Source organism: Cedecea sp. NFIX57 (assembly GCF_900177785.1).
GTDB lineage: Bacteria > Pseudomonadota > Gammaproteobacteria > Enterobacterales > Enterobacteriaceae > Cedecea > Cedecea neteri_C.
This window is the reverse complement of the sequence record NZ_FXAS01000014.1, coordinates 1-55527: the sequence shown is the minus strand read 5'-3', so window position 1 is coordinate 55527 and position 55527 is coordinate 1. Positions and strand designations below refer to the sequence as shown.

The window sequence follows — 55527 nt, the reverse complement described above, 5'->3', positions numbered from 1 at the left end:
TTCTCTTGCTCCATGGCCTGCCACAGTTCGGCATCGTAATCGGCAATGTTCATTTCACGCTTTAACATTCGCATCTCCTGACTCAGCTAACGGTAAAAATTTTACTGCAATGAGGGGGCCCATTTGGGCGACGGGCAACAGTGTAAACCGAAACCCTTTCGGGTGATAGGGCTTGACAGAGGTTTTTACGCAAACGATTACCCAGGCATGAAATAAGGCTTCCAGGCAATAAAGTCTGCCTCTTTTTGCCGGATATTTCTTCATCAACGCTATGCGTATTTTTCATGTTCTGTGAACTCAGTCGTTAACAACAATAACCCATTTACAACATAAGGCCATTTCTATAAGATGCATTTAAAATGCAATTTATACATTACGCTGTTTATGGAGACCGCCATGCTAGACGCACAAACCATCGCCGTTGTTAAGTCGACCATCCCTCTGCTGGCCGCAACCGGGCCTAAACTTACCGCCCATTTTTATGAGCGTATGTTCAGCCACAACCCGGAGCTGAAAGAGATCTTTAACATGAGCAACCAGCGCAACGGTGACCAGCGCGAAGCGCTGTTCAACGCCATTTGCGCGTATGCTTCCAACATCGAAAATCTGGCTGCCCTCTTGCCAGCGGTAGAGAAAATCGCCCAGAAGCACACCACCTTCCAGATCAAGCCAGAGCAATACAACATCGTGGGCGGCCATCTGCTGGCCACGTTAGACGAGTTATTCAGCCCGGGGCAGGAAGTGCTGGACGCCTGGGGAAAAGCCTACGGCGTTCTGGCGCAGGTCTTTATTAACCGCGAGTCAGAAATTTACCAGGATAACGCCGCTAAGCAGGGTGGCTGGGAAGGCACGCGTCCGTTCACTATCGTAGAGAAAAAAGAGCAAAGTTCGCTTATCACCAGCTTCGAACTTGTCCCGCTGGACGGAGGCCCGGTGGCGGATTATCAGCCGGGGCAATACCTCGGCGTCTGGCTGAAGCCTGTTGGTTTCCCGCATCAGGAAATTCGTCAGTACTCTTTGACCCGCCAGCCGAACGGGAAAAGCTACCGCATTGCCGTGAAGCGTGAAGAGAAAGGTATGGTCTCAAACTGGCTGCACAATCATGCTCAGGCTGGCGATCGGGTGCATCTGGCTTCACCGGCAGGCGACTTCTTTATGGATGTAAAATCCGACACGCCGGTGACGCTGATTTCCGCAGGCGTCGGCCAGACGCCAATGCTCTCGATGCTGGACACGCTGGCGAACAGCGGCCACCAGGCCCAGGTCAACTGGCTGCACGCCGCCGAACACGGGGATGTGCACGCCTTTAGTAAAGAAGTAGCAGGACTTGGCGCGAAGCTGCCGAAATTTGAAAGCCACGTCTGGTACCGTGAACCCTCCGCAGAGGATCGTGCCCTGCCGCGCTTTAATCGCGAAGGACTGATGAATTTGCTGGAAATCGAAGGGAAGTTAAGCGACCCGGCGATGCAGTTCTATCTTTGCGGCCCGATCAACTTTATGCGTTTTGCGGCGGAACAGTTGGTGAAGATTGGCGTGAATAAAGACAGCATTCACTACGAGTGCTTTGGCCCGCACAAGGTGATGTAGTTTAGTACGATTTCCCCTCACCCCAACCCTCTTCCCAAAGGGGCGAGGGAGTAAAGGCAATGTCCGCCTGGGTGAGGGTAAAAAACCTAAATCAAATCGCCGCGTCGTCTTCTTCGCCGGTACGAATACGCACCACGCGTGCTACATCAAACACGAAAATCTTACCGTCACCAATCTTGCCTGTCTGAGCCGTGCGGATAATGGTGTCCACGCAGGTATCAACGATATCGTCGGTCACCACAATTTCAATTTTTACTTTTGGCAGAAAGTCCACCATGTACTCGGCACCGCGGTACAGCTCGGTATGCCCTTTCTGACGGCCAAAGCCTTTCACTTCCGTCACCGTCATGCCGGTAATGCCTACTTCAGCCAGCGCTTCGCGCACATCATCCAGTTTGAAAGGTTTAATAATCGCATCAATTTTTTTCATGGTATTACCGGTATCCCCGCGCGGCGTTTTGTACTGTTAGTAATCGGTTGCTCACACTACCACAGCCTACTCTTTAAAGTCATTGGCCTCGAGTTCATGCCTGGCCAGTAATTTATAGAATTCGGTTCGGTTACGCCCCGCCATGCGCGCGGCATGGGTGACATTTCCTTTGGTAATTTGCAGCAGCTTACGCAAATAGTTTAGCTCGAACTGGTTACGCGCTTCGACAAATGTCGGCAAGGCGGTGTTTTCGCCTTCCAGCGCCTGCTCCACCAGCGCTTCGCCAATCACCGGGGCTGAGGTCAGCGCCACGCACTGCTCAATCACGTTCACCAGCTGGCGCACGTTGCCTGGCCAGCTTGCGGTCATCAGCCGCTTCATGGCGTCGGTGGAGAAACTCCGAACGAAAGGTTTGTGCCTGTCGGCGGACTGGCGTAACAAATGATTCGCCAGCAGCGGGATATCTTCGGCGCGTTCATGCAGCGCGGGAATTTTCAGGTTCACAACGTTGAGGCGGTAGAAGAGATCTTCACGAAACTCCCCGCGCTCCATGGCTTTCGGCAAGTCCCGGTGCGTGGCGGAGATAATCCGCACGTCAATGTCCAGATCGCGGTTGCTGCCCAGCGGGCGAACTTTCCGCTCCTGCAAAACGCGCAGCAGCTTAACCTGGAGCGGGATTGGCATATCGCCGATTTCATCGAGGAACAGCGTTCCACCTTCCGCCGCCTGGAACAGCCCTTCACGGCTGCTGACCGCGCCGGTAAAGGCCCCGCGAGCGTGACCAAACAGCTCGGATTCCAGCAGTTGCTCAGGCAGCGCGCCACAGTTAATCGCAATAAACGCTTTTTTGCTGCGAGGGCTGGCGTTATGTATTGCCTGAGCCAGAATCTCTTTCCCGGTGCCGCTTTGGCCGTTAATCAACACGCTGACGTCCGACTGCGCCACCATGCGCGCCTGCTCGAGCAAACGCTGCATAATCGGGCTGCGGGTCACAATGGTATCGCGCCACATATCATCGCCAGCGATGATCGTGTGCTCAAGCGCATTGTCGATGGCCTGATAAAGCGCATCTCTGTCCACCGGCTTGGTGAGGAAGCTAAATACACCCTGCTGGGTTGCCGCCACGGCATCAGGGATAGAGCCGTGCGCAGTCAGAATGATAACCGGCATCCCCGGCTGGCCTTTTTGGATCTCCGCGAACAGCGCCATGCCGTCCATTTCGTCCATTCTGAGATCGCTTATCACCAGATCGATTTTCTCTCGCGCCAGGACTTTCAGCCCCTCAGCCCCGCTTTCAGCCGTAGTGACCGTATAGCCCTCACTCGACAGGCGCATTCCCAGCAGTTTTAACAGGCCGGGATCATCATCCACTAAGAGTAAGCGCGCGGGTTTCCTTTGCGTCATGGTTTTGCCTCCGGCTGCGATTTGTTTGGCGTACCGCTATCGTCGTCGTCGTTGTCTTCCGAACTATGTGTGTCAGGCACCAAATTACTTCCCGGCTTGCGGCTGGAGAGCTGACGCTCAATGTCAGTCAGATTTTCCAGCTTGCGTGTTGTGAGATCGAGCTGGCCACGCAAGCGCTGCTGCTGTTCTCGCAGCGTATCCAGCTCGCCGTCCGTTGACTGCTGCAGCTTGCTATAGCGTGTGCGCTCATCCGAAAGCTTGAGCTGTGACAACTGTCCGTCACGCCAAATCTCAAACAGGGAACGTACCTGCACAGGCACTTCGCTGGTCATGGTGTCGAGCTGGGTCATGTAACGGCGGCGCTCGGTCGGGGTAATTTTAGCCGTGGACAGCAAAATGCCGCGCTTAAATGTGTCCTGCCAGGTTTCTGCTGGCCACTGGCGAGCTTCTGCACGGGCTTCTGCCGGCGGCAGGCGCTGCGCGCAATCCATACCGCGCAGCCAGTAAAGCGGGTTACTGCTAACGTCATGTCCCGTCAGCGCCCATATTTCGGTGCAGTCCGTGGACAGGTAATCAGGAATTTGTTGTTCCGGGATATGTGGTTTGTGGGCTTCATCCAGGCTGCTGGACACGCTTGATGGTGCGCATCCTGTCAACAACGTCGCGCCGGCCAGCGCCCCGGATACCCAGCCAATAAGGCGAGCCAAAGACCCGCGGCGTGGTTCACGCAATAAAAGTACTTTCATCGTTTTAATCATTCTCAGGGAAAACCGGTAATTCGATACGGAAGCATACTTCCGCGCTGTTAGCGTTAATCAGGCTAAGTTTTCCGTGCATACGGCGAATGCAATCCCTGGCGATACTTAACCCCAGGCCACTTCCCTTTACGGAACCCTTCCGCTGGTGGCTGCCCTGGAAGAAAGGCTCAAAAATCATCTCTTGTTCCGTGGCCGGAATCGGCTCGCCTGTGTTCGCGACCTCAATGTAAAGCATCGCACCCACCTGCGAACTCCGGAGGTAAATGGTACCGGATTCACTGCCGTAGTGCACCGCATTGGAGTAGAGATTATCCAGTACGCTCATCAGCAGCGTCGGCTCTGCGAGGCAAGCTTTCGGGCTTAATTGCATCTCGGTATGCATCATTTTAGCCCTTGCCGGGAGGCTGTGGGCAGAGATAACCATTTCCACGATCGGAGCCACCTCGACCCTTTCCAGGGTTACCACGCCGTCTGCCAGCTTGCGGTTATAGTCCAACAGCTGTTCAATCAGCTTTTGCAGGTGGCGACTGCTGTTATCCAGGATGGCGACAACCTCTTTCTGGTCGGCATTGAGCGGCCCGGCAACCTGGTCAGCAAGCAGTTCAGTCCCCTCTCGCATGCTGGCAAGCGGGGTTTTTAACTCATGAGAAAGATGGCGGAGAAACTCGTGGCGCTGGGATTCAAGCCAGGACAGGCGTTCGCTGAGCCAGACAATACGCTGCCCAACGGAGCGCAGTTCGCGCGGCCCTTTAAATACTTCGCTGTTGCCGAGCGAACGCCCTTCCCCCAGCCGATTGATCATCCGTTCGATGCCTTTAACCGGGCCGATAATCATGCGGGTAAAGATGATGACCAGCCCCAGGCTGAGCAGAAACAGCACCAGGGCCTGCCAACCGAAGAACTGGCCTCGTTCAGCAATTTCCTGCTGCAGTTGCTGTCCGCGAGAGAACACCACCGTTCGCGTGGCCTGCACCATTTCAGCATTGGTTGAGGCGAATTGTTCCAGTTGGTTTGCCGCAGAAGCTTCCGGCCCGCTGTTTTTACATTTGAGCTCAGCCAAATCACTCAAAGACTGGCTGAGCGATTGATAGAGTTTTGGGTCGGGTAATACGGAGGCGTGCGCCTCAAGCATTTGAGCGTAACGCTGGCGCTGCCCCTGATACAGCTGGGCAAGGCGCGAATCATCGAGCACGCAATACTGTCGATAGCTTCGCTCCATTTCCAGCGCGATGTTGGTCATTGCCTCGCTACGCCGGGCATCGGTCAGCGTGGTGCGGTTGGTCAACGCGGCCTGAGCGCTCAGGGCGTTAAGGCTTTGCCACGCCTGCCACGCAAGCACCAGCAGCGGTACGAGCACCAGTAAAAAGGCCATCATGACAAGCTGGCGTAAAGATCGGGGGAAAAAATGCCACTGGTTCAATAGCTTCATCTCACATTACCTGTATGACACGATGCTAGCCGCGATTGCGCGTGGTGGAAAGGTGCGATTCCCGGAAACAACAAAGGCAGGGTCAAAAACCCTGCCTTTGTTTAGGAATTAGGCGGCGCCTTACTCAACGTTTCGCCCGGAGCATGATAAGCCGCAAGGCATTTATCAAAAAATCGGACGGCAGGCACCTTTTTGTGCGTCATTCGGCGGTTTATGTAGTCTGTCTGAAAAGACGCTGACATAAGAGATTGAATGAGCCACTGAGCCTTATTAAGCAGATATCGTGCCAATATTGCGAAAAACTATTTAATTAATTGTTTTTATTATAGTTAATGACAATAAACAGAAGATATATTATGCGTATTTTTTGTTCTGAGTGTCGCCATTTCACAACACTCTTAAAAAATCTCAATCACCCCATTAAAAATCAATGAGTTAAATGTCTCTTTTTGGAGACACATTAAAAACAAGAGTGTCGGGGTTTAGTGACAAAAAAAGCCCCTCACCCTGGCCCTCTCACCAAAGGGGAGAGGGAACTGGATCGGAGCCTGTCTGGTATTTCCTACCCTATGAAAGCAAGGAACTGGATCGGAGCCTGTCTGGTATTTCCTACCCTATGAAAGCAAGGGGTTGGATCGGAGCCTTTCCCCTATTTTCCCCCTCTCCCTTTTAGGGAGAGGGTCGGGGTGAGGGTAATCAGCCCAGTTGCTTACGCGCGTTACGGAAAATACGCATCCACGGGCTGTCCTCGCCCCACTCTGCCGGGTGCCAGGAATTACTCACGGTCCGGAACACGCGCTCTGGGTGCGGCATCATAATGGTGACGCGCCCGCTTTCATTGCTCACCGCAGTGATCCCGTTCGGCGAACCGTTCGGGTTAGCAGGGTAGGTTTCGGTCACTTTCGCAAAGTTATCCACAAAGCGCAGCGCCACCAGGCCTTTGCTTTCAAGCGCGGCGAGATGAGCGGCATCACGCACTTCCACACGACCTTCACCGTGAGAAACCGCGATAGGCATATGGGAACCGGCCATGCCCTGCAGCAGCAGCGACGGGCTGGAGGTCACCTCAATCAGGCTGAAACGCGCTTCAAAGCGATCGGACTGGTTACGCACGAAGCGCGGCCACAAATCACTGCCTGGGATCAGCTCACGCAGGTTAGACATCATCTGGCAGCCGTTACAAACGCCAAGCGCCAGGGTTTCCGGGCGATGGAAGAAGGTTTCAAACTCATCGCGCACACGAGCGTTGAACAGGATGGACTTAGCCCAGCCTTCACCCGCGCCCAGCACGTCACCATAAGAGAAGCCGCCGCACGCCACCAGCGTGTGGAAGCTTTCCAGACCGGTACGGCCCGCCAGCAGGTCGCTCATATGCACGTCGATGGCGTCAAAGCCTGCACGGTGGAAGGCGGCCGCCATCTCAACGTGGGAGTTAACGCCCTGCTCACGCAGGATGGCCACTTTAGGACGCGCGCCCGTCGCGATAAACGGCGCAGCAATATCTTCTTTGATATCGAAGCTCAGCTTCACGTTCAGGCCAGGATCGTTATCGTTCGCCTTGGCGTTGTGCTCTTCATCCGCGCAGTCTGGATTGTCGCGCAGGCGCTGCATCTGCCAGGTGGTTTCTGCCCACCACATACGCAGCGTGGTGCGGCTTTCGCTGAACACCGCGTGTCCGTCAGCGCTAATGGTGAAGCGGTCACCTTCGACAGCTTTACCGAGGTAATGCACGCAGTCTGCCAGGCCGTGCTTAGCCAGCAGCGCCTCAACGGCCTCGCGATCTTCCGCACGAACCTGGAACACGCCGCCCAGCTCTTCGTTAAATAAAGCGGCCAGGCGATCGTTGCCGAGACCGGCGATATCAACCTCAACGCCGCAGTGGCCGGTAAAGGCCATTTCAGCCAGCGTTACCAGCAGCCCGCCGTCGGAGCGGTCGTGCCAGGCCAGCAGTTTGCGATCCGCCACCAGCGCCTGCATCGCGTCCCAGAAGCCTTTCAGCTGCTCAACGCTGCGAACATCCGCAGGCTTGTCGCCCAGCTGGCGGTATACCTGAGACAGAGCGGTCGCGCCCAGCGCGTTATGGCCTTTGCCTAAATCGATCAGCAGCAGGGCGTTGTCTTCGGTGCTCAGCTGCGGCGTCACGGTGCCACGCACGTCTTCCACGCGGGCAAACGCAGTGATCACCAGCGACAGCGGAGAAGTCATCTCGCGCTGCTCGTTACCTTCCTGCCAGCGGGTTTTCATCGACATGGAGTCTTTGCCCACCGGAATGGTGATCCCCAGCGCCGGGCAAAGCTCTTCGCCCACGGCTTTAACCGCTTCATACAGACCAGCATCTTCGCCAGGGTGACCGGCTGCGGCCATCCAGTTTGCGGAGAGCTTAATGCGCTTCAGCGAGCCAATTTGGGTCGCGGCGATGTTGGTTAAGGCTTCGCCCACGGCCAGACGGCCGGATGCCGCGAAGTCCAACAACGCTACTGGCGCACGTTCGCCGATAGACATCGCTTCACCGTAGTAGCTGTCCAGGCTGGCGGTAGTCACCGCGCAGTTGGCGACAGGGATTTGCCACGGGCCAACCATCTGATCGCGGGACACCATACCGGTTACCGTGCGGTCGCCGATGGTCACGAGGAAGGTTTTTTCAGCCACGGTTGGCAAGTGCAGAACGCGTTTCACCGCATCGGCAATAGAAATTTCGCTGCTGTTGAAGGCATCGCCTTTGGCTTTCAGCGTCTCGACGTTGCGCTCCATCTTCGGCGTTTTGCCCAGCAGCACGTCCAGCGGCATGTCGATAGGCTGGTTATCAAAGTGGCTGTCGTTGAGCGTCAGGTGCTGTTCGGTGGTAGCTTCACCGATCACCGCATACGGCGCGCGTTCGCGGCGGCAAAGTTCATCAAACAGCGGCAGCTGCTCTGGCGCAACGGCCAGTACATAGCGCTCCTGAGATTCGTTACACCAGACTTCGAGCGGGCTCATACCCGGTTCGTCGTTAAGAATATCGCGCAGCTCGAAGCGGCCACCACGTCCACCGTCGCTGACCAGCTCAGGCATGGCGTTGGACAGGCCACCCGCGCCAACGTCGTGGATAAACAGGATTGGGTTGTCGTCGCCCATCTGCCAGCAGCGGTCGATCACTTCCTGGCAGCGGCGTTCCATTTCCGGGTTGTCGCGCTGCACGGAAGCAAAATCTAAATCCGCATCGGACTGGCCGGAAGCCATCGACGAAGCCGCCCCGCCGCCCAGGCCAATGTTCATTGCCGGGCCGCCCAGCACAATCAGCTTGGCGCCAGGGGTGATTTCGCCCTTCTGGACGTGGTCGGCGCGGATGTTGCCGATCCCGCCCGCGAGCATGATAGGTTTGTGGTAGCCACGCAGCTCCACGCCGTTGTGGCTGTTCACCTGCTCTTCATAAGTACGGAAGTAGCCGGTCAGCGCCGGGCGGCCAAATTCGTTGTTAAACGCCGCCCCGCCCAGAGGGCCTTCGGTCATGATATCCAGCGCGGTAACGATGCGGTCTGGCTTACCGAAATCCTGCTCCCACGGCTGTTCGAAGCCCGGAATACGCAGGTTAGACACGGAGAAGCCCACCAGGCCCGCTTTTGGCTTCGCGCCGCGCCCGGTCGCGCCTTCATCGCGGATTTCACCGCCGGAGCCGGTTGCCGCGCCAGGCCACGGAGAGATGGCCGTCGGGTGGTTGTGGGTTTCAACCTTCATCAGGATATGCGCGTCTTCCTGGTGGAAGTCATAGCGCCCCGCTTCACGATCGGCGAAGAAGCGGCCGACGGCGGAACCTTCCATCACCGCAGCGTTGTCTTTATAGGCAGACAACACGTAATCCGGCGTTTTCTCAAAGGTATTTTTGATCATTTTGAACAGCGATTTTGGCTGTTTCTGCCCGTCGATAATCCAGTCGGCGTTAAAAATCTTATGGCGGCAGTGCTCGGAGTTCGCCTGAGCAAACATGTACAGTTCGATGTCGTTCGGGTTACGACCAAGTTTGTTGAACGCATCCTGCAGGTAGTCGATTTCGTCTTCCGCCAGCGCCAGGCCAAGGCGAATGTTCGCTTCTACCAGCGCATCGCGCCCTTTCCCGAGCAGATCAACGCTCTGCACCGGAGCCGGCTGCTGCTGGGTAAACAGCTGCTGCGCATCGTTCAGAGAGGTAAACACGTTCTCCATCATGCGGTCGTGCAGCAGGGCTGCCACGTCCTGCAACTGCTCAGCAGTCAGCGTACTGCCGGAAACGTACCAGGCCACGCCGCGCTCAAGGCGCTTAATCTGCGGCAGGTCACAGTTGTGGGCGATATCGGTAGCTTTAGAAGACCAGGGGGAGATGGTGCCAGGGCGCGGGGTCACTAACAGCAGGGTGCCTTCCGGCGCATGCTCTGCGAGGGTTGGACCATACTTCAACAGCCGCTGCAGGCGGGCAAGCTCGTCGGCGTTCAGCGGTGCCTCGAGGTCGGCAAAATGAACATACTCGGCATAAATATCGCTTACCGGGAGGTTAGCATCGTTGAAACGGGCCAGGAGTTTGTTAATACGAAATGCCGAAAGAGCAGGCGAACCACGCAGAATTTCCATCATTAAAGATCTCTCGTCTTCAGGGCGAAGGGGGGAAAACGGGCGTCATTATAGAGAATCCTCCGCCGCGACGAAACCGTTTGCGTAGAAATAACAGCAGAAGTTTTTATTGCACGAAAAGTAAACGATATATTCTTAAAAGTTGCTTACTGGCGTTTTCTTACGCAAAATGCGCCTCATTCACTCACGGGGTTCAGACAAATCATGGTTATTGTTGGCTAAGGCTCATCCTGCTGCAGAATGTTATCTATTTGAAAATAATAAAGATTAATTATCTGCTTATCGGTATCGTCACCTTGTTGCTGGCAGTGGCTTTATGGCCCTCCATTCCAGGTTTCAATCAAGCCGAAAACCGTATCGCCGCGATCAAAGCGCGGGGGGTTTTGCGCGTCAGTACCATTTCATCGCCGCTCACCTGGACGATGATTAACGGCAAGGCAACGGGGCTCGATTACGAACTCGCAAAACAGTTCGCTGACTACCTTGGCGTGAAGTTGTTAGTGGTCGTGCGGCCAAACATCAACGCGCTATTTGATGACCTGGACAATGACAACGCCGACCTGCTCGCCGCAGGCCTGGTGTACAACTCTCGCCGCAGCAGCGACTACCAGGCGGGGCCGACCTATTATTCCGTTTCGCAGCAGATGGTCTACCGCGTGGGTAGCCCGCGCCCTAAATCTCTAGGCGGCGTCAAACCTTCACAACTGGTGCTCTCTTCCGGCCAGGCCGTGGTTAGCGATCTGCAAAAGCTAAAAGACGCTCAGTACCCCGACCTGAGCTGGAGCATCGACGCCAAACAAACCAGCAACCAGCTCTTACAGCAGGTGGTGGATGGCAATATCGCATTTACCGTTTCGGACTCCATCGCCATCAGCCTTTTCCAGCGCGTACATCCTCAACTGGCCGTTGCTCTGGACGTCACCGATGAACAGCCGGTGACCTGGTTCTCCAAACGCGATGGCGACGACAGCATGAGCGCCGCGCTGCTCGATTTCTATAATCAGATCAGCAGTGACGGGACGCTGGCAAGGGTTGAGGAAAAATACCTGGGGCATATCGGCGATTTTGATTACGTCGATACCCGAACCTTCCTGAACGCGGTGGATGCCGTTTTGCCGGAACTCCAGCCGCTGTTTGAAAAGTACTCCGATGACATTGACTGGCCGCTGCTGGCCGCAATTTCCTATCAGGAATCCCACTGGGATACCCACGCGACTTCGCCGACGGGCGTGCGCGGGTTAATGATGCTGACAAAAAATACGGCCCAAAGCCTCGGCATCACCGACAGGCTGGACGCTGAACAGAGCATCAGCGGCGGCAGCCGGTATCTGAAAGATATGATGAGCAAAGTACCGGTCACGGTACCGGAATACGAGCGCATCTGGTTCGCGCTGGCGGCCTATAACATGGGCTATGCCCACATGCTGGATGCCCGCCAGCTGACGGCCAAACAGAAAGGCAACCCGGACAGCTGGGCCGATGTGAAAACACGTCTGCCGTTGCTTAGCCTGAAGCCTTATTACAGCAAAACAACCTATGGATATGCTCGTGGACACGAGGCTTACGCGTATGTAGAAAACATCCGCAAGTATCAGCTAAGTCTGGAAGGGTATTTGCAGGAGAAACAGAAGAAGGCGCTCCAGGCAGACAAGTTTGCCGAGGCTTACCCTGCGGTTGCCCCGGTTGAACTGGCTAGTCCGTCTTATGGGCCTTTTCCTTTAGGGCCTTTTTCTCCAGGCGACGAGCGCGAAAAAAATCGCTCAGCATGGCTGAACACTCTGTCGCGAGCACCCCTTCACTGACCTGCACCTGATGGTTCATGCCGGGGTGGCCGAGCACGTCCATCAGCGAGCCTATCGCCCCGGTTTTAGCGTCACGCGCCCCAAACACTAAATGGCCTATGCGGCTATGCACCATCGCGCCTGCGCACATGACGCAGGGTTCAAGCGTGACGTAGAGCGTGGTATCCAACAGACGGTAATTTTGCAGTACCAGCCCGCCCTGGCGCAGCGCCATGATCTCCGCGTGCGCCGTAGGATCGTGGCGACCTATCGGGCGATTCCAGCCTTCACCTATGACCTGATTATTGTGTACCAGCACCGCACCGACGGGCACTTCCCCTTCATCCCAGGCTCGCTGAGCGAGGGTAAGGGCGTGGCGCATCCAGTGTTCATGGGTAAATTCTGTGTCTGACACAATGCTCTCCGCGGCAAAAGTGGGCGGCGCATTATACACACCGCTTAACGGATTCAAAACGCCTCACTCGAGCTGCTGCAGCTCTCCCTGAGGCGTGACGCGCCAGCGGTGCTCGCAGAAATACAGCAAGGGATTATCCTGATGGCTGTCGCTATAGCCGCTGTAGAGCCGCAGCGGCGCGCCGAGATGCTGCTCCAGCTGAACCACTTTTTCATGACCGAGACAGCGCAGGGTCAGGATCCACCCGCCGTGAGCCCGTGCAATCTGGCTGGCAATCACCTTCACTTCCGGCAACCACGGCGTATCAAAGTAGACTTTCTCCACCAGCGGCTGCGGCGAGCCGGTAATCAGCCAGACGTCAGCATCCGGGCTGTGCAGGTAATCCGTGAGGCGCTGCTGGACGACGGGGAATGCCCTCACCTTCTGCCGAAACCAGGCGACAAATTCGCTTTGCAGCCGCTGAAGCCGGGTCTCGCTGCGCCCAAACGTGATACCCCATAGCAGCAGGCTCATCGGCTGACGGGCGGCGCTTCCTTTGAAAAGCATCATGCCGCCAATCAGCGGCAGCAAGATAATCACCAACGGCACGTTAAGCGGCAGGCGGCGCAGGAGATAAAACAGGAAGCTGCCGAACATGTCCTGCTGATGCAGGGTGCCGTCCAGGTCAAAAAAGACGACGCGGCGCGAGTAATTGGTAGTCAATACGGGCTCCTTTAAGGCTCGCGTGATGAAACGACGCAAACTAAAAGCCTAACAGATAGCCACACGGTTTTCCGCGCTTACGCCAGCCCGGGCGTTCGTGAACAACAGAATATTTAATTCGGTAACATTGCTCTATAATGGAATTTATAATTCGCTCAGATGGTTACCAGAGCAAGTCGTTATCAGAATTGCCGCCCCGGAGGTGAAATGAACTGTTTACTGCGCATTCGAAGCCGATACGCCATGCTGGCCCAGAGTGACCGCAAGCTGGCCGACTTTTTGCTCGCGGAGCCCGAACACGCACGCCATCTCAGTTCACAGCAGCTGGCGGAAGAAGCCGGCGTCAGCCAGTCCAGCGTTGTAAAATTCGCGCAGAAGCTGGGGTTCAAGGGCTTTCCGGCGATGAAACTGGCCATCAGCGAAGCGCTGGCGAGCGGCCAAAATCCTAACTCTGTCCCGGTTCACAACCAAATTTTAGGTGACGATCCGCTGAGGCTTGTTGGGGAGAAATTGATCAAAGAGAATATCGCGGCGATGCACGCCACGCTGGATATTAATGCAGAGGAAAAACTGCTGGCGAGCGTTTCGCTGCTGCGCAATGCGCGGCGCGTGCTGCTCGTAGGAATAGGCGCATCGGGCCTGGTGGCGAAGAATTTTTCGTGGAAGTTGATGAAGATTGGCATTCACGCCGTCGCCGAGCAGGATATGCATGCCCTGCTGGCAACCGTGCAGGCGATGACGCCGGAAGATGTGTTGCTCGCTATTTCTTACTCGGGCGAGCGGCGGGAGATCAATCTGGCGGCCGATGAAGCGCTGAATGCCGGGGCAAAAATCCTCGCGATCACGGGTTTCACGCCAAATGCTCTGCAGCAGCGCGCCAGTCTTTGCTTATATACCATTGCGGAAGAGCAAGCTACGCGTAGCGCCGCAATTTCCTCCACCAGCGCCCAGATGATGCTGACCGACCTGTTATTTATGGCCCTGGTGCAGCAGGACCTGGAGAACGCGCCGGAGCGGATCCGCCAGAGCGAAGCGCTGGTAAAGAAGCTGGTTTAGGGGCTCAGGGCTGTTTCGCATTTGCGGGAAATTTTTTATACAGCGTAGAAACGCCCACATCGTAAATAATCGCCACCTGCTGCCTTGTTTCTCCGGCAGCAATTAACCTCCCGGCCTGCGCCCATTGCGTGGCCGACAGTTTAGGCCGCCGCCCGCCAATTCGCCCTTCCGCTCTGGCCGCGGCCAGTCCAGCCCGGGTTCTTTCGACGATAAGCTCGCGCTCCATCTCGGCTAACGCGCCCATTACGTGAAAGAAAAACCGCCCCATCGGCGTGGAGGTGTCAATGCTGTCCGTCAGGCTGCGGAAGTTAATCCCGCGCGAACGTAGCTCTTCGATCAGCGAAACAAGGTGGCGCATGCTGCGCCCCAGTCTGTCCAGCTTCCAGACGACCAACGTGTCGCCTTCGCTCAGCGTCCTGAGCACCTTTTTTAACCCTGGCCTGTCCGCCGTTTTACCGCTGATTTTATCCTCAAAAATCAGCTCACATCCTGCGCACTCCAGCGCATTTTTCTGCAGCGCGGTATTTTGGTCATTTGTTGACACCCTGACATAGCCTACCAGCATGACGTTTTGCCTCATAAAAGGCTGAAAGCATGCCACGGAGCGGCAGGATGTGCATTTTCTTAAAGGTTGGTTTGGGAGATATTCGGTATGGCACGCCGATGATAGGACAGTTAATCGCATGGCCGCTAGTTTATATGCCAAATGAAATTTGGCCTGAAATGTCTATGGAATTCATTCCTTACCTGGGGCAAACATTTGATCCGATAAAATATCCTTTATTATCGCAACTGCATCCAAAAAACAAATTACCTACGGACATGCGTGGTAATGTTCCTCGTGGTTGGGATAATGGGCGTGGCGTTGATGTTGGTCGAGAGTTAATGTCTGAGCAAAGAGACGCAATAAGAAATATTACAGGCACAGTTGCAACAGTTAATGGTGGAATACATAAAGTAACAGGGGCATTTAAAGCTAATGGGGAAGTATTTCCTCAGATTGCTACAAACACAATGATAGCTGGCCTTCAGTCAATTGATTTAGATGTATCCTTGGTTGTTCCTGTTGCTGAAGAAAACAGAGTAAAAAACGTGGCATGGAACATGATCGTGAGGGCTAAATAATGACAATTTTATTTGATGAAAATGGAAACGCCTTAGAAACGTGTGTGGTGGCTGTTAGTGGGTTTGAACCTGAAACAGGGGAGTTCGTTGCAACGTATGATGTGCGTATTATTGCTGGCACCGGCATACCTGGCTTTTCAACGCTTATGGTTGCTCCAGCGGCAAATCTCAATCATGCAGCATATTGGAATGGGGTTGAATGGGAGCAAGTTATTGACTTACGTGGTACCGTAGCATACGACAAAGGTACCGGGACAGCAGTTGTAGTAAAAACAATAGGCTCACTTAGTGACAAACTGACTAGCATTGCGCCTGAAACATCCTATGATAAATGGGACGGCGAAAAATGGGTAACCGATGTTGTTGCGAAGAAAGCAGGTGATATTTCTGATGCAGAACTAAAACGGCAAACACTGCTAAGTGATGCAAACAATATCACTGCCGATTGGCGAACTGAACTCACCCTCGGTATTATAAGTAATTCTGATAAAGAAAAACTTGTTGCCTGGATGGAATATATCAAAGCGGTGAAAGCGGTAGACACCTCTACCGCGCCTGAGATTGATTGGCCTATCGCTCCGAATCAGTAGCATCAACTAATATAGGCTCGCCGTTTTCATTAACTGCGAGCATCTTCCCTTGTGGAATATATGAGGATGTAAAGAACCAATTATCATCCGGCAACACAATCGCGCCAGCAGTATTATGTATATCAGGCAAAGCCTCAGTCATTGTTGCAGAGTTAAAATAACGCATAGTGTTCTCTTTGTTAATTAGATGGGCAGTAAACATGCCAGGAGAATCCATACCCTGATGGGCTTCCATTTGCCAATTGACAGCGGGCTTTGAATCCGCTGGTTGTAATTGTGTTATCAACAACCATAGAAACATGCAATTGCTGAACTGAAGATCCAAGATCTACGCTTAAATGCTCAGCTATAGAGATATTTACGGCCACTTTTGGCAAAGTTATAGGAAAAGTAACGGTCGCAAGACCCTCTACAATAGTTGAGTTATAGCCACTCAACTCGATAGAGCCATCTGACCAGATCGTCCAATTTCCATTAGCATTTGTCCCCCGGCTAGTGACAAACTTCGCATTCCCCAAACCAAGGTTTGCGAGAGCCGAAGAAACCGCACCTGCGCCATCGGCCTTAATATCCGCAAACGGATTTTGGCGGCTGAGATATTGATTACTAAAGCCGGTGGTTAGCTTCGCGAGGAAAGTGGCAATATCACCGTCATCCAGCACATCCTGCCCGCTTTTATCGCTGACGAACTGCGCCAGCGCGGCGGCAATAAAGGACGTCTGGCGCAGCGCTTTGTTCACCTGAGCGCTGCTGGCTTTACCGCCGGCAAAGCCACTTAACAGCGCGGGCAAATTTTCCCATTCATTTTGCGGCGTGACGTTGGCGTCTGGCCGGGTTGCAAAAGGTTTAAACTGATTTGTAGCCATTAGAGTTTCCTCTCCCATGCGCCGTCGTCAAAACCGGCGATATAGTGATTGTTGATATCAAAGCCAAAGAATTTGCCGCCCTGTGACGGCGCTTCCACCGACGGTGTCTGAATGTCTCCCGCCCAGACACCCGCAGCTTTCACCGTCAGGTATCCCTGTTTAATGGCCGCGAGAAGCTCGAGGGATATGTCAGCAATGTCCGTTTCCGGCAGAACCCAGACAGAAATGGTCATGTCCTGGTTGTCGACGATTTGCATTCGCAGCCCCGCCCCTGCCGTGGCGGCGTCCAGAATCGCGGGCAGCGTGTCGTTCTGCCCGTCCCAGTTGTTCATCGCGATTTTTGCCTTGAGGATGATGCGGTAGGTTTCATCGCTCAGTGAGGTGTAGCCTGCATCGGGATCGTAGGGCCCCTGCCACACGCCCTGGTCGTAACCCAGGCCGTCTGTGTCCCAGCTAAAATAGACGCCGGAAATCGGCTGGCTAACGACGCGGCTTCGCCCAATCCACAACCCCAGTGCATCAAGCTGGACCCCAACTGCAGTGTCGATATCAAACGCGTTGATCAGGCTTTCGGTGGTGATTGCGGTTTCAGTGAAAGGACGGGTACTCAGATCAACGTGGGCAAAAAACAGGGGCTTGCTGGCGTGGTAGCTGGTGATGCGCCCGGTATATTTACTCATGAGCTCACCGTGATATTGATGTTGTCCACGCTGCAGGAGGCGGCTTCGCTGTAGCCGATATTGACGTTTGCCGCCGCGACCGTAGAGGTCGATTGACCGATCAGCAAGTCAGTGATGTCGTAATAACGCGCTTTCCCGCCGCTGACCACGCCGAGGTTGGCCGGTGAGTAAATGCGGCTCAGCAGCACGCTGTCGCCAATGCCCAGGCCGTTGATATAGTCGGCAATCGCCTGCTTCATCTGCTCGCCGATTTGCGACGTATAGCCGGTGAACACTTTCAGCACGATGTCGACGTAAATCGGCACATTGCCGGACCGAGAGAAAGCAATGCTGTGGGGATTGCCGTAGAGATCGGGCACCACAATGGACGTCGCGCCAAAGGTGGCGACGCCCTGGCCTTTTTTGCCCCTGATCGTCTGGGCAATTTCCGTCACATCCCCGCCGTCCACAATCGCAGCGATGGAATGCGGAGGCAGGCCATTGGCGTTGACGGCGCCGGTATCATTTTCGTACAGCTTATGCCGGGTAACGCCTGCGATATTAGCAATAGCCCCTTCGACCGCCTCGAACGGCGTGAGCGCAGGCAAGGCAACGCTCTGCGACTGCCGGATACGTAATTCAGCATCGGTTTCCGCCGCCACGCCCGGCGTGGCGGCCTGAGGGTTCGTGACCGCCGTCCAGCCACGCGTTGGTGTGCCCATGATGGTAATGGACCCTGCGGGCGCCGCCATTACGCCGCTGCTGGCACAGGTTGCGGTGGCGATTACCGATCCATCGACACCAATCGATACCCCCTCAGGCAAAAACCACGTCACCCCGCTGCCATCTCTGACAGAGCCACGGGTTATGGTCGTGCCGGGGATGCCCGTTAGCAGTAGATCGACCGTCGAGAAGGTCGCTGCCCGCCTGACAATACCGTTAATCTTAACGTTGCTCGATAACGCCCGCCCCATCGCCGTCGCAGGCGAAAAGCTGTTGTAAGCAGCAATCGCCGCATTGTTGGCGTCATGAATGGCCAGCGCCACCAGCGAGATGAGCTGCCCGTCTTTGCTGTCCGGCTCCAGGTACGCATCGGTGCCGTAGATTTGCCTGAACGCATCCATCAAAGTCCCTAACAAGCTTTGATAATCAGGCGCGGTTATCCCCTGGGCCGTTACCGTTGCCGATAACCCCAGCGTTTCAGAATTGAGGGCCATTTATGCCTCGCTATTTAAAGTGGTGGGACCGTAAACGGTGTCGATGGTGGCGTTGAAGGTTACGGTGCGTTTTTCAGTGCGCGCGGCGGTGACATCCAGCACGGACTTAACGCCCATGGTCTGGCTGACGCGGTCAATCAGCATTAATACCCAGGTGTCATCCTGCTGCTTGCCAAGAACGGACTGGCGGTAAGGTGTGCCGGTACGATTATCCAGAAACCACTCGCCCTGCCACAGCTTGAGCCGGGTACTCACCGCCTGAGCCACGCACTCCGGCGAGTTTTCCAGGAAGGTGTTTTCTCCCTGACCAAAGGTGTAATCTCCGTCGCTGCTCTCTCTGCGGTATTTCATACCGGACCTCCCGTGTTCGCACCGCCAGACTGCACGCCGCCGTGGCGGTGCTTTGTCAGGCTTATTCCGCTGGCAGTAACATCTCCGCTCACGGTCACGTTGCCTTTGATATTCACCTCACCGGTCAGGTCAATGTTAGCCGCCGTCGCGGTAAGTTTCCCCGGCGTAGCGAGCGTGATGCTGTGGCTGTTGGGATCCAGCTCAACAAAGGCTTTGCCGTCTTCGCTGCGTAGCTGAACCGCCGAAGTGCTGATGCCGCTGATTTTTTTCGCCTGTGACTGAGGGCCGGGCAGCACGAAGGCGTCAGACAACGAGTGCTGCCGGGCATCGACCGGCTCCTGAATACCTCCGCTTTGCCACCAAAAGTCGATGGCGCGATCGGCGAAAATAACCAGGCATTCGTCTCCTGCTTTAAGCGGAAACGTCAGCGAGCACCCTCCGCCATGCGGGAAAACAACCGGCACATCCACCAGCAGCGGATAATTGACTTGAGACACAGTTCCGTCTCTGGCGTACTGTGCGCCTCTGATCGCTGGGGCGACAGCGCAGGTAACGGTTTGTGGATCAAAAGACTGAATAATGCCGGGCAGCGCCACACGCAACGTATTACTCAACGCAGCATTGTTCGTGGCAAGAGCCTCGGCAAATTCTCCCATCAGGGAAGACGTTGTTAATGCCATCTAACCTCCAGTAGTAAAAAACCCGCCGAGACAGGCCTCTTATTTCATTTTTTCTGTGGACCATTTATTTACATTTTCATCACTCGGGTGTTGGCTATTTAATGGGCGACACATAATATCCATGTACCATTCCAGCCCTCGGGAATCGCCTTTGTAAACGATGCCATACACTTTATATATTCCACCGTTGGCCCTTTGAGCATTGGCCGATGCAGCTGTCGTACCTAGTTCAGGCACGACCGGATAAGGCCAGTTATTTTCCAGCTTAATTAACCCATAAACCTGAATATCTGGATTAATAAGACATTTCAGCGAAAACTCATTCCCAGATGTTTGTTGTGGCATGCCAATGACACCACTACGGCTACTAATATTAATTGGCTCATGAGATATTTGATCTGGCGTGTAGAGATCTAACCTGTCATTCAATATCTGCCACTCAGCGCCGCATAAACTTGCCAGCCTGTCCAGATAGGCACTAACTTTACCGTGAAATGTATATCCTCGAGGAAATTCTGTAATAGGGAATATGGGTCTATTACCACTAACGACACCGTAAGGTTTTAATGCATTGCCAATCAGGTCATACATATCTTCCGCGGTATACCCTTTCGCAAGCGTGGCACTTAATACTGCAGAAGAAATGACTTCATGCCCGTCAATGGCCTGAATCACCAGCCAATTATCTGGCGATGTTTCTCGCCCGGTGACGGTTAGACGAATATCGCCGCCAAATAATAATCCAACATTAGTTTCGTTGGACCTGGCACCAACTATTACAGGTTTTACCGTACCAACTTCAGACTCATCATAAACACTTCGACCATAACCAGCGAAGATACGAATCCGGGTAAATTCAGGCCCGGTGATTCTTTTTGACGTAGACTCACTGAGATTATAAATTTTAATCTCGGCAACTTTTGGGTTCGCGCCACTTTGCCAGGAAATTTTAAATGTAACTTTAAACCCGGAAAGAGATATTCCCTTGTCATTGTTATCCACCAGCTGAAGTTCCAGGTGGCGTGACCAGTTCCGGCTCATATCGCCCCCTTAATACCGACTGACAAAATAAAGATGACTGAGTGTGCCGAGGTTAGCTTTCGTTGGATATTCATGGGCCTCATCGTCTGATACAACCCATAAACCGCCAGAAAAACCTAACCCGCTGTGAGATTCCAGCAAATCAGCGCCCTGTACCAACGGAATACCAGTAACAAGGGGCGTATCATTCAGGTTAAGCAAGTCCAGAATCCAACCACCAGAATCCCGAAAAATAAGCCTCAAACGGAGTTTTTGCCCGCCAAGCTGAATAGTGAAGAGTTGGTTCTCCGCGGTGAGTGGAATTTCCTCTATAGACATGGTCCTATCCTTAACGTACAGACGTTCTTGCGCCAGGCAGCGGCAAGACGTTGATATGAGCCTCACCCGCTGGCATGGTAGTTTTAGTCCCACCACTGGCGACAGCAGATGTAGAAATTCCCTCTCTCATATTTGCTTTAGGCGCTGCAGGCAATGCCTCAGTGTAAGAAATAATGACTTCAGCAAACGTCAGGGAGCATTTAAGAATATTACTGGTTTCCTTATTCACAGTAACACCAATTTGCTTAAGCAGCATATTCTGATAGCTGCGTTTACTGGTAATCACCGAGATTGGCTCACCTTGATTTTGTAGTTGCAAAAGATTTTTATAAATATTTTGCTGCGTCCCATCCCAGTGAAACCCTGGCTCTTTGATATTGCTAAAGTCAAGCCATCCTCCGCCGGAGAAAACACAATTCATAGTGAGCTCGCTGGGTTTCCGCCAAAAGTGATCGCTGATATTGGCTCCCATTTCAACGGGATGAGAAGCAATTTCAATAGAATCGGAATGGCTTTCATCAAGAATAACTTGTTGTGCAAGAAAGGCTGAGCCAAGAGATTTAGCCCAAAGTAATGCTGAAGTAATATTCATATTATGTCACTCCAACCATATTCATCTGCGTGACTAATGAATAAGCACTCGTTTGGCGAAGTGCAATTTCACTTGCCACCGAAGCCGGGTCACCAGCACCATTTACCACAATATCAACTTTGTGATTTATAATAGGCGAACTCACATTACTGACATTATTACCCCCAAGTTCACTTGGTGTAGCATAGCGCCAACCCGGATCATTTCCATATCCGCTTAATAAAAGAGACTCAATACCTGGATGACTCAGATTATTTAACAAAGAAGAAGATTTATAAGAACCTAAATCCACAGATGATTTTTTCTCACCTCTTGCATCATCATTATTTAATCTGTTATCAACCCATTTACCATCCTGCCAATGAGCATCGCCTTTACCAAACAATGCCAAACCTAAATCTTTAAAGGTAGGTGCAGTGCGAATACGTTGAAAATAATCGTAACTGCCAAAGGCTGAATTTAATCCTTTATCAATAATAGGTTCCAGCATGACAGCAGCTGCTCCAACTCCACCTAATCTCCCTATTATGCTTCTGGGAACCGCTTTGGCTGATATTCCCATTAGTTGCCTCAAGGCTTGAATAACGGTTCCGATGGCGGTAATCATCTTTGTTGCCCAAGAAATAGCTGTATAGGTTGCCAGGGAACGAAATACGGTTTCCCAGCCGCCAACCGCCGAAACAGCGACTTTAATTACCTGACCGATTAAACGGAAACCTCCTACGACATTTTCAATAACCGGTCCCCACTCTCCCCAGTCAATAAAGCTCTCTTCCCCAGCTTTCCATTTCTGGTAGTCGTTATAAAGCAGGCCAATGGCCGCCGCCAGCGAGAGGATAATCCCGACAGGGGAAGCGAGAAATGCGCTGTTCAGAACCAGCCAGGCCGCGGTTAGCCCCGCTAAACCACCGATTAGCCCCTGAGAACCTTCGTCAAGGCGATCCCACCAGGCCATCACGTCGGTAACCCAGTCGATGGTGCCGCTCAGTGCATCAACGAAAATGTCAGCAAACTGTTCAACGACGGCGCCAACTTTGTCCAACACGCGTTCAATTTGTGGCGCTTTAACCAGCATTTTTTCGGCCAGTCTCTCGACGGGCTCAGCCAGTTTCTCGGCCAGATCGCCGCCTGATTTTGCTACTAACAAATCAAACACGGAGTCCGCTTTACGCCAGGACTGCATAAATTTTTCAGACTGGTCGGCGCTTTGTTCTGCGCTTCCGCCTATGCGGAGGGACACCTCCTGATACTCTTCGGCAAACTGACCTAATCCACGCTGCATTGCATGCAGCGTGTCGTCATCAATCCCCAGATTCAATGCATAGAAATCGGCGCTGTCTCTGTTCACTGCGCCCAAAGAACGGGCAACCTGCGTAAAAATATCGGCGTTATCCCGCTTTAAGCCAGCGTCATCATGCGTTTTTACGCCGAGACTTTTCAACAGGCTCTCGTGCAGAGAGTCACCGTTCACATACTCACTGACGCTTTTAATCGACTTTTGCAGCGCACCAATATCCGCCCCTGACTGACTGGCACCGTATTGCAGTGCCTTGTAAGCCTCTAAATCGGCGTTCAGAGATTGAGCTGCCTGTGCATCCTTCTCGATGCCAGACAGCCGCTTTTCAAACCAGGATCCCGCTTTAGTTAGCGGAGACAGCACCTGATTACTGAAGTTTTCGAAACTTTTAGCCAGTTTTTCAAAATCAACTTTTGCCGCCTCTTCTTTTCCCTTTTTCAGCGTTTTATCCAGTTCCCCAAAAGCCGCGTTGATTCGCGGGCTAAGGTCTTCTTGATAAAAAAAATCTGGGATCGGGACGTAAGGAACAAGCTGTGTGCTAGCGCTCATTTTCCTCTCTCCAGCGTGTGATACAGGCCTTATTATCGGCCTGCATCTCAAGGTAATCATTCATCAGCGCAATGTCGTAAAGATCCACCGCGCCGCTTTTCAGATCCGGCCAGCTGAGGCCGAAGACCTCCGCCGGGCGAAGAATGTAATCTTCCCCGCCCGGCAGCGTCTCCAGCCTCAGGCCGCCGACGGAGCCGGTTTTTCGTTCCCGGGGAGTTCTTGCAAAAAATTTCCCAGCGAGTCGGCCACCACCCGGGCCACCAGTTGCAACAGCGTCATCAGGTCGATATCGTCAAAAGACAATGCCCCCTGACTAAAGACCGGCACCCAGCCCTTCATGTGTTCGCGCGTCACGACCGAGAGGCAAGGGTACAAAATGGTGTTGCAGTCCTCATCGCTGAGGTCGGCAAGGGTGCGAGCAATTTTTGGCAGCACGGTTTCGAGGGCGTTTCCGCCCTCCTTACCCTGTAAGCTGCGAAAATCACCCACAACGCCCGCCAGAACCGGCAGCAACTTACGAGCAACGCTAAGCTGCTCGAAAACGCCGAGCTTGCCGATGCGGTAGTTCACCGCTTTCAGGGTAATTTCCATGGCTTAGAACTCCCCGAGCAGTTGATCGATTTTGCCGCAGTCAAACTTCCAGTCCATGGTGCCCGCCTCTTTGCCGTTAGCATTGGCCGGTAGCTGTGAAAATGCCACGTCACGAGCGGTGACCAGATCGCCAGAGGACGTATTGCGCACGACAATCGTGTTTTTACCCCACAATGCCGAGGAGAGCGTTTGGGCGTTGTAAGCCAGCATCAGCTTTTTGTTTACCGGGGAGGTCTTCATCAACGTCACGGTGATGGAACCGTTTTTCGCCGGAGAGAGGTTATGCATCACCTCACCGTCAATGCCGACGGTCATCGTGTTTTTTGTGCCAGCCATTTCCACTTTGATCCCGGCATCACCGTTCGCGCTGCCCGCGCCCAAATCAATCACGCCGGTTGGCCCCACGAGGGAGGCCGTCACATCCATAAAAGAATAAGTACCCATTTAAATCTCCTTAACGAACAACATTGATTTCGACGTCGGCGAAGTGCACGGCACCCGCCAGTTTGCAGGCCACCTGAATCACCGGCGCTTTCCGCGCTTCGCGGTCTGACTGCGCCTGAGTCGCTACAGCTGGGGCGTAAACGTAGTAGCCTTTGGTCAGCGTGTCGCCGGAGGCCAGTTGGCCAATATCGGCGCCATTCCAGACACCCGGTGCGACCAGACCATTGGTGACCGCCTGCGCCATGGAATGCTCAACGTTGCTCAGCAAACGGGTAACACCGGCATCGGTTTGCGGGATTTTGGTGGTGCTGGTGTAAAGCAGGTTATAGAGGTTGGTCTGCACATAGTTTTGCAGCCAGTCCAGGCCATGGCGCTCATCGATGAAGCTGCCGTTGCTCATCACGCCTTCCTGAATAATGGCGGTGTCGTTGTTGTAATTCACAAAGACGTTGGCGTTTTTCGCGGACAGGGCGTTGATTTGCGTTTGGGTCAGCGTTTCTGCGGCAATACCCGGCTCCTGCTTGAATTTCAGGGTAATGGTGGTGTTATTGCCGTTGAAGTTAACGGTAAACGCGCGGCCAAACAGGGAGGCGGCCGCAAACGGCGTGGCGCTGGAGTACTGACCAAAAGTGCGAGCGAACTTAGCCGCTTTCAGCTTGCTGAAGACATCGGTGCTGTCGTTGGCATCCAGCACTTTCGCGCTGGCAGACGTGTGGCCAAAGATACGAGAGACACCGTCGCCTTCAATGACTGCCGCCACGGCCAGCACGGCTTCATCGGTAAGGGTGTCGTCTGCAATCACCAGACCATACCAGTCGGTCGAGTGTGCACTCAGCGCGGAGACGCATTCGGCGATGGTTTCACCGGCTTTGCCCTCGCTGCCTTCTTTTACCCAGCGCCCGATATACAGGTCGGCGGGCTGCGGGGACTGCTGGTAGTAGAGGCTGGCGGCTTTGTACTCCGGCGCTTCCAGACCAAAGTCGGCGGCCACGCCGCTCAGGCTGGAATAAGCACGCATACGCTCTTTGGCGTCAATAACGTTGCTCGCGCCTACGACCAGCAGCGCACCATAGTTACGGGACTGCGCCGCACGCGGCGCCATATTCACTGTCACGCTGACAATGTTAGATACAGGTAAACCCTGTGACATAGCTTACTCTCCAATGATTTTTACTGCGGATGAAAGGATGGAACGAATACCGTAGCGCCGGGCAATACTGCGCTTTAGCGCCACGGTGAGGGTGTAGCGGCGTAGCCACTGGTTATTGATAAATTCAGGGTCCGGCGTAATGTCGCCGCACTGCAAAAACGTCAGACCCAGTCGGTTAAGCTCGGCGTTGTTTTGCGGTACGTTCAAACCATCACGAAAAAGCGCGGCAACAGCCTGAGCGCCGGGGCCATAAAAGCCACAGGTCACGTCAACGGACTCGGTGCTTTGAAGTACACTTTGATCGCTGTCCTGCGAGTGGAAGAAAGACGCTTCCGCCTGCTTCACGTTGGTAAAAAAGTCACACCAGGTAATACCGGCCTCAGGCGTGGCCGGCGGCGGATCGCTCCACTTCGCCATCACCATTTCCGGCGGCAGCCCCGATACGCCGACTATCCAGCCAGTAAGGTCCGCATCAAGCGCATCGTCATAATGTGGCGAAACGCCCAGCGGTGTCAGAAAGCCCGGACGCGTGGTGTCATTCATTGATTTCTCCAAAGAAAAACCGCCCGAAGGCGGTCAGATAAGGCTTACAGCCCTTTGGCCTGCAGCCGGGCAATGTGATCGACGTACAGCTTTACCGGGTCGCTATTACTGGCCACCACGCCAGCAAGCTGGTTAATGGCATCGACGTGATCCATCGAATAGTCGGAGCCAATCACCTTGCCCAGGTGGCTGCTGTAGCGACCCACCAGGCCATCGTTCTGGAAGCGCTCGTTGGTAAACAGGATGGAAAACGCCAGCATCGCCACGTGCAGCGGATCGAGGTTGTTCGCCCCCTGATTCAGTGGGTTGTAGTCGATAATCCCGCTCCACGAGTAGTAGTAGACGCCGTTATCCAGCTCTTTACCGTGGCCCCCCCATTGCGAAGGCAACCCCTGTGGATACTTCTTGTTAAAGGCGGCCACACCTTCGCTGGTCAACGCATCCAGAGCATCCACGCCGGATTGAGGCAGACGAGGCGCACCGGCCAAAGCGGAAAGCAGCTGCCCGAAGGCCGACAGGGCCGCATTGGCGATAGACTCTGGCAGGCGGCCGGGCTTCAGCGCCAGACGAACAAGGTCTGCCACTTCGGAGCCGTGGTTAACCCCGTTCACGGAAGTGACCGAGGCGATAAGTTCAGGATGGGTCGCGGCAGCGTAACGACAGGCCAAAGGCCCCTGGCTATGGCCAATCAGGTTAACTTTTGCCGCACCGGTTTCGGCCAGGACTTTACGCACAAACTCCAGCAGTTGCTCGCCGCGCATTTCATTGCTGTTCAGCGCAGAGATCGTGGCGATGTAGACCTTCGCCCCGGCTTTCTCCAGCGCCTCTTTGATGCCGTAGAAGTAGGGATAGATCCCGCCAATTTTGTCGAAACCGAACAGACCGTGGACCAGAACAATCGGGTACTTCAGGGATGCAGACATAGGAATGACCTCTTTGACGTGGGAATAAAAAAGCCTCGCTTAGCGAGGCTTCAGGGGGTAATAAGGCACTGGTTGCGGATGTATTCCTGCAGCCCCGCTAGCTGCTTGTTGCTCGTTTCAATGCGCTCCCGGAGACGGAAATAATCCCGTTGAGCGGCGTCAGTAAGTCCGGGGGTGGCAGCATCATCCAGCCTGGAGGAGGTGGTGGCGCCAGACACGGCTTTGCAGGTGGCATTGACGCGCAGCCGCTGAGTGCCAGCAGCCACATCACGCTGCAGATTTTCAATGGTGAGCCGGGCATGGGTTAACTCCTCGCTATAATGGGCATCCAGATCGGCTATTGCCTGCTGGCGCCGGACAAGGTTTTGCAACTCGTTTTTTTGCTGAGTCAGCTGCTGTAGGGCTGACTCAGCCCTTTGTTTTTGCACGGTATACTGTTGGTGAAACCACCAGCTGGTGACAATAAGCAGCGCAAAGGCTGCCAGCGTAAGTGAGGTCAGCGGCTTCATTTTTCCTGCCCCGGCCAGGTACAAAGCTGGTATTCCACCTCGCGGCGGTTGATCAGCCCCTGCCATTGTTTCCCGCCCGCCCAAATCCATTTTTTCAGGCCAGCGCAGGCCTGCTCGTAATCACCGGCATTTAACGTTCTTAGCACCGAGGAGCGTAAAAATGCGGCCGTGCCTACGTTGTAGGTAAAGCTGATCAACGCGGCTCGTTGGTACTCACTCACCGGGACGGTTACCGCCCTTGAGACCACCTGAGCCGCAGGGCGGAGATCCTGATCGAGCCAGCGCCTGCACTCAGACAGGGTGTAAGTTTTATCGGGAATAATGTCTTTACCGGTATGGCCGTAACACACGGTCAGCACCCCGGCGACATCGTAATAGGGCGTGTAGCTCACGCCTTCCAGCTCGGGCAGGAGCGAGCCTGCAATCGTCAGAGCGCCCGCCCCTGACAATCCGAGTAATGTTTTTCTGAGTCCGGGAGAAAGAGCCATCAGTTACCTGCCTTTTTCAGTACCTCGCTGACTGCCCTGATAATCTCAATCTGCTCGGCTCGGTTTAGGGTTTGTAAGTCATCCACCAGCGTCTGGAGGATGCGGGTGCGTTTTTGGTCTTCGAGATGCTGGCGGTGGGCATCCAGCCTGCCGCCCAGCCAGGAAGCCAGTGAAATCAGTACGCTTAGCAGCCCGAATATCATGTAGACCATATCCTGTGTCGTGATACCCAGACCGGCGGCAAGCGCCGCCAGCCACGCAAAAGACTGCGTGACCAGATTTGCGGGTTGGTCGTTCATGGAAGAACCTTCGGTTGAGGAGTCGAACTGCCGTTGGGGTAAAGAAGCGGTATAGCGTTAAATCAGCGGAATCGGTTTTCCGCGTCGGGTTTGCTTGCCAGCGGCTTCCGGTAAGCCGGATTCGTTGCGAGGTGCGGCCTGATAAACGCTTTTTTGCCTGGCGTCTAACGTCTGGCGCAGTCGCTGATGATGTTCTGCCTGCTGGATGATTTGCAGGCCATAGATGTTAATGACCTCCAGCGCCTTGTCGGGGCGATGCCCGGGTTTACGGGCTAGCGAGAGAACAAGCCGTGCGTCAGGTTTTGCTCTTACCCCGACTAACAGCGGGTTGGCCGCTTTCCAGACGGCCTGCTTAGCTTCCCGGCGCTGGCGGCGACGTGCCTGTGCGTCCATACAACCTCCTGTCAATCAACTTTGGTGATATCTCTCTGATATCCCAAAGCTTCTTGCTTTGGTGTATGTGCCCTTTTTCAGGGCCTGATGTTAAGGAGCGTTCACTTGCCTTGTGAGTCGGTGCGTCCTGCCGATGAATTGATATTGAACCAATAGTACGATTACGTCAAGAACCAAAAGTACGAAATATCTAAAAAAAAGCCACGTCAATTATTAATCATTGATTTATAACATTATTTTTATATCAGTTAGCAGTCGGGTTGCAGCAAGGCGGTAAGAGAGCCAGCCTCAGGAGCTTACCTGGGTAAGTCACTGGGGCTGGAGAGTGCAGCCAACACGGCTGCAGCTCGAGGGAGGAGTTATCTCAGGCGTGGCGGCGAATGGAATGGCTGTACATCACCCGACCAATGATTTTGAGATGCTGTTCGTTCTCCTCGCTGATGCGCCAGTCGGCGTACTTCGGGTTGTCCGAGCGGACCAGCAGGCAGTCGTGAGTCATCTGCAGGCGCTTCACCAGCAGTTGCCCCTTATAGAGGAACACGTAGATGCCGTCCCCGTCGAAATAATCTTTGCCGATATCCACAAAGATGTAGTCGCCCAGTTCAATGGTGCCGGACATGCTGTCGCCGGTGACGGTAATGACTTTTATTGTTGAAGCCGGACGATGGCCGAACAGTTCCAGCGCTTCCTGGCTGTCGTAAACAATGTGGTTAATGGTTTCGGTAACTTCGCTGGAGACCAGCCGCCCGGGCCCCGCGCTGGCCTCAATGTCCAGCACGTCGATACGAAAACCCTGCTCTTCGCGTGGCTGGAAAGGATAAATGGCCGCCTCTTCATGACTGCCCTGGCTTTCGCGCCCTTCGCTTTGATAACCCGTTTCGCTGCCGTGCTGAAGCCAGAGCGCATCCGCCTGGAGAAATGCTGCCAGTTCGTACATTTTATCCTGCCGGGGGATAGCTTCAGCGTTAAGCCACTTACTGACGGCCTTGGAGGAAACGCCCAGCGCGCGCGCTATCGCCATACCGCGCCCGAACTCATCGAGGTTTGCTTCGCTGCAGGCCAGCGCCAGCCTGCGGGAAAAGGCTTCGCGCAGTTGTTCTCTCTGTACCATAAGTACGATCCTACCGTATTTATCCTGACCAATAGTTCAATGATAACACGTACTGAAAGTACACAAAGCACAAAACTTAAAGGCGCAGTATCATTGGGGATGATCTGCTTTTGTGGTAAAGTGCGCGCCATCGAAATGTCCCTGCCTTAGCCATTATCTTTAATCAGATTTAATACTGGTTAAATATACAGTCTTTTGCAATGTTTTGAGCGCGAAATATGAATATATCTTTTAGTACGATGGGGCTGGTAACAGGTTTAAATGGCGTTATTAATTACGAAGAAGTGCATCAACTGCGATATGTGCGAGCCGGAGTGCCCGAATCAGGCGATCTCCATGGGAGATGCTATCTACCAGATCGATACCGACCGCTGCACGGAATGCGTTGGCCATTACGAGACTCCGACCTGCCAGAAAGTTTGCCCGATCCCCAACACGATAATTCACGACCCGGCGCACATTGAGAATGAAGAGCAGCTGTGGGATAAATTCGTGCTGCTCCACCATGCGGATAAACTTTAGCTTTCGATAATCACCGTCGCACAGGCGTAATGGCGTTCATCCGCCAGGGTAACGTGCACTGAGCGGACGCCCATTTTTTCAGCCAGCCGTTCCGCCTCTTCCCAAAACCGCAGTTGAGGCTTGCCCAGCGCGTCGTTAAACACTTCAAACTGGTTAAACGCCAGCCCGTTGCGGATCCCGGTACCAAAAGCTTTCGCTGCTGCTTCTTTCACTGCAAAACGCTTCGCCAGAAAACGCACTGGCTGCTGGTGGGCCTGGTACAGCACCCATTCGTTTTGGCTCAATACGCGCTTAGCCAGCCGGTCACCGGAACGGGAAATTACGCTCTCAATGCGCGCAATTTCCACAATGTCCGTGCCGAGGCCGAGAATGGCCATTAGCGACGCGCTTCCTGCATCAGGCGTTTCATTTCAGCCACGGCCTCTTTAAGACCGCTCATTACCGCACGCCCGATAATCGCGTGGCCGATGTTCAGCTCGTGCATTTCTGGGATCCGCGCGATGGCCTGAACATTGTGATACGTCAGACCGTGGCCAGCATTCACCTTCAGCCCTTTAGCAGCAGCATAGCTCGCGGCTTCAGCAATACGTGCCAGCTCTTTGGCCAGGGTCGCTTCGTTTTCAGCGTCCGCATAGCAGCCGGTGTGAATTTCAATGTAAGGCGCACCTACGGCCACCGCCGCGTCAATCTGCGCATGGTCGGCATCAATAAACAGAGAAACCAGAATACCGGCATCGGCAAGGCGCTGGCAGGCATCACGCATTTTATCCAGCTGACCGGCAACATCCAGGCCACCTTCGGTGGTCACTTCCTGGCGTTTTTCCGGCACCAGGCAGCAGAAATGCGGTTTCGTCTGGCAGGCAATACCGATCATCTCTTCGGTGACGGCCATTTCCAGATTCATGCGGGTATCGAGGGTTTCACGCAGAACGCGAACGTCACGGTCGGTGATATGGCGGCGATCTTCACGCAGGTGCACGGTAATGCCATCGGCACCCGCCTGCTCCGCGATAAACGCGGCCTGAACCGGATCCGGGTATGCCGTGCCGCGTGCGTTACGCAGGGTAGCGATGTGATCGATGTTGACGCCTAACAGTAATTCAGCCATGACAATCCTCAGAGTTCGCAGACAGATGCCGGGCAGTGTACACCTGCCGGGGAAAGCCTGGCTACGGTCTGTGATTACTGTGAGCTATCTGAAGGCTCAGGTGGTGTTTTTTTAGGCACAAACTGGCGGAACAGCTCGCGGCTTTTGAGGGGCTTCCCCTGGAGATACGGCTTGAGGGCCATACGCGTGAAACGCTTGGCGGCACGGAGCGTGTCGGCATCGGGAAATTCGCGCTCGGCCAGCGCTCTGAGCTGGCGGCCAGTAAAGCTGCTGTGGCCAATCACCACGCTGGCAATAAAACCTTTCTCTTCACGATAGGTGTAAGTCATGGTGTCATCGACGCCCGCCCCGCTGCCGGCGCAGTGCAGGAAGTCCACGCCATAGCCAAGGTGCCCTAACAGCGCCAGCTCAAAGCGACGCAGCGCAGGCTCCGGTGTACCCGTAGCGCCGGCTAAGGCCTGAATGCAGTGGAGATAATCGAAGAACAGTTCGGAGAAGCGAGTTTCCTGCTCGAGGACGCGAGCCACCAGTTCATTGACGTACAGGCCGCTGTACAGTGCGATACCGCTTAAAGGAAGGGCCAGCGAAACCGCTTCGGCGCTGCGCAGCGTTTTGACTTCGCCACGGCCGCCCCAGCGAACCAGCAGAGGGGTAAAAGGCTGCAAAGCGCCTTTCAGATTTGAGCGTTTAGAGCGCGCGCCTTTGGCAATCAGGCGTACGCGCCCGGACTCTTCGGAAAACAGGTCGAGCAGAAGGCTGGTTTCGCTCCAGGGGCGACTATGCAGGACAAAAGCCCGTTGCCAGCCTTCCATTAGTTTTAGCTCAGGTCGTCGGTATAACCGAGACTGCGCAGTGCACGCTCGTCATCGGCCCAGCCGGATTTCACCTTCACCCAAAGTTCGAGGTGAACTTTGGCTTCGAACATCTCTTCCATGTCTTTACGGGCTTCAATACCGATAGTTTTTATTTTGGCCCCTTTGTTGCCAATCACCATCTTCTTCTGCCCTTCGCGCTCAACGAGGATCAGCCCGTTGATGTCGTAGCCGCCGCGTTCGTTGGTCACGAACTGCTCGATTTCCACGGTCACGGAATACGGCAGCTCGGCCCCCAGGAAGCGCATCAGCTTTTCACGAATGATCTCAGACGCCATAAAGCGCTGGGAGCGATCGGTGATGTACTCTTCCGGGAAGTGGTGGGTAGCTTCCGGCAGGTGCTTACGAACGATTTCCGCGATGGTATCAACGTTCATCCCGGTTTCCGCCGAAATCGGCACGATATCGAGGAAGTTCATCTGGCTACCGAGGAACTGCAGGTGAGGCAGCAGAACGGTTTTATCCTGAACGTTGTCAACTTTGTTGACGGCCAGGATTACCGGCGCACGGCTGTCGCGCAGCTTGTTCAGCACCATTTCGTCATCCGGCGTCCAGCGGGTGCCTTCGACCACGAATATAACCAGCTCAACGTCACCGATCGAGCTGCTCGCCGCGCGGTTCATCAGGCGGTTAATGGCGCGTTTTTCTTCCATGTGCAGCCCTGGGGTATCGACGTAAATCGCCTGATACGGCCCTTCGGTATGGATGCCCATGATGCGGTGACGCGTGGTTTGCGCCTTACGCGAGGTAATCGAAACTTTTTGCCCAAGCAGCTGATTCAGCAGCGTGGATTTGCCGACGTTCGGGCGGCCTACAATGGCCGCAAAGCCGCAATATGTTTTTTCTTCGCTCATTCCAGCTCCAGCTTTTTCAGCGCCTGCTCAGCCGCAGCCTGTTCCGCTTTACGGCGGCTTGAACCTGTTCCTACGACAGGCTCAGGCAGGCCACTCACCTGACAGTGAATGGTAAATTCTTGATCGTGCGCTTCACCACGCACCTGCACCACCAGATACGACGGTAGCGGCAGATGGCGACCCTGCAGGTATTCCTGCAGACGCGTTTTCGGATCTTTTTGCTTGTCGCCTGGGCTGATTTCGTCGAGACGGGTCTGATACCAGGAGAGAATCAGACGCTCAACGTTCTGAATATCGCTGTCGAGGAAGACGCCACCGATCAGCGCTTCCACGGTATCGGCAAGAATCGACTCCCGACGGAAGCCGCCACTTTTCAGTTCACCCGGCCCAAGACGCAGGCACTCACCCAGTTCGAACTCGCGGGCGATTTCTGCCAGCGTATTGCCGCGCACCAGCGTCGCGCGCATGCGGCTCATGTCGCCTTCATCTACGCGAGGAAAACGGTGATACAGCGCATTCGCGATGACATAGCTGAGAATGGAGTCACCCAAAAACTCAAGACGCTCGTTGTGTTTGCTGCTGGCACTCCGATGGGTTAATGCCTGTTGCAACAGATCCTGATGTTGAAAAGTGTAGCCCAGCTTCCGCTGCAGCCTATTTATTACGATGGGATTCATGCGATACCAAAATTAATGAATGCGTCAACTATTCAGCACACGGAACAGACCTGAAAAAAGGAAACCAACGCTGTTTCGTGTGCCGTGGCTCCCTTTCGGGAGCCAATCTTTAAAGGCGGGAATATTCTATACACAACGACAGGGGATGTCGTTAGTTTGTGGGATTAATTGTTTAATGAATGCCGCCAATCCGGCTTAAACGAACACCCGTTGGCCATTCACCTTCTTGTTTCTCGAAACTCATCCAAATTGCTGTCGCTTTACCGACCAGATTTTGCTCCGGCACAAATCCCCAATAGCGGCTGTCTGCGCTATTGTCGCGGTTATCACCCATCATGAAATAGTGACCCGGCGGAACAATCCATGTCGCCAGCGGCAAACCGGACTGCTGGTAGTACATTCCTACCTGATCCTGAGCGATAGGCACCGTCAGAATGTTATGGGTGACGCTACCCAGCGTTTCTTTACGCTCGCTCAAGCGAACACCGTCTTCACGGGTCTGATCTTTCGGCAACTGGAAGAAACCGGAGGTGGCTTCACTGCCGTTACGGCGGGCAAACGTCTGCACAAAATCACTGGCTTCCACGTTGGAATACGTGATTGGCAGCGCGTTGTCGCAGGCCTGGCCGGAACTGCAATTAGGCTGCACGGTAACTTCTTTTGACTGCGGGTCATAGCTTACCCGGTCGCCCGGCAGCCCAACAACGCGCTTAATATAATCCAGGCGCGGATCTTCAGGGTATTTAAATACCGCGATATCACCGCGTTTAGGGTGCCCGGTTTCAATTAAGGTTTTCTGATAAATCGGATCTTTAATCCCGTAGGCAAACTTCTCTACCAGAATAAAATCACCGATTAACAGCGTTGGCATCATCGAACCGGAAGGGATCTGGAAAGGCTCATAAATAAATGAGCGCACCACCAGCACAATCGCCAGCACCGGGAACACCGACGCGCCGGTTTCCAGCCAGCCCGGTTTAGGGCCGACTTTTTTCAGCGTCTTTTTGTCCAGTGCATCACCGGTGGCAGCCTGCGCTGCCGCCTGTTTTTCACGACGTTTTGGTGCAAAGATAAATTTGTCCAGACACCACAAAATGCCCGTCACCAGCGTGGCTACCACGAGGATCAAAGCAAACATATTCGCCATGCCAACTCCTTAGATTATTTGCTGTCTTTGCCGACGTGCAGAATGGCCAGGAACGCTTCCTGAGGCAGCTCGACGTTACCGACCTGCTTCATGCGTTTCTTACCGTCTTTCTGTTTCTGCAGCAGCTTTTTCTTACGGCTGACGTCACCGCCGTAGCACTTAGCCAGAACGTTTTTACGCAGCTGTTTCACCGTCGAACGCGCAATAATGTGGTTGCCAATGGCAGCCTGAATCGCGATGTCGAACTGTTGGCGAGGGATCAGATCCTTCATTTTTTCCACCAGCTCACGGCCGCGGTAAGGCGCGTTGTCGTTGTGTGTGATAAGCGCCAGCGCATCAACACGATCGCCATTTATCAGTACATCAACGCGCACCATGTTGGAAGCCTGGAAACGTTTGAAATTGTAATCCAGCGATGCATAGCCGCGAGAAGTGGACTTCAGGCGATCGAAGAAGTCGAGCACCACTTCCGCCATTGGGATTTCATAGGTCAGCGCAACCTGGTTGCCGTGATAAACCATGTTGGTTTGCACGCCGCGTTTTTCGATACACAGCGTGATCACATTGCCAAGGAACTCCTGCGGCAGCAGCATGTGACATTCCGCAATCGGCTCGCGCAGCTCTTCAATGTTGTTAAGCGGCGGCAGTTTAGACGGGCTGTCGACGTAGATAATTTCTTTGCTCGTCGTTTGCACTTCGTAAACTACGGTTGGCGCGGTGGTGATCAGGTCGAGATCGTATTCACGCTCCAGACGTTCCTGGATGATTTCCATGTGCAGCAGACCCAGGAAGCCACAGCGGAAGCCGAAGCCCAGCGCCGTTGAGCTTTCTGGCTCGTAGAACAGAGAGGCATCGTTCAGGCTCAGCTTACCTAGCGCATCACGGAAGTTTTCGTAGTCGTCTGAGCTGACCGGGAACAGGCCGGCATAAACCTGCGGCTTCACTTTTTTGAAGCCAGGCAGCGCTTTGTCCGCCGGGTTACGTGCCAGCGTCAGAGTATCGCCTACCGGCGCGCCCAGGATGTCTTTGATTGCACAAACCAGCCAGCCTACTTCGCCGCACTTCAGTTCGGTACGGTCGATCTGCTTAGGCGTAAAGATGCCCAGGCGATCGGCGTTGTACACCTGCCCGGTACTCATCACTTTGACTTTGTCGCCTTTACGCAAGGTGCCGTTTTTCACGCGGATCAGGGAAACAACGCCCAGGTAGTTATCGAACCAGGAGTCGATGATCAGCGCCTGTAGCGGTGCGTCTGGATCGCCTTCTGGCGCAGGGATATCACGCACCAGGCGTTCTAATACATCCGGTACGCCAACGCCGGTTTTCGCCGAGCAGCGCACTGCGTCGGTAGCGTCGATGCCCACGATGTCTTCAATTTCTTCCGCCACGCGCTCAGGATCGGCCGCCGGCAGGTCAATTTTGTTCAGAACCGGCACCACTTCCAGGTCCATTTCCATCGCCGTGTAGCAGTTCGCCAGGGTTTGAGCCTCAACGCCCTGCCCGGCATCCACTACCAGCAGCGCCCCTTCACAGGCCGCAAGCGAGCGGGATACTTCATAAGAGAAGTCAACGTGTCCTGGGGTATCGATGAAGTTCAGCTGGTAAGTTTCACCGTCGCTGGCTTTGTAGTCGAGGGTGACGCTCTGCGCTTTGATGGTAATACCACGCTCGCGTTCCAGATCCATGGAGTCGAGGACCTGCGCGGCCATTTCACGGTCGGACAGGCCGCCGCAAATCTGGATGATACGGTCAGACAGCGTCGATTTACCGTGGTCGATGTGGGCAATAATAGAAAAGTTACGTATGTTCTTCATAGTTAGAGGTTTTATGCCTTACAAATGGCCTGTGAGCTCGGCGCTTCGCGCTGTACGGAGCAGGATGTCAGAGACTGTCTTCTGCCTGAAACGCCGCATTCTACACTACAACCAGAAAGTGAGGAAACTGCTCATCCTGCAAGCTTAGGTAAGCCATAAGCAGGATGTGCAAAGAGATGTCATTTGAAGAGAATTTATTGATTTTCAGCCGGTGGTGCGGATGTGTCGACGCGCAGTGCATCCGGGCTAAGCGCAACGCTGAGAATCACCGGCTGCCAGCTCTCGCGGCGGCTGAAATGTTGGGAAAAACCGCGAGCAAGCAGGAAGCCCCCCACGCCACCAAGCAAAGCCCCGCACATAGCGGCCAGATTGGTGCCAAACAGCGTCTGGAAAAGCGCTGAGCACAAGAATAGCCCCACCAACGGCGACATATACACCAACAACGCGGACCCTAACAGGCTGCTTTCCGCAATACCCAGTTCCACTTTTTGCCCGGCCACCAGCGGCTGCTCGCTAGGAACAGTCAAAAGATGACTGGTTTGTGGCCCCAGCTTATTCAATACGCGAGTGCCGCAGCCAGAGCGAGAAGCGCAGCTGTTGCAGGATGCTTTCACATCACAGTGCAGCAGCGCTTCACCGTTTTGCCAGGAGACGACTGTCGCCCATTCTTTAATCATTGCGCCGCTCCGTTAAACTTCACGCTATCGCCAATGCGTTTCGCCGTTTGTGGAGGCAGCTCACCGACAACGGTAATTTCGGTTTTATCACGAATTTCGGTGCTGATAGTCCGACGACCGGTACGTACCAGCTGCTCGCCATTACTTCCCTGAGCCGGGGCCTGGCTGATATTCACTGAGAAGCTAAATAGCCCGTCAGAATAAAGGCGAGATTCGATGGGCACGCCCACAGTCGGCAGTGGCCGACGGCTGCTCGACACTTCGCTAAAGCCTTGCGGCAGCCAGGTCGGTGTCCATGTAAAAGTAGCCTTTTCTGCACCAGGCACGGACAGCAGCGGAGGCAGCGTCGCCTTCGCTAAATTCTGCATCAGCCCATTGGCCTGATTTTCGACAGAGAACGAAACAACCCGGAACTGTTCAAGCGTTTCGCCATCGCGATCCAGTAAATCGACGCGCAGCGGCAGCTTGGTTTCGGTATCGATCCAAACAATGTAGTTGTAGCGGGTACCGTCCCGGGCGACGACGCGAATCACTTCGCATAGCCTGTCGGCAATACGCGTACGCCCGACGGAAATAAAATCATAGTACGGCGTCAGGCGTTTGAAATCGGTATAAACGATGGAAGGCAGAGAATCGACAATGTAGTCCCCGGTGAGCGTGAATGGCTCAAGCCCAGGTTCAAAGTAGCTGATTTCATTGCCGCGCTGAACGACTTCGCGGCGCGGACCGTCCATTTGCAGGAATTGCGCAAGCGGGCGATTATCAAGACGTGCGTGGCGATAACTAAGGGACTCAATCCCTTGTTTGCTGATATTGATAAACGCCAGCTCATAATTGAGTGACTGACTAGCCTGGTTCATCTGCTGCAACAACGCCCCGGACGAAACAGTGTCCGCCGAGGCGCTGGAGGTGAACAACAGGCTGCCTGCCACGAGAGACAGGGCACACCAAAGTTGCTTCATTACTGCGATTGCGTTCCTAAAGTTTGGTTTCCTGGCACTTGCACAGCGGCTTGCTGGGTTTGCGCCTGTTCAAACTGGAGCTGCTCGGAGTGTAAACGACGCTGCAATTCATAATCCTGCAGCATAGCGTTAATACGACGACGCTGTTCCTGTACTTGCTGACTGCTGTTGCTGGCGGTCGTGTCAGACGGTACGCCCAGGCTTACCGGACTGGCTTTGCCCATCATAGGCAAGGTGTTAAACACTGGCGTTTCCGGCTGCGCGGTGCTGTCAGACTGGCCATTATAGTGCTGCACACCCACGATAACCGCAAGCGATACGCACGCAGCAACGCCCATTTGGGTAAGCTGACTCGCCCACGGACGTACTTTGTGCCAGAACGGCATTTTCTGCCACTGCTGAGGCTGCGGCTGAGATTCGGTAATGAGCGGCGCAACGTTACGCGCAGGTTCATTTGCGATAGCCGCCATCACGTTGGCAGAAATATCAAAGTGGAGCACTTCGCTGGTATCTCCGCGCATTGTGTCGCGGATAAGGTGGTAACTCTCCCAGCTTTGCTGCAATTCACTGTCATTTGACAGGCGATTGAGCAGCTCACTATCGAGAGATTCGCCATCCATTAAAGCGGAAAGTTGTTCTTTCTGCATGCCTAAATACCCTTCCAGTAATCCGCTATCGTCAACGCCTGATAAGCGGTTGAACTTTATTATCAATAGCTTCCCTTGCGCGGAAAATACGAGAACGCACAGTACCTACCGGGCAATCCATGATAGCGGCTATCTCTTCATAGCTCAGGCCATCCAGCTCCCGTAACGTAATTGCCATACGTAAATCTTCCGGAAGCGACTCAATAGTACGGAAAACTATTTGTCTCAGTTCTTCAGACAACATTAAGTTCTCAGGGTTCGAAATTTCTTTCAATGCGCTGCCACTTTCGTAGTTTTCAGCGTCAATGGCATCCACATCACTTGATGGAGGACGGCGGCCCTGAGCAACCAGATAATTTTTAGCCGTGTTGACCGCAATGCGATACAACCACGTATAAAACGCACTATCACCGCGGAATGAATCCAGCGCGCGATACGCTTTAATAAAAGATTCCTGCACCACGTCGGGAACATCTCCCGAAGGCACATAGCGGGAAACCAGACTCGCAACCTTATGCTGGTAGCGCACCACCAGTAGGTTAAATGATTTCTGATCTCCCTTTTGGACCCGTTCGACGAGGACCTGATCCGTTAACTGCTCGCTCATCCGAGGTAATGTCTCCCCAAACCCAATTCCCACGCGTAATCGAAATGCCACTCGAACCCTGCATTTTTGAGCAAGCTTTGAGTTTGAGTGCCCGAGGCCAGCAAAGTTCCGTTACGCCTTTGTTTTTCTGTCATGTTTAGCGGATTGCATCTTTCTCATTATAAGTTCCGCTTCGCAAAACGGTAACGCCGATTCTTCTGAATCAATGCTCAAAAAGTTAGCGAGCAGAGTATCGCATGAATCAGGGCATTTCATCATCTAATCTGCCATTTATCCTTCCGTAGTGAGATTTATTTACGCAGTTTGCTCAATCCCTCCCAATAACTTTACCGACGCGTCTGTTTAGTCTGCACAACGCTAAAACAAAAAAAGCGTGTTCAGTATCCCACCCGGTGCTATGCTCGCACCACTCTTGTTTAGTAAATTAAACATCATGAACACAAATAGCGATCTGGTCTGTGACGTATTAATTGTCGGTAGCGGTGCTGCCGGCCTTTCTCTCGCGCTGCGTCTGGCTCAAACCAGCAAGATCATTGTGCTAAGCAAAGGCCCGGTTAACGAAGGCTCAACTTTTTATGCACAGGGAGGGATTGCCGCCGTTTTCGATGAAACCGACAGCATCGCTTCCCATATTGACGATACGCTGATCGCCGGGGCAGGGATTTGCGATCGTGACGCGGTAGAATTTGTGGCAAGCAATGCAAAGCACTGCGTCCAGTGGCTGATTGATCAGGGCGTCATGTTCGACACCCAAACGCTGGCAAACGGTGAAGAGAGCTACCATTTGACGCGTGAAGGCGGCCATAGCCATCGCCGGATCCTTCATTCGGCAGATGCCACCGGAAAGGAAGTTGAAACCACGCTAGTCGGCAGAGCCCTCAATCACCCCAACATTCGGGTTATCGAACGCAGCAACGCCGTCGACCTGATCATCTCTGACAAAATAGGTCTGCCGGGTACAAGGCGCGTCGTCGGCGCCTGGGTCTGGAACCGGAACCTTGAAAAAGTTGAAACCTGCCGCGCGAAATCCGTCGTTTTAGCCACCGGTGGCGCTTCAAAAGTCTATCAGTACACGACAAACCCGGATATCGCCTCCGGTGACGGTATCGCGATGGCATGGCGTGCAGGCTGCCGGGTCGCCAACCTGGAATTCAACCAGTTTCACCCGACGGCGCTGTTCCACCCTCAGGCCCGAAACTTCCTGCTTACCGAAGCATTGCGCGGGGAAGGTGCATACCTGAAGCGTCCGGATGGTTCACGCTTTATGCCGGAGTTTGATGAACGTGCCGAGCTTGCCCCGCGTGATATCGTCGCCAGAGCTATCGATCACGAAATGAAGCGTCTGGGCGCAGACTGCATGTATCTGGATATCAGCCATAAGCCAGAAGAGTTTATCCGCCAGCACTTCCCCACTATTTATGAGAAGCTGCTTGGGCTAGGCATTGATTTAACCAAAGATCCGGTTCCCGTGGTGCCTGCCGCGCATTACACCTGCGGCGGCGTAATGGTCGATGAACACGGGCGCACCGACGTTGACGGGCTGTATGCCATTGGTGAAGTGACGTATACCGGCCTGCACGGCGCTAACCGAATGGCATCAAACTCTCTGCTCGAATGCCTGGTTTATGGCTGGTCGGCTGCGGAAGATATCCTGAAGCGCCTGCCCTATGCGCGTGAAAGTAAAACGTTGCCCGACTGGGATGACAGCCGTGTGGATAATCCAGATGAACAGGTTGTTATCCAGCACAACTGGCATGAGCTGCGGCTCTTTATGTGGGACTACGTCGGGATAGTTCGCACCACACGCCGGCTGGAGCGGGCGCTACGAAGAATTACCATGCTGCAGCAAGAGATTGATGAGTACTATGCCAATTTCCGCGTTTCAAACAATTTGCTTGAGCTGAGAAACCTGGTGCAGGTTGCCGAACTCATTGTGCGCTGCGCCATGCAGCGTAAAGAGAGTCGCGGCCTGCACTACACGCTGGATTATCCGGATCAGCTCGCTGAATCCGGCCCAAGCGTGCTTTCCCCGCTCTACATAAACAGGTAGAAGTCCTGGGTCAGGCTGCAATAACCTTCAGAGTAGGTTTGGTCTGGCCCGCGGATCACCAGACGGTCGTTGTAGTATTCTCCACCCGTTGGAGAAAGCGCGAGCATCACCCGATGCGGCAGGCGAGTTTCATTGTCGGCCACATCGGTACGGTAGCGAACGTGCCAACCCTGTGATTTTGCCAGCTCGCTGAATGCCGTTCCGGCAGTTTCCGGCATGATCACACAGAAGAAACCATCTTCGGTGATCAGCTGTTCAGCGCTGCTGAGCAAGGCCTGATGATCCAGCGTCGTGGTATAGCGTGCCTGAGCTCGTTCTGGCGATGCGCAGTTGCTGCCCTGCTCAAAGAAAGGCGGGTTACTGACAATTAAAGAGTAGCGCTGCGTTGCCTGCTGCGCCCACTCGCGAATGTCCGCGCAGTGAACGTGAATACGCGAAGCCCAGCGACAGCCTTTGGCGTTTTCTGCCGCCTGTTCTGCGGCAATCGGATCCAGTTCCACGGCTTCAATCGTGACGTCCTCAGCGGTTCTCTGAGCGAGCATCAACGCCAGCAAACCGCTGCCGGTGCCAATATCCAGCACGCTTTTTACGTTCACCACCGGCACCCATGCACCAAGCAGCGTCCCATCTGTTCCCACCTTCATGGCGCAGCGATCGTGTGCCACAAAGAACTGTTTGAAGGTGAAACCATCCCGACGTAATACCGCTTTTTGATCCGACATCTTATCTACCTTGCAAAGAAACCGCCGTAGCATAAGTGAAACGGCCCCCTACGGAAAGACACAAACAGATGAAGATCGCAGGCATAACGTCTATAATCGGCGTCCCAAACAGAGGTAGACCATGACTGTAAGCACTTTTTCCGAACTCGAACTTGATGAAAGCCTTTTGGACGCACTCCAGGAGAAAGGCTTTACTCGCCCGACGGCCATCCAGGCTGCGGCCATTCCTCCTGCACTTGAAGGACGCGACGTGCTGGGTTCAGCACCGACGGGTACCGGTAAAACCGCAGCTTACCTGCTGCCAGCGCTACAGCATCTGGTCGACTTTCCTCGTAAGAAATCTGGCCCGCCGCGTATTCTGATCGTCACGCCAACCCGTGAACTCGCTATGCAGGTCGCCGACCACGCGCGTGAACTGGCAAAACATACCCATCTGGATATCGCCACCATCACCGGCGGCGTAGCCTATATGAACCACGCTGAAGTTTTCAGCGAGAATCAGGATATCGTGGTCGCCACCACCGGCCGACTGCTGCAATACATAAAGGAAGAGAACTTCGACTGCCGCGCGGTTGAAACACTGATCCTTGATGAAGCAGATCGCATGCTGGACATGGGCTTCGCGCAAGATATTGAAACCATTGCCGCGGAAACCCGCTGGCGCAAGCAAACCATGCTGTTCTCCGCTACCCTGGAAGGCAACGCCGTTAAAGACTTTGCCGAACGCCTGCTGGAAGATCCCGTTGAAGTTTCCGCCACGCCGTCCACGCGCGAGCGTAAGAAGATCCATCAGTGGTATTACCGCGCCGATGACGTTGAGCACAAAACAAAATTACTTGTTCATTTGCTGAACCAGCCGGATACCACCCGCTCTATCGTTTTTGTGCGTAAGCGCGAGCGTGTACATGAGCTGGTTGCCTGGCTGCGCGAAGCAGGCATCAACACCTGCTATCTCGAAGGCGAAATGGTACAGGCCAAGCGTAACGAGGCCATCAAGCGCCTGACCGATGGTCGCGTAAACGTTCTGGTTGCTACCGACGTTGCTGCCCGTGGGATCGATATCCCTGACGTTAGCCACGTGTTCAACTTTGACCTGCCGCGCACAGCGGATATCTATCTGCACCGTATTGGCCGTACTGGTCGCGCAGGCATGAAAGGAACCGCGCTCTCGCTGGTTGAAGCGCATGACCATCTGCTGCTGGGTAAAATTACCCGCTACATGAAAGAGCCGCTGAAATCCCGCGTTATCGACGACCTGCGCCCAACAACGCGTGCGCCAAGCGAAAAGCTGACCGGTAAGCCATCCAAGAAAGTGCTGGCTAAGCGCGAAGAGAAGAAGAAAGAGAAAGACAAAGAGAAGCCGCGCGTTAAAGTACGCCATCGCGATCAGAAAAACATCGGTAAGCGCCGTAAACCAAGGGCAGCTACCACGACAGAGTCGCCGAAAGCCGACGAATAATATGAACGCCGGGATTATCCCGGCGTTTTTTATTGCCCAGATTCTGCGTTTTCCTGCAAACACTCCATAAAAATCCTCATCGCCGGGCTAACGACCTTCCCCGCGTGGTGTGCGCAAATCGCGTTAAGCATTAACGGCTGCTCGCTGAACGCCAGCTCGACTAGCTCACCGGATGACAGCTCCTTTTCAACGGTAAAACGAGGCAGGAAACTCACGCCCAGGTTTGCCGCAACGCACTGCTTAATGCTTTCTATGCTCCAAAGCTCGATAGTATTTTCCAGCGTGATCCGGCGTTTTCTCAGCTGTGCTTCGAAGATCAGTCGAAACACACACTGCGGCTCATTGATCACAAAACTGACCGGGATATGCCTGTCCGGCTGCAGGAAATCGACATCTTTCAGCGCCGGAGATGCCACCAGCACCAGTGAAGGCTCACCAATAGCCTGCAGATGTAGCGCCTCATCCTTTCCTACTCGATAAAACACGCCCAGATCGACACGGTCATCCAACAGCGCATCACGAATGGTGTAGCAGTTCAGGGACTGCAGGGAGAGTTTCACCCTCGGCGCCCTTTCCTTAAAACGCTGCAACACATGCGGCATTTTGTACGCCAGCAATGTTTCTCCACTGGCAACCCTGAGTTCGCCTTCGGGTTCCGCATCCTGCCTTGCGGCCTGCCTGATGGTATCAATGACGCGCGTCAGCTCATAAACGTGTGGCATGAGTTTTTTACCGTTCTCGGTCAGGCGCATTCGTCGGCCAACTTTCTCAAATAGCTGCAGCGACAGTTCCTGCTCTAGCTGCTGAATGTGAAAAGTGACCGTCGACTGCGTGCAGCACAGCTTTTGCGAGGCAAGCAGGAACGAGCCCTCTTCGACCACTGTTTTTAACGTGACAAACCGACGTAAATCCATCCAGCCTCCAACACATCGAAATCATCGAACCCAGAATGCAGAAACATTCATTTTTTTAACTCTTTTATTTTTCGTACTCTCTGCGAAAACAAAGGAGAACTCAAGTGATCGCCATTTTCTTTAGCGCTTTTTGGACGTACACCCTGATTACCGCCCTGACCCCTGGCCCTAACAACATTCTGGCGCTGAGTACCTCTACCCGTCACGGACTGCGGCAAAGCAGCCGCGTGCTGGCGGGCATGAGCCTTGGATTTCTGATAATCATGCTGATTTGTGCGGGCATTGCTTTCTCACTGGTCAGCCTCGACCCGCGATTTACTCACATTCTTAGCTGGGTGGGTGCAATTTACATGCTGTGGCTGGCGCTGAAGATAGCCACCAGCCAGCCGGCAGGCACAGAGGCCGACGTTCAGCCAATTGGCTTCTGGGCCAGCTTTGGCCTGCAATTCTTCAATGTAAAAATCATTCTTTACGGCATCACCGCTCTGTCAACTTTTGTCCTGCCGTATACAACGGAGATAAGCGACATTGTGGGAATGAGCGTAGTGCTGGCGGCGATAGGAAGTTTGGGGAATCTTTGCTGGGCGCTGGCTGGCCAAGTGTTCCAGAAAGTGTTTCAGCGTTTTGGACGCACGCTGAATATTCTTCTGGCACTGATGCTGGTTTACTGTGCGGTACGGATTTTCTACTAACGTGAAAGAGCGCCAGAAGGCGCTCTTTATTCATTATGGCAGGAACGGAATTACAGGCTTTCAGTGAAAGTGCGGGTGATCACGTCGCGCTGCTGTTCCGGGGTCAGGGAGTTAAAGCGCACCGCGTAGCCGGAAACACGAATGGTCAGCTGCGGATATTTTTCCGGATGCTTAACCGCATCTTCCAGCGTTTCACGACGCAGAACGTTAACGTTCAGGTGCTGCCCGCCTTCAACGCGAACTTCCGGTTTCACTTCCATTGGAATTTCACGGTATTCAAACTGGCCCAGTTTACTGACCGCGACTACTTCATCTTCCGCAAAACCCGATTTCGCACACACGCAGCGAGCTTCGCCTTTTTCACTGTCAAGCAGCCAGAAAGAGTTCAGAAGTTCGTCGTTTGCCGCTTTAGTAATTTGGATACCAGTAATCATTTTATTTCTCCCTCAGGGTAATGTGCTGATTCTTTGGGCCAGCGCTCTGGCTCATTGGTAAAACCTTTGTTGCTTTGTTGTTCTTATATCAGTCCGCCTGGCGTGATTCTTTGACTTAAATCAATTAAATCCACACGCTAAAAATGGCTTTAGCGGGTTTTATTTGTTTTACATCAACTTAGCCCATTCATCTCACGCTAAAACCTTTGTAAATTTTCAACTTTATTTAGGGTCGTAGCGCATTGATGCCACACACTATTTTGCTCATGAAGAAGAAGCAGTTAAGCTATCGGGCAATACAGATTCGCGGGAGAGCGAGATGACCACCCACCTCACCTGGCACGACGTGCTGGCAGAAGAGAAACAGCAGCCCTACTTTATCAATACGCTCAGCGCCGTCGCGGCAGAGCGCGCTGCGGGCGTGACCGTTTACCCTCCGCAAAAGGATGTTTTCAACGCTTTTCGCTTTACCGAGCTAGGCGATGTCAAAGTCGTGATTCTGGGGCAGGATCCCTATCATGGGCCAGGCCAGGCGCACGGACTCTCTTTCTCCGTCCGTCCAGGCATTGCGCCCCCACCTTCGCTGGTCAATATGTATAAAGAGCTGGAGGCTTCCGTCCCGGGCTTTACCCGCCCTACGCACGGCTACCTTGAAAGCTGGGCGCGGCAGGGCGTGTTACTCCTCAATACGGTACTTACCGTCGAAGCGAGCAAAGCACATTCTCATGCTAATTTTGGCTGGGAGACTTTTACCGACAAGGTTATCGCCCTCATTAATGAACACCGTGAAGGCGTGGTGTTCCTGCTGTGGGGCGCTCATGCCCAGCGCAAAGGCAGCATTATCGATCGCCAGCGTCACCATGTCCTGACCGCCCCGCACCCTTCTCCGCTTTCGGCACATCGCGGTTTTCTTGGCTGCGGGCATTTCGTTAAGGCGAATGAGTATCTTGTAGAGCGCGGAGAGCAGCCCATCGACTGGATGCCACAACTACCACAGGAAAATGGCTAAGTTCTGGACGAAAAAAAACCAGCAATTACGCTGGTTTTTTTATCACTGGTAAAGGTATTACGCCTTGTTCTGACGCCACCATTCGCCCAGCAGCACGCCGGTCGCTACTGATACGTTGAGGCTTTCAACATTACCTGTACCTTCAATGGCGACGCTCATATCTGCGCTTTCAAAAGTCGTGTCGGAAACGCCATCGCGCTCCTGGCCCAGCACCAGCACCATTTTCTTCGGCAGATCAGCTTTGTACAGCGGTGTGCCCTGATGGCTTGAGGTTGTCACGATGGTGTAGCCTGCTTTACGGAAAGCTTCCAGCCCATCGCCAAACGTCTCGCCGCTGATCGCGACAACGTGCTCTGCCCCGCCTTCTGCGGTACGAATTGCCGCACCGGACTCCAGCAGAGAAGCATCCTGAATCAGCAAGCCTTTCACACCGAAGTGTGCGCAGCTGCGCATGATCCCGCCGAGGTTATGAGGGTTGCCCACATCCTCCAGCGCCAGTACACAGTCTTCTTCCCCGGCTTTATTCAGCCACGTCTGCACGCTGATGCCGCTGCGTTTTTTAATAATGAAGCAAACGCCACCGTGGTGTTCCGTGCCGGAGGCTTTTGCCAGCTCAGCATCATCCACCACGTGGTAAGCCTTGCGATTTGCAGCCATCCAGCGCAGCGCTTCTTTAAAGCGAGGCGTAACGCTCTGGATAAACCAGGCACGTACGATGCTTTCCGGGCGGCTCTGGAACAGCGCCTGGCAAGCATTCTCACCGTATACGCGGGCTTCTTCGGCGCGCTGGCGACGAATCACTTCCGGGTCAACGATGTGCTTAGTTGTACCTTCATTGTCAGAAACCGACGATGAAGAGTCTACCGGGGCACGGGAAACCGTGCGCCATGGAGAAGCCGCTTCACCGCGATCGCTTCTGTCGCTACGTTCATTACGATCGCGCCCGCCGCGAGGTTTATCATCGTGACGAGCCTGACGGCGACCGCCGCCTTCACCACGTGACGCACCGGCAGGACGCCCACCGCCTTTCCCGGTACGCGGGTTTTGGCTGCGCTGTTCGCTTTCGTCGTCACCGCGGACATACATCACTTTGACCTTGCCGCTTTTACCTTTAAATTCGTCGTTCATTGTCCCTCCACCTGGCTGAGCGCGAAGCGCGCAGATTACCTGATGTGCCATGGGTTAGCCATTAACTTTGCTTAAAAGCTAAAAACTATTGTACTCATCGAATAAACCACTTTGTTGGCCTCCCCATCTTCGCTGATAATATGTAACATATTTGAAACATCCTCGGTGCCTAGCACCGATTTCAATCATTCTCTTTGAGGTTAGTTATGAATACCGTTTGTGCCGACTGCCAGGCAGTTAACCGCATTCCTGACGACCGTATCGATGACGGCGCAAAGTGCGGTCGCTGCGGCCATGAACTGTTTGACGGTGAAGTCGTCAACGCCACGGCGGCAACGCTGGATAAACTTCTGAAAGATGAGCTGCCGGTTGTGGTTGATTTTTGGGCGCCGTGGTGCGGCCCGTGCGTGAACTTCGCCCCTGTTTTTGAAGATGTTGCCGAGGAGCGCAGCGGCAAAGTTCGCTTTGTGAAGGTCAATACCGAAGCCGAGCAGGAGCTGAGCGCACGTTTTCGCATCAGAAGCATCCCAACCATTATGATTTTCAAAAATGGCCAGGTCGTCGATATGCTGAATGGCGCCATGCCGAAAGCACCTTTTGATAGCTGGCTGGACGAAAATATCTGATTCTGAGGGGGCATTTTTTAAGCCCCCTTTCTTTATCTACGGTAGAATGACGTTTTTAGCCAACCATCCTTCATTAATGACCGAAAACGCCGTTCTTCGCCTTCGTGCAGCCCGCCTTGCCCGAGCAACTCGTCCCTTTCTCGCCCGTGGCAATCGCGTTCGTCGCTGCCAGCGTTGCCTGCTGCCGTTAAAAAACTGCCTGTGTGAAACACTTCAGCCGCAACATGCCCGCAGCCGCTTTTGCCTGGTGATGTTTGACACCGAACCCATGAAGCCGAGCAATACCGGGCGACTCATTGCCGATATTTTGCCGGAAACCGAAGCATTTCAATGGTCGCGCACGGAGCCCCCTCAGGCGCTGTTGGATCTTGTTGCTAACCCTGATTACCAACCGATGGTGGTTTTCCCCGCCTCTTATGCCGATGCCAATCGCGAGGTGCTGAACACGCCGCCAACTACCGGCAAGCCACCGCTGTTTATCATGCTGGATGGCACCTGGACTGAAGCGCGCAAAATGTTTCGCAAAAGCCCTTATCTCGATGCACTGCCGGTGATTTCCGTAGATTTAAGTATTACCTCTGCTTATCGCCTGCGCGAGGCCCATGCGGACGGCCAGTATTGCACTGCAGAAGTCGCCGCAGCTCTGCTTGAACTGGCAGGCGATGTGGTAGCGTCCAAAGGATTAACCCGGCACTTCACTCTTTTCCGCGAGCGCTATCTGGCGGGGAAACCCCATCATCAGGGCAGCATCACAGCAGAAGTGGAAGAAAACGTTTAGACTCTCCTGAACATCACTCAGGGGAGAGCGTCGTGAGTCAACGAGGCCTGGAAGCGCTGCTGCGTCCAAAATCCATTGCCGTTATCGGCGCTTCGGCAAAAACCGACCGCGCCGGTTATTTAATGATGCGTAACTTGCTTGCTGGCGGATTCAACGGCCCGGTAATGCCGGTGACGCCGACTCATAAAGCCGTTTGCGGGGTGCTTGCCTGGCCGGATATTGCCAGCCTGCCGATGCCCCCCGACCTCGCGATTATCTGTACGCATTCCCGACGGAATATTACGCTGCTTGAAGCGTTGGGCAGTAGAGGCTGTAAAGCCTGCATTATCTTATCTGCCCCACCTGAGCAATTGCCCGAGTTACTGGCCTGTGCCGCTCGCTGGCAAATTCGTCTGCTTGGGCCGAACAGCCTTGGCCTTCTGGCTCCGTGGCAGGGACTAAATGCCAGTTTCTCCCCAGTCCCTATCCAAAAGGGCAAGCTCGCGTTTATTTCTCAGTCGGCGGCGGTATCCAACACCATTCTGGACTGGGCGCAGCAGCGAGAAATGGGCTTTTCCTGGTTTATCGCGCTTGGCGATAGCCTGGATATCGACGTGGATGAACTGCTTGACTACCTGGCCAGAGACACGAAAACCAGCGCCATCCTGCTGTATCTCGAACATCTGAGCGATGCCCGACGTTTTGTTTCCGCCGCCAGAAGCGCCTCACGTAACAAGCCGATTCTGGTCATCAAAAGTGGACGCAGCAGTAAAGCGCAAACGTTACTGAAAACCCATCCAGGCCTGGATGCCGCCTGGGACGCGGCTATTCAACGAGCAGGTTTGCTCCGGGTACAGGACACTCATGAGCTTTTTTCTGCCGTAGAAACCCTCAGCCATATGAGACCTCTGCGTGGTGAACGGCTGATGATTGTCAGTAACGGCGCAGCACCTGCGGCGCTGGCCCTTGATGAGCTGTGGATACGTAATGGCAAACTAGCGACGTTAAGTGAAGAAACCCTGCTGGCTCTTGCGGGGGTGCTTCCTTCTGGGGTTGAGGCTGGAAACCCGATAGATCTCCGTGATGACGCTACGCCCGGCCGTTACCTGCTGGCCGTGGAAAAATTACTGGATAGCCATGATTTTGATGCCTTAATGGTTATTCATTCCCCCAGCGCCGCCGCTCCAGGCACAGCAAGTGCCCTTGCCCTGATCGATCTGCTGCAGCGACATCCTCGTGGTAAATATCTCACCATTGTCACCAACTGGTGCGGGGAGTATTCCTCCCAGGAAGCCAGACGCCTGTTTAGCGATGCCGGTATTCCAACTTACAGAACGCCAGAGGGCGCGGTAACGGCATTTATGCACATGGTCGAGTATCGCCGTAACCAGAAGCAACTGCGCGAAACCCCTGCTCTGCCGGCTAACCTGACGGCAAACACCAGCGACGCTCACCATCTCATTCAGCAGGCATTGCATCAGGGGGCAACAACGCTGGATACCCATGAAGTCAGGCCGGTGCTTGAAGCTTATGGCTTAGCCACCCTGCCAACGTGGATTGCAGGAGACAGCGCAGAAGCAGTCCATATCGCTGAGCAAATTGGTTATCCGGTTGCATTAAAGCTTCGTTCTCCGGATATTCCCCACAAGTCGGAAGTTCAGGGCGTTATGCTCTATTTGAGAACGGCCAGCGAAGTGCAGCAGGCCGCCGAAGCCATCATCGACCGTGTAAAAATGGCCTGGCCCCAGGCTCGTATTCACGGCCTGCTGGTGCAAAGCATGGCAAACCGCGCTGGCGCTCAGGAATTAAGAGTCGTCGTTGAGCACGATCCGGTATTTGGTCCATTGATCATGCTGGGCGAAGGCGGCGTAGAGTGGCGGCCTGATAGGCAGGCGGCGGTCGCTCTCCCCCCGCTAAACATGAATCTGGCCAGATACCTTGTCATTCAGGCGATCAAAAGTGGCAAGATCCGAAGCCGGAGCGCATTACGCCCGCTGGATATCGCCGGGATCAGCGAAGTTCTGGTGCAAGTCTCTAACCTGATTGTTGATTGTCCGGAGATAGTGAGGCTCGATATTCATCCGTTACTGGCGTCCGGCAGCGAGTTCACCCTGCTCGATGTCACTTTGGAATTAGCCGAGTTTACGGGGGATGCGGATGCCAGGCTGGCCGTGCGTCCTTATCCTCATCAGCTTGAGGAGCAGGTACAGCTTAAGAACGGTGATCGCTGCCTGTTCCGGCCTATCCTGCCTGAAGACGAACCTCAGTTGCAGCGGTTTATCGCGCAGGTAACAAAAGAGGATCTCTACTATCGCTATTTCAGCGAGATCAATGAATTTACCCATGAAGATTTAGCCAACATGACGCAGATCGACTACGATCGAGAAATGGCGTTCGTTGCCGTCAGAAGAATGAAAGGCAGTGATGAGATCCTCGGCGTCACCCGTGCCATTTCAGACCCTGACAACGTTGATGCCGAGTTCGCCGTGCTGGTTCGCTCTGATCTGAAAGGCCTCGGACTTGGCCGACGTTTACTGACTAAGCTCATTGATTACACCAAACAACACGGCCTTCAGCGCCTAAATGGCATCACGATGCCGAATAACCAGGGCATGATTACGCTGGCACGTAAACTGGGTTTCAGCGTCGATATTCAGCTAGAAGACGGCATTGTAAGTCTCACGCTCCCACTGAGTAAAAGCGCAGATTCGTGAGTAAGGTACTGGAAAACATACTCACTTTGCGTAGCAGTAGTGGTATTATCAGCAGGTTCTGACGTCTGGATTTTGCAGAGGGCCATCCAATGAAGAGAGAAGATAAGCACTGTGATGTTGTCTAAATTTAAGCGTAATAAACATCAACAACACCTTGCCCTGCTACCGAAGCTTTCTCAATCAGTTGATGATTTAGAAACCCTGTTCTCCCCAGCGGATTTCCGCGAAACGCTGTTGAAAAAAATCGCCAGCGCAACGCAGCGTATTTGCATTATTGCGTTGTATCTTGAGCAGGATGACGGCGGCAAAGGAATTCTGTCCGCGCTTTATCAAGCCAAACAGCAGCGGCCGGACCTGGATGTTTCCATTCTGGTTGACTGGCACCGTGCTCAGCGCGGACGCATTGGTGTTGCCGCAGCCAACACCAATGCGGACTGGTATCACCGCATGGCCGAACAGTTCCCTGATGTGAATGTCCCGGTCTACGGCGTTCCCGTCAATACTCGCGAAGCCCTGGGTGTGTTGCATTTCAAAGGCTTTATTATTGATGACAGCGTCATCTATAGTGGCGCCAGCCTCAACGATGTTTATCTGCATCAGCATGATAAATATCGCTATGACCGCTACCAAATCATTCGCAACCGCTCGCTGGCCGACATCATGCATGGCTGGGTTAACCAGAATCTGGTGAATGGCCGGGCGGTTCATCGTCTGGATGTCGCCGAGCGCGTAAAAAGCCCGGAAATCAAAAACGATATCCGCCTCTTCCGCCAGGAATTGCGTGAGGCTAATTTTGTCTTCCAGGGTGATGCAGATAACGATCAGCTGTCGGTGACGCCGTTGGTTGGGCTGGGAAAATCCAGCCTGCTGAATAAAACGATCTTCCATCTCATGCCTTGTGCGGAGCAAAAGCTCACTATCTGCACGCCATACTTCAACCTACCTGCAGTGCTGGTCCGCAATATCATTCAACTGCTGCGGGACGGCAAGCAGGTTGAGATTATCGTTGGCGATAAGACGGCGAATGATTTCTATATTCCGGAAGATCAGCCGTTTAAGATTATTGGCGCGTTGCCTTATCTCTATGAAATTAATCTGCGCCGCTTCCTCAGCCGCCTGCAATATTATGTGAATACCGGGCAGTTGATTGTGCGTTTGTGGAAAGATGGGGATAACAGTTACCACCTGAAAGGCATGTGGGTGGACAATGAGTGGATGCTGCTGACAGGGAATAACCTTAATCCGCGTGCGTGGCGCCTGGACCTGGAAAATGCCCTACTGATCCACGACCCAAAAAGAGAGCTGGAAGGTATCCGTACTAAAGAACTGGAGCTTATCCGCACACATACAACGGTCGTTCAGCATTATCGCGATTTACAAAGCATCGCCGAATATCCGGTGAAAGTGCGCAAACTGATTCGGCGTCTGCGTCGTATCCGTATTGACCGATTGATCAGCCGCATTCTTTAAACGCTTAAGCCCTGCACTGCAGGGCTTTTTCTTTCTAGAGTTTGATGCCTTTTCCTTTGCGGTGCAGCAGCAGAGAAACGGCAAATGCCAGCGCTCCCATCCCAGAGACATACCAGAAGAAGATCGTTTCGCTGCCCATCGATTTCAGTGATAAGGCGACATATTCTGCGGAGCCACCAAACAAAGCGTTGGCAACCGCATAAGACAATCCTACGCCCAGAGCACGGACTTCCGGCGGGAACATTTCTGCCTTAAGAATGCCGCTGATTGAAGTGTAAAAGCTGACAATCAGCATCGCCGCCATCACCAGGGCAAAGGCTGCGTAGGGTGAACTAACATTCTGCAACGCCGTCAAAATGGGTACCGTCAACACCGCTGCCAGCCCACCAAAACAGAGCATAGAGCTACGACGGCCAATTTTATCCGACAACGCACCGAAGAACGGCTGAAGTACCATGAAAATAAACAGCGCTAAGGTCATCAACGCACTGGCCGTGTTAGCGTGCATTCCTGCAGTATTCACCAGGTATTTCTGCATATAGGTGGTGAAGGTATAGAAAGCCAGGGAACCTCCGGCAGTGAAGCCAAGCACCATAATGAAGGCTTTTTTATTTTTCCACAGTCCGGAAAGCGTCCCGGCGTCCTTGTTCTCGCGGGTGGCCTTATCCGATGTTTCATCCAGAGAACGGCGAAGGTAGAGAGCAACTATCGCCAGCACGGCCCCAATCGCAAACGGGATTCTCCATCCCCAACTACGCAAATCTTCATCACTTAGTACTTGCTGGAGAACGACCACAACAAGCAACGCAGCCAGCTGCCCTCCAATAAGCGTAACGTACTGGAATGAGGCATAGAATCCTTTACGGCCTTCGACCGCCACCTCACTCATGTATGTTGCACTGGTGCCGTACTCTCCTCCAACAGATAAGCCCTGGAACAGGCGGGCTAATAGTAATAACGCTGGAGCCCATGTGCCAATGGTGGCATATCCGGGTAAGCAGGCAATCACCAGCGATCCAAAACACATCATGCAAACGGAGATCAGCATGGAGTTTTTACGTCCATGTTTATCGGCAATGTATCCGAATAACCAACCGCCAATCGGCCGCATCAGAAAACCTGCGGCAAAAACACCGGCGGTTTGCAGAAGTTGAGTTGTGGTATTTCCTGTTGGGAAAAAGATATGAGCAAAGTAGAGCGAGCAGAATGAGTAAACATAAAAATCAAACCACTCGACCAGATTCCCTGATGAAGCGCCAACAATGGCCCAGACACGCCGGCGGGTATCAGCCGCCGGAGACACAATATTTGCTTCGCTTGTTGTTTCAATCATTTTCTTCTCCTGTCTTCCTGAATGGGTCTAATAGCCCAGGATCCAGTAAAGCAGGAGAAAGAAATTTTGCGATGTGAAGTATCTTGTTGCGGAGTTGTTACATTGGCTTTTGTGAGCAGGCTGAGATTTTTGCGAAAAGAGGTGGTTTAAAAAGCAAAAAACCCCGGCCTTTCGGTCGGGGTTAATGCTAATTTGATGCCTGGCCGTTGTATGCCGGGCTGTCCTGCCCGTCACCCTGCGGGCAGCCTCCGGCTGTGCAAAATCGTTCCTGACGATTTTGTCCTGCTCTCTGAGAGTTGAAAGTGGCAGAAACCAGAAAACAAAAAACCCCAGCCATCAGGCTGAGGTTTTCTGTTTTATTTGATGCCTGGCAGTTCCCTACTCTCGCATGGGGAGACCCCACACTACCATCGGCGCTACGGCGTTTCACTTCTGAGTTCGGCATGGGGTCAG

General features: G+C 53.9%; 61 protein-coding genes and 1 rRNA gene (1 of these 62 only partly in view). 14 read left to right on the top strand and 48 right to left on the bottom strand.

Translation table 11 applies throughout. The features are described from left to right. On the bottom strand, nucleotides 1-68 hold the beginning of the coding sequence (gene glyA, locus B9Y90_RS13770; protein WP_085541556.1) for a serine hydroxymethyltransferase. The gene continues 1186 nt to the left of window position 1, outside the view; only the first 68 of its 1254 coding nucleotides appear in the window; its start codon is at nucleotides 66-68; its stop codon lies beyond the left edge, outside the window. Between the two features lie 328 nt (nucleotides 69-396). On the opposite strand from glyA, the gene hmpA reads away from it, so the two are divergent. Continuing rightward, nucleotides 397-1587: an NO-inducible flavohemoprotein gene (hmpA, locus tag B9Y90_RS13765; protein WP_085541555.1), complete on the top strand. Its 1191-nt coding sequence runs from the start codon at nucleotides 397-399 to the stop codon at nucleotides 1585-1587. Nucleotides 1588-1678: 91 nt separating this feature from the next. Here the strand turns inward: hmpA and glnB are convergent, their stop codons facing one another. The 5 genes from glnB to purL all read right to left on the bottom strand — a co-directional run bounded on the left by glnB (nucleotide 1679) and on the right by purL (nucleotide 10192). Then, the gene (gene glnB, locus B9Y90_RS13760) at nucleotides 1679-2017 is read right to left on the bottom strand and encodes a nitrogen regulatory protein P-II (protein WP_002438074.1); all 339 of its coding nucleotides are present in this window, start codon (nucleotides 2015-2017) and stop codon (nucleotides 1679-1681) included. A gap of 66 nt (nucleotides 2018-2083) precedes the next feature. Continuing rightward, on the bottom strand, nucleotides 2084-3421 hold the full coding sequence (glrR, locus tag B9Y90_RS13755; protein WP_085541554.1) for a two-component system response regulator GlrR: 1338 nt from the start codon (nucleotides 3419-3421) through the stop codon (nucleotides 2084-2086). Beyond that, nucleotides 3418-4179: a two-component system QseEF-associated lipoprotein QseG gene (qseG, locus tag B9Y90_RS13750; protein WP_039286666.1), complete on the bottom strand. Its 762-nt coding sequence runs from the start codon at nucleotides 4177-4179 to the stop codon at nucleotides 3418-3420. The genes glrR and qseG overlap by 4 nt, the downstream gene beginning before the upstream one ends. Beyond that, the gene (locus B9Y90_RS13745; protein ID WP_085541553.1) at nucleotides 4172-5608 is read right to left on the bottom strand and encodes a sensor histidine kinase; all 1437 of its coding nucleotides are present in this window, start codon (nucleotides 5606-5608) and stop codon (nucleotides 4172-4174) included. The genes qseG and B9Y90_RS13745 overlap by 8 nt, the downstream gene beginning before the upstream one ends. A 696-nt stretch (nucleotides 5609-6304) precedes the next feature. Continuing rightward, on the bottom strand, nucleotides 6305-10192 hold the full coding sequence (purL, locus tag B9Y90_RS13740; RefSeq protein ID WP_085541552.1) for a phosphoribosylformylglycinamidine synthase: 3888 nt from the start codon (nucleotides 10190-10192) through the stop codon (nucleotides 6305-6307). A gap of 248 nt (nucleotides 10193-10440) precedes the next feature. Between purL and mltF the strand changes: the two genes are divergently transcribed. Further along, nucleotides 10441-11991: a membrane-bound lytic murein transglycosylase MltF gene (gene mltF, locus B9Y90_RS13735; RefSeq protein WP_085541551.1), complete on the top strand. Its 1551-nt coding sequence runs from the start codon at nucleotides 10441-10443 to the stop codon at nucleotides 11989-11991. Here mltF and tadA read toward each other — a convergent pair. Beyond that, nucleotides 11882-12352, bottom strand: a complete 471-nt coding sequence (gene tadA, locus B9Y90_RS13730; RefSeq protein WP_441302655.1) for a tRNA adenosine(34) deaminase TadA — start codon at nucleotides 12350-12352, stop codon at nucleotides 11882-11884. The two genes, mltF and tadA, sit on opposite strands and share 110 nt — an antisense overlap. 96 nt (nucleotides 12353-12448) lie before the next feature. Continuing rightward, nucleotides 12449-13087, bottom strand: a complete 639-nt coding sequence (yfhb, locus tag B9Y90_RS13725) for a phosphatidylglycerophosphatase C (protein WP_085541550.1) — start codon at nucleotides 13085-13087, stop codon at nucleotides 12449-12451. 207 nt (nucleotides 13088-13294) lie between these two features. On the opposite strand from yfhb, the gene B9Y90_RS13720 reads away from it, so the two are divergent. Continuing rightward, on the top strand, nucleotides 13295-14143 hold the full coding sequence (locus B9Y90_RS13720; protein ID WP_085541549.1) for a MurR/RpiR family transcriptional regulator: 849 nt from the start codon (nucleotides 13295-13297) through the stop codon (nucleotides 14141-14143). A 4-nt stretch (nucleotides 14144-14147) separates the two neighbouring features. Here the strand turns inward: B9Y90_RS13720 and B9Y90_RS13715 are convergent, their stop codons facing one another. Beyond that, nucleotides 14148-14708 (bottom strand): recombinase family protein, encoded by a 561-nt coding sequence (locus B9Y90_RS13715; RefSeq protein WP_085541548.1) that lies wholly within the window; start codon nucleotides 14706-14708, stop codon nucleotides 14148-14150. A gap of 47 nt (nucleotides 14709-14755) precedes the next feature. On the opposite strand from B9Y90_RS13715, the gene B9Y90_RS13710 reads away from it, so the two are divergent. Both B9Y90_RS13710 and B9Y90_RS13705 read left to right on the top strand, forming a co-directional pair. After that, a complete protein-coding gene (locus B9Y90_RS13710; RefSeq protein WP_085541547.1) occupies nucleotides 14756-15268 on the top strand; it encodes a hypothetical protein in 513 nt (170 codons plus the stop codon). After that, complete coding sequence (locus B9Y90_RS13705; RefSeq protein ID WP_139827392.1) at nucleotides 15268-15858, top strand: tail fiber assembly protein; 591 nt, start codon at nucleotides 15268-15270, stop codon at nucleotides 15856-15858. Before B9Y90_RS13710 ends, B9Y90_RS13705 begins: the two co-directional genes overlap by 1 nt. Here the strand turns inward: B9Y90_RS13705 and B9Y90_RS13700 are convergent. From B9Y90_RS13700 to B9Y90_RS13600, 21 genes are all read right to left on the bottom strand, one after another. Further along, entirely contained in the window at nucleotides 15839-16024 is a 186-nt protein-coding gene (locus B9Y90_RS13700; protein ID WP_085541609.1) for a hypothetical protein, read from the bottom strand. The two genes, B9Y90_RS13705 and B9Y90_RS13700, sit on opposite strands and share 20 nt — an antisense overlap. A 13-nt stretch (nucleotides 16025-16037) precedes the next feature. Continuing rightward, nucleotides 16038-16724, bottom strand: coding sequence for a hypothetical protein (locus tag B9Y90_RS13695; protein WP_085541546.1), 687 nt, complete (start codon nucleotides 16722-16724; stop codon nucleotides 16038-16040). Then, nucleotides 16724-17404, bottom strand: coding sequence for a DUF2612 domain-containing protein (locus tag B9Y90_RS13690; protein WP_085541545.1), 681 nt, complete (start codon nucleotides 17402-17404; stop codon nucleotides 16724-16726). Before B9Y90_RS13690 ends, B9Y90_RS13695 begins: the two co-directional genes overlap by 1 nt. After that, on the bottom strand, nucleotides 17401-18600 hold the full coding sequence (locus B9Y90_RS13685; protein WP_085541544.1) for a baseplate J/gp47 family protein: 1200 nt from the start codon (nucleotides 18598-18600) through the stop codon (nucleotides 17401-17403). The genes B9Y90_RS13690 and B9Y90_RS13685 overlap by 4 nt, the downstream gene beginning before the upstream one ends. Beyond that, nucleotides 18601-18951, bottom strand: coding sequence for a contractile injection system sheath initiator (locus tag B9Y90_RS13680; RefSeq protein WP_085541543.1), 351 nt, complete (start codon nucleotides 18949-18951; stop codon nucleotides 18601-18603). Then, the gene (locus B9Y90_RS13675) at nucleotides 18948-19631 is read right to left on the bottom strand and encodes a Gp138 family membrane-puncturing spike protein (protein WP_085541542.1); all 684 of its coding nucleotides are present in this window, start codon (nucleotides 19629-19631) and stop codon (nucleotides 18948-18950) included. The genes B9Y90_RS13680 and B9Y90_RS13675 overlap by 4 nt, the downstream gene beginning before the upstream one ends. 39 nt (nucleotides 19632-19670) lie before the next feature. After that, nucleotides 19671-20672, bottom strand: a complete 1002-nt coding sequence (locus B9Y90_RS13670; protein ID WP_085541541.1) for a hypothetical protein — start codon at nucleotides 20670-20672, stop codon at nucleotides 19671-19673. 9 nt (nucleotides 20673-20681) lie between these two features. Then, a complete protein-coding gene (locus B9Y90_RS13665; RefSeq protein ID WP_085541540.1) occupies nucleotides 20682-20990 on the bottom strand; it encodes a phage baseplate plug family protein in 309 nt (102 codons plus the stop codon). A 10-nt stretch (nucleotides 20991-21000) separates the two neighbouring features. Beyond that, a complete protein-coding gene (locus B9Y90_RS13660; protein ID WP_085541539.1) occupies nucleotides 21001-21582 on the bottom strand; it encodes a phage baseplate protein in 582 nt (193 codons plus the stop codon). 1 nt (nucleotide 21583) lies between these two features. After that, nucleotides 21584-23428, bottom strand: coding sequence for a phage tail tape measure protein (locus B9Y90_RS13655; protein WP_085541538.1), 1845 nt, complete (start codon nucleotides 23426-23428; stop codon nucleotides 21584-21586). Next, complete coding sequence (locus tag B9Y90_RS27665; protein WP_441302654.1) at nucleotides 23418-23492, bottom strand: DUF6889 family protein; 75 nt, start codon at nucleotides 23490-23492, stop codon at nucleotides 23418-23420. The genes B9Y90_RS13655 and B9Y90_RS27665 overlap by 11 nt, the downstream gene beginning before the upstream one ends. A 113-nt stretch (nucleotides 23493-23605) precedes the next feature. After that, complete coding sequence (locus B9Y90_RS13645; protein ID WP_085541536.1) at nucleotides 23606-24019, bottom strand: phage tail assembly chaperone; 414 nt, start codon at nucleotides 24017-24019, stop codon at nucleotides 23606-23608. A gap of 3 nt (nucleotides 24020-24022) precedes the next feature. Beyond that, nucleotides 24023-24463: a phage structural protein gene (locus B9Y90_RS13640; protein ID WP_085541535.1), complete on the bottom strand. Its 441-nt coding sequence runs from the start codon at nucleotides 24461-24463 to the stop codon at nucleotides 24023-24025. A 10-nt stretch (nucleotides 24464-24473) separates the two neighbouring features. Further along, nucleotides 24474-25613, bottom strand: a complete 1140-nt coding sequence (locus tag B9Y90_RS13635; RefSeq protein ID WP_085541534.1) for a DUF3383 domain-containing protein — start codon at nucleotides 25611-25613, stop codon at nucleotides 24474-24476. 3 nt (nucleotides 25614-25616) lie between these two features. Continuing rightward, nucleotides 25617-26156, bottom strand: coding sequence for a phage neck terminator protein (locus B9Y90_RS13630; RefSeq protein WP_085541533.1), 540 nt, complete (start codon nucleotides 26154-26156; stop codon nucleotides 25617-25619). 44 nt (nucleotides 26157-26200) lie between these two features. Beyond that, nucleotides 26201-27085 carry an esterase/lipase family protein gene (locus B9Y90_RS13625; protein WP_176227867.1) on the bottom strand — a complete coding sequence of 295 codons (885 nt, stop codon included), beginning with the start codon at nucleotides 27083-27085 and terminating at the stop codon, nucleotides 26201-26203. A 44-nt stretch (nucleotides 27086-27129) separates the two neighbouring features. Beyond that, complete coding sequence (locus tag B9Y90_RS13620) at nucleotides 27130-27588, bottom strand: lysis protein (protein ID WP_085541531.1); 459 nt, start codon at nucleotides 27586-27588, stop codon at nucleotides 27130-27132. Then, the gene (locus B9Y90_RS13615) at nucleotides 27585-28076 is read right to left on the bottom strand and encodes a lysozyme (protein WP_085541530.1); all 492 of its coding nucleotides are present in this window, start codon (nucleotides 28074-28076) and stop codon (nucleotides 27585-27587) included. The genes B9Y90_RS13620 and B9Y90_RS13615 overlap by 4 nt, the downstream gene beginning before the upstream one ends. Continuing rightward, entirely contained in the window at nucleotides 28076-28375 is a 300-nt protein-coding gene (locus B9Y90_RS13610) for a hypothetical protein (RefSeq protein ID WP_008459490.1), read from the bottom strand. Before B9Y90_RS13610 ends, B9Y90_RS13615 begins: the two co-directional genes overlap by 1 nt. Nucleotides 28376-28432: 57 nt before the next feature. After that, a complete protein-coding gene (locus B9Y90_RS13605; protein ID WP_085541529.1) occupies nucleotides 28433-28768 on the bottom strand; it encodes an antitermination protein N in 336 nt (111 codons plus the stop codon). A 364-nt stretch (nucleotides 28769-29132) separates the two neighbouring features. Continuing rightward, on the bottom strand, nucleotides 29133-29879 hold the full coding sequence (locus B9Y90_RS13600) for a LexA family transcriptional regulator (RefSeq protein ID WP_085541528.1): 747 nt from the start codon (nucleotides 29877-29879) through the stop codon (nucleotides 29133-29135). A gap of 261 nt (nucleotides 29880-30140) precedes the next feature. On the opposite strand from B9Y90_RS13600, the gene B9Y90_RS13595 reads away from it, so the two are divergent. Then, nucleotides 30141-30401 (top strand): YfhL family 4Fe-4S dicluster ferredoxin, encoded by a 261-nt coding sequence (locus B9Y90_RS13595; protein WP_085541527.1) that lies wholly within the window; start codon nucleotides 30141-30143, stop codon nucleotides 30399-30401. Here B9Y90_RS13595 and acpS read toward each other — a convergent pair. The 12 genes from acpS to rseD all read right to left on the bottom strand — a co-directional run bounded on the left by acpS (nucleotide 30398) and on the right by rseD (nucleotide 39900). Continuing rightward, nucleotides 30398-30778 (bottom strand): holo-ACP synthase, encoded by a 381-nt coding sequence (acpS, locus tag B9Y90_RS13590; protein WP_008459499.1) that lies wholly within the window; start codon nucleotides 30776-30778, stop codon nucleotides 30398-30400. The genes B9Y90_RS13595 and acpS overlap by 4 nt on opposite strands. Beyond that, nucleotides 30778-31509 carry a pyridoxine 5'-phosphate synthase gene (pdxJ, locus tag B9Y90_RS13585; RefSeq protein WP_085541526.1) on the bottom strand — a complete coding sequence of 244 codons (732 nt, stop codon included), beginning with the start codon at nucleotides 31507-31509 and terminating at the stop codon, nucleotides 30778-30780. The genes acpS and pdxJ overlap by 1 nt, the downstream gene beginning before the upstream one ends. Nucleotides 31510-31583: 74 nt before the next feature. Further along, nucleotides 31584-32321 (bottom strand): DNA repair protein RecO, encoded by a 738-nt coding sequence (gene recO / locus B9Y90_RS13580; protein ID WP_039286760.1) that lies wholly within the window; start codon nucleotides 32319-32321, stop codon nucleotides 31584-31586. A gap of 5 nt (nucleotides 32322-32326) precedes the next feature. Beyond that, a complete protein-coding gene (era, locus tag B9Y90_RS13575) occupies nucleotides 32327-33235 on the bottom strand; it encodes a GTPase Era (protein ID WP_039286765.1) in 909 nt (302 codons plus the stop codon). Further along, nucleotides 33232-33912 carry a ribonuclease III gene (gene rnc / locus B9Y90_RS13570; RefSeq protein WP_008459505.1) on the bottom strand — a complete coding sequence of 227 codons (681 nt, stop codon included), beginning with the start codon at nucleotides 33910-33912 and terminating at the stop codon, nucleotides 33232-33234. Before rnc ends, era begins: the two co-directional genes overlap by 4 nt. A gap of 172 nt (nucleotides 33913-34084) precedes the next feature. Then, a complete protein-coding gene (gene lepB / locus B9Y90_RS13565; protein WP_039286770.1) occupies nucleotides 34085-35059 on the bottom strand; it encodes a signal peptidase I in 975 nt (324 codons plus the stop codon). 14 nt (nucleotides 35060-35073) lie between these two features. Continuing rightward, nucleotides 35074-36873, bottom strand: a complete 1800-nt coding sequence (lepA, locus tag B9Y90_RS13560; protein ID WP_085541525.1) for a translation elongation factor 4 — start codon at nucleotides 36871-36873, stop codon at nucleotides 35074-35076. 194 nt (nucleotides 36874-37067) lie between these two features. Then, nucleotides 37068-37550 (bottom strand): SoxR-reducing system protein RseC, encoded by a 483-nt coding sequence (gene rseC / locus B9Y90_RS13550; protein WP_039286783.1) that lies wholly within the window; start codon nucleotides 37548-37550, stop codon nucleotides 37068-37070. Continuing rightward, nucleotides 37547-38512 carry a sigma-E factor regulatory protein RseB gene (gene rseB, locus B9Y90_RS13545; RefSeq protein ID WP_085541524.1) on the bottom strand — a complete coding sequence of 322 codons (966 nt, stop codon included), beginning with the start codon at nucleotides 38510-38512 and terminating at the stop codon, nucleotides 37547-37549. The genes rseC and rseB overlap by 4 nt, the downstream gene beginning before the upstream one ends. After that, nucleotides 38512-39159: an anti-sigma-E factor RseA gene (rseA, locus tag B9Y90_RS13540; protein WP_039286790.1), complete on the bottom strand. Its 648-nt coding sequence runs from the start codon at nucleotides 39157-39159 to the stop codon at nucleotides 38512-38514. Before rseA ends, rseB begins: the two co-directional genes overlap by 1 nt. Before the next feature lie 31 nt (nucleotides 39160-39190). Next, complete coding sequence (rpoE, locus tag B9Y90_RS13535; protein WP_016537822.1) at nucleotides 39191-39766, bottom strand: RNA polymerase sigma factor RpoE; 576 nt, start codon at nucleotides 39764-39766, stop codon at nucleotides 39191-39193. After that, nucleotides 39763-39900, bottom strand: a complete 138-nt coding sequence (gene rseD, locus B9Y90_RS27560) for a rpoE leader peptide RseD (protein WP_139827391.1) — start codon at nucleotides 39898-39900, stop codon at nucleotides 39763-39765. The genes rpoE and rseD overlap by 4 nt, the downstream gene beginning before the upstream one ends. A 299-nt stretch (nucleotides 39901-40199) precedes the next feature. On the opposite strand from rseD, the gene nadB reads away from it, so the two are divergent. Next, nucleotides 40200-41816 (top strand): L-aspartate oxidase, encoded by a 1617-nt coding sequence (gene nadB, locus B9Y90_RS13530; protein WP_139827390.1) that lies wholly within the window; start codon nucleotides 40200-40202, stop codon nucleotides 41814-41816. Here nadB and trmN read toward each other — a convergent pair. Continuing rightward, a complete protein-coding gene (gene trmN, locus B9Y90_RS13525) occupies nucleotides 41801-42538 on the bottom strand; it encodes a tRNA(1)(Val) (adenine(37)-N(6))-methyltransferase TrmN (RefSeq protein WP_085541522.1) in 738 nt (245 codons plus the stop codon). The genes nadB and trmN overlap by 16 nt on opposite strands. A gap of 121 nt (nucleotides 42539-42659) precedes the next feature. On the opposite strand from trmN, the gene srmB reads away from it, so the two are divergent. Further along, on the top strand, nucleotides 42660-43997 hold the full coding sequence (gene srmB, locus B9Y90_RS13520; protein WP_085541521.1) for an ATP-dependent RNA helicase SrmB: 1338 nt from the start codon (nucleotides 42660-42662) through the stop codon (nucleotides 43995-43997). A gap of 29 nt (nucleotides 43998-44026) precedes the next feature. Here srmB and B9Y90_RS13515 read toward each other — a convergent pair whose 3' ends face one another. Beyond that, on the bottom strand, nucleotides 44027-44911 hold the full coding sequence (locus B9Y90_RS13515; protein WP_085541520.1) for a LysR family transcriptional regulator: 885 nt from the start codon (nucleotides 44909-44911) through the stop codon (nucleotides 44027-44029). A gap of 104 nt (nucleotides 44912-45015) precedes the next feature. On the opposite strand from B9Y90_RS13515, the gene eamB reads away from it, so the two are divergent. Continuing rightward, nucleotides 45016-45603, top strand: coding sequence for a cysteine/O-acetylserine transporter (gene eamB, locus B9Y90_RS13510; protein WP_085541519.1), 588 nt, complete (start codon nucleotides 45016-45018; stop codon nucleotides 45601-45603). A 50-nt stretch (nucleotides 45604-45653) separates the two neighbouring features. On the opposite strand, the gene grcA is transcribed toward eamB, so the two are convergent. Beyond that, nucleotides 45654-46037 (bottom strand): autonomous glycyl radical cofactor GrcA, encoded by a 384-nt coding sequence (grcA, locus tag B9Y90_RS13505; RefSeq protein ID WP_085541518.1) that lies wholly within the window; start codon nucleotides 46035-46037, stop codon nucleotides 45654-45656. A 319-nt stretch (nucleotides 46038-46356) separates the two neighbouring features. Here grcA and ung point away from each other — a divergent pair, with 319 nt between their 5' ends. Further along, nucleotides 46357-47046, top strand: coding sequence for a uracil-DNA glycosylase (gene ung / locus B9Y90_RS13500; RefSeq protein WP_085541517.1), 690 nt, complete (start codon nucleotides 46357-46359; stop codon nucleotides 47044-47046). A 57-nt stretch (nucleotides 47047-47103) separates the two neighbouring features. Here the strand turns inward: ung and B9Y90_RS13495 are convergent, their stop codons facing one another. Further along, nucleotides 47104-48174, bottom strand: coding sequence for a tRNA/rRNA methyltransferase (locus tag B9Y90_RS13495; protein WP_085541516.1), 1071 nt, complete (start codon nucleotides 48172-48174; stop codon nucleotides 47104-47106). A 206-nt stretch (nucleotides 48175-48380) separates the two neighbouring features. Between B9Y90_RS13495 and trxC the strand changes: the two genes are divergently transcribed. The 4 genes from trxC to pssA all read left to right on the top strand — a co-directional run bounded on the left by trxC (nucleotide 48381) and on the right by pssA (nucleotide 53741). Continuing rightward, nucleotides 48381-48800, top strand: coding sequence for a thioredoxin TrxC (gene trxC, locus B9Y90_RS13490; RefSeq protein WP_085541515.1), 420 nt, complete (start codon nucleotides 48381-48383; stop codon nucleotides 48798-48800). Between the two features lie 76 nt (nucleotides 48801-48876). Further along, nucleotides 48877-49578 (top strand): tRNA-uridine aminocarboxypropyltransferase, encoded by a 702-nt coding sequence (locus tag B9Y90_RS13485; protein ID WP_085541514.1) that lies wholly within the window; start codon nucleotides 48877-48879, stop codon nucleotides 49576-49578. A gap of 32 nt (nucleotides 49579-49610) precedes the next feature. Beyond that, complete coding sequence (locus tag B9Y90_RS13480) at nucleotides 49611-52271, top strand: bifunctional acetate--CoA ligase family protein/GNAT family N-acetyltransferase (RefSeq protein ID WP_085541513.1); 2661 nt, start codon at nucleotides 49611-49613, stop codon at nucleotides 52269-52271. 114 nt (nucleotides 52272-52385) lie between these two features. Beyond that, nucleotides 52386-53741: a CDP-diacylglycerol--serine O-phosphatidyltransferase gene (gene pssA, locus B9Y90_RS13475; RefSeq protein ID WP_085541512.1), complete on the top strand. Its 1356-nt coding sequence runs from the start codon at nucleotides 52386-52388 to the stop codon at nucleotides 53739-53741. Nucleotides 53742-53775: 34 nt separating this feature from the next. On the opposite strand, the gene B9Y90_RS13470 is transcribed toward pssA, so the two are convergent. After that, nucleotides 53776-55074 carry an MFS transporter gene (locus B9Y90_RS13470; protein WP_085541511.1) on the bottom strand — a complete coding sequence of 433 codons (1299 nt, stop codon included), beginning with the start codon at nucleotides 55072-55074 and terminating at the stop codon, nucleotides 53776-53778. Between the two features lie 365 nt (nucleotides 55075-55439). Further along, a 5S ribosomal RNA gene (gene rrf / locus B9Y90_RS13465) occupies nucleotides 55440-55527 on the bottom strand; the annotation flags it as partial.

Coding starts and splice junctions, on each gene's coding strand:
- hmpA (WP_085541555.1), top strand. CDS start 397: ATGCTAGACGCACAAACCATCGCCGTTGTTAAGTCGACCATCCCTCTG.
- glnB (WP_002438074.1), bottom strand. CDS start 2,017: ATGAAAAAAATTGATGCGATTATTAAACCTTTCAAACTGGATGATGTG.
- glrR (WP_085541554.1), bottom strand. CDS start 3,421: ATGACGCAAAGGAAACCCGCGCGCTTACTCTTAGTGGATGATGATCCC.
- qseG (WP_039286666.1), bottom strand. CDS start 4,179: ATGATTAAAACGATGAAAGTACTTTTATTGCGTGAACCACGCCGCGGG.
- B9Y90_RS13745 (WP_085541553.1), bottom strand. CDS start 5,608: ATGAAGCTATTGAACCAGTGGCATTTTTTCCCCCGATCTTTACGCCAG.
- purL (WP_085541552.1), bottom strand. CDS start 10,192: ATGATGGAAATTCTGCGTGGTTCGCCTGCTCTTTCGGCATTTCGTATT.
- tadA (WP_441302655.1), bottom strand. CDS start 12,352: ATGCGCCACGCCCTTACCCTCGCTCAGCGAGCCTGGGATGAAGGGGAA.
- B9Y90_RS13720 (WP_085541549.1), top strand. CDS start 13,295: ATGAACTGTTTACTGCGCATTCGAAGCCGATACGCCATGCTGGCCCAG.
- B9Y90_RS13715 (WP_085541548.1), bottom strand. CDS start 14,708: ATGCTGGTAGGCTATGTCAGGGTGTCAACAAATGACCAAAATACCGCG.
- B9Y90_RS13710 (WP_085541547.1), top strand. CDS start 14,756: ATGTGCATTTTCTTAAAGGTTGGTTTGGGAGATATTCGGTATGGCACG.
- B9Y90_RS13705 (WP_139827392.1), top strand. CDS start 15,268: ATGACAATTTTATTTGATGAAAATGGAAACGCCTTAGAAACGTGTGTG.
- B9Y90_RS13700 (WP_085541609.1), bottom strand. CDS start 16,024: ATGCGTTATTTTAACTCTGCAACAATGACTGAGGCTTTGCCTGATATA.
- B9Y90_RS13695 (WP_085541546.1), bottom strand. CDS start 16,724: ATGGCTACAAATCAGTTTAAACCTTTTGCAACCCGGCCAGACGCCAAC.
- B9Y90_RS13690 (WP_085541545.1), bottom strand. CDS start 17,404: ATGAGTAAATATACCGGGCGCATCACCAGCTACCACGCCAGCAAGCCC.
- B9Y90_RS13685 (WP_085541544.1), bottom strand. CDS start 18,600: ATGGCCCTCAATTCTGAAACGCTGGGGTTATCGGCAACGGTAACGGCC.
- B9Y90_RS13680 (WP_085541543.1), bottom strand. CDS start 18,951: ATGAAATACCGCAGAGAGAGCAGCGACGGAGATTACACCTTTGGTCAG.
- B9Y90_RS13675 (WP_085541542.1), bottom strand. CDS start 19,631: ATGGCATTAACAACGTCTTCCCTGATGGGAGAATTTGCCGAGGCTCTT.
- B9Y90_RS13670 (WP_085541541.1), bottom strand. CDS start 20,672: ATGAGCCGGAACTGGTCACGCCACCTGGAACTTCAGCTGGTGGATAAC.
- B9Y90_RS13665 (WP_085541540.1), bottom strand. CDS start 20,990: ATGTCTATAGAGGAAATTCCACTCACCGCGGAGAACCAACTCTTCACT.
- B9Y90_RS13660 (WP_085541539.1), bottom strand. CDS start 21,582: ATGAATATTACTTCAGCATTACTTTGGGCTAAATCTCTTGGCTCAGCC.
- B9Y90_RS13655 (WP_085541538.1), bottom strand. CDS start 23,428: ATGAGCGCTAGCACACAGCTTGTTCCTTACGTCCCGATCCCAGATTTT.
- B9Y90_RS13645 (WP_085541536.1), bottom strand. CDS start 24,019: ATGGAAATTACCCTGAAAGCGGTGAACTACCGCATCGGCAAGCTCGGC.
- B9Y90_RS13640 (WP_085541535.1), bottom strand. CDS start 24,463: ATGGGTACTTATTCTTTTATGGATGTGACGGCCTCCCTCGTGGGGCCA.
- B9Y90_RS13635 (WP_085541534.1), bottom strand. CDS start 25,613: ATGTCACAGGGTTTACCTGTATCTAACATTGTCAGCGTGACAGTGAAT.
- B9Y90_RS13630 (WP_085541533.1), bottom strand. CDS start 26,156: ATGAATGACACCACGCGTCCGGGCTTTCTGACACCGCTGGGCGTTTCG.
- B9Y90_RS13620 (WP_085541531.1), bottom strand. CDS start 27,588: ATGAAGCCGCTGACCTCACTTACGCTGGCAGCCTTTGCGCTGCTTATT.
- B9Y90_RS13615 (WP_085541530.1), bottom strand. CDS start 28,076: ATGGCTCTTTCTCCCGGACTCAGAAAAACATTACTCGGATTGTCAGGG.
- B9Y90_RS13610 (WP_008459490.1), bottom strand. CDS start 28,375: ATGAACGACCAACCCGCAAATCTGGTCACGCAGTCTTTTGCGTGGCTG.
- B9Y90_RS13605 (WP_085541529.1), bottom strand. CDS start 28,768: ATGGACGCACAGGCACGTCGCCGCCAGCGCCGGGAAGCTAAGCAGGCC.
- B9Y90_RS13600 (WP_085541528.1), bottom strand. CDS start 29,879: ATGGTACAGAGAGAACAACTGCGCGAAGCCTTTTCCCGCAGGCTGGCG.
- B9Y90_RS13595 (WP_085541527.1), top strand. CDS start 30,141: ATGGCGTTATTAATTACGAAGAAGTGCATCAACTGCGATATGTGCGAG.
- acpS (WP_008459499.1), bottom strand. CDS start 30,778: ATGGCCATTCTCGGCCTCGGCACGGACATTGTGGAAATTGCGCGCATT.
- pdxJ (WP_085541526.1), bottom strand. CDS start 31,509: ATGGCTGAATTACTGTTAGGCGTCAACATCGATCACATCGCTACCCTG.
- recO (WP_039286760.1), bottom strand. CDS start 32,321: ATGGAAGGCTGGCAACGGGCTTTTGTCCTGCATAGTCGCCCCTGGAGC.
- era (WP_039286765.1), bottom strand. CDS start 33,235: ATGAGCGAAGAAAAAACATATTGCGGCTTTGCGGCCATTGTAGGCCGC.
- rnc (WP_008459505.1), bottom strand. CDS start 33,912: ATGAATCCCATCGTAATAAATAGGCTGCAGCGGAAGCTGGGCTACACT.
- lepB (WP_039286770.1), bottom strand. CDS start 35,059: ATGGCGAATATGTTTGCTTTGATCCTCGTGGTAGCCACGCTGGTGACG.
- lepA (WP_085541525.1), bottom strand. CDS start 36,873: ATGAAGAACATACGTAACTTTTCTATTATTGCCCACATCGACCACGGT.
- rseC (WP_039286783.1), bottom strand. CDS start 37,550: ATGATTAAAGAATGGGCGACAGTCGTCTCCTGGCAAAACGGTGAAGCG.
- rseB (WP_085541524.1), bottom strand. CDS start 38,512: ATGAAGCAACTTTGGTGTGCCCTGTCTCTCGTGGCAGGCAGCCTGTTG.
- rseA (WP_039286790.1), bottom strand. CDS start 39,159: ATGCAGAAAGAACAACTTTCCGCTTTAATGGATGGCGAATCTCTCGAT.
- rpoE (WP_016537822.1), bottom strand. CDS start 39,766: ATGAGCGAGCAGTTAACGGATCAGGTCCTCGTCGAACGGGTCCAAAAG.
- rseD (WP_139827391.1), bottom strand. CDS start 39,900: ATGACAGAAAAACAAAGGCGTAACGGAACTTTGCTGGCCTCGGGCACT.
- nadB (WP_139827390.1), top strand. CDS start 40,200: ATGAACACAAATAGCGATCTGGTCTGTGACGTATTAATTGTCGGTAGC.
- trmN (WP_085541522.1), bottom strand. CDS start 42,538: ATGTCGGATCAAAAAGCGGTATTACGTCGGGATGGTTTCACCTTCAAA.
- srmB (WP_085541521.1), top strand. CDS start 42,660: ATGACTGTAAGCACTTTTTCCGAACTCGAACTTGATGAAAGCCTTTTG.
- B9Y90_RS13515 (WP_085541520.1), bottom strand. CDS start 44,911: ATGGATTTACGTCGGTTTGTCACGTTAAAAACAGTGGTCGAAGAGGGC.
- grcA (WP_085541518.1), bottom strand. CDS start 46,037: ATGATTACTGGTATCCAAATTACTAAAGCGGCAAACGACGAACTTCTG.
- ung (WP_085541517.1), top strand. CDS start 46,357: ATGACCACCCACCTCACCTGGCACGACGTGCTGGCAGAAGAGAAACAG.
- B9Y90_RS13495 (WP_085541516.1), bottom strand. CDS start 48,174: ATGAACGACGAATTTAAAGGTAAAAGCGGCAAGGTCAAAGTGATGTAT.
- trxC (WP_085541515.1), top strand. CDS start 48,381: ATGAATACCGTTTGTGCCGACTGCCAGGCAGTTAACCGCATTCCTGAC.
- B9Y90_RS13485 (WP_085541514.1), top strand. CDS start 48,877: ATGACCGAAAACGCCGTTCTTCGCCTTCGTGCAGCCCGCCTTGCCCGA.
- pssA (WP_085541512.1), top strand. CDS start 52,386: ATGTTGTCTAAATTTAAGCGTAATAAACATCAACAACACCTTGCCCTG.
- B9Y90_RS13470 (WP_085541511.1), bottom strand. CDS start 55,074: ATGATTGAAACAACAAGCGAAGCAAATATTGTGTCTCCGGCGGCTGAT.